Source organism: Microbacterium sp. Root53 (assembly GCF_001426925.1).
In the GTDB taxonomy this organism is placed as follows: domain Bacteria; phylum Actinomycetota; class Actinomycetes; order Actinomycetales; family Microbacteriaceae; genus Microbacterium.
On the sequence record NZ_LMFR01000024.1, the window covers coordinates 113,367 to 169,547 of the forward strand.

Sequence of the window (56,181 nt, forward strand, 5' to 3'; positions counted from 1 at the left end):
GCCCGGGTTCAGCGGGTTCGCGCGCGACGAGCTCGGGCTGCGGGTCACGGCGATTGCCCCGGAGGGGGCCGCGGTCGAGGGCGTGTGGCGCGACGGCGCGGCAGTGCACTCCGACGCCGGGGCCGCGCACGGCAGGCCCGCGGTCGGCACGCGCGTCGCGGTGCCGCCGGGAGAGACCACCACGATCGAGTTCCGCGTCGTCGCGGCCGAGCCGGGCGGGGCGGTGCCGGTGCTGATCCACACGCCGCTGGCGGGCGACGCGCCGGTCGAGGTCGAGCCCGCCGAGTGCGGGGGAGAGGGGGCGCCGTGAGCGTCGACCATGTGCTGCTGACCCGGTTCAACCTCCCCTCCGTGGGGCCCGAGAGCGTCATCCGCGCGCAGGACGGCTGGCTGCGCGACCGCGTCGGGCTGTTCCTGCGGTACACCGTGCCGAGCGTGGCGGCGCAGACGGCCCGCGTGTCCTGGATCGTGTACCTCGACCCCGCGAGCCCCGCCTGGCTCGTCGACCGGCTGTCGCCGCTCGCGGACGCCGGCGCCTTCGTGCCGGTGTACCGCGAGAGCGTCACCGCGGCGCAGCTCGCGGACGACGCCCGGGCGGTCACGGGCGCGCGCGGCGACGTCCTGCTCACCACGAATCTCGACAACGACGACGGCCTCGCGATCGACTTCGCCGCGCGCCTGCAGGCGCTCGCCGTCCCGGGAGAGCGCCGCGCCCTGTACCTGGCGGACGGCCTCATCCGCCGGGGCGACCGCGTGTACCTGCGCCGCGACCGCCACAACGCCTTCGCGTCGGTCGCCGAGCCCTGGGAGGCGCCCGCGACGGCCTGGTGCGACTGGCACACGCTGCTGCACCGCCGCATGCTCGCCGTGTCGGCCGGCGGACCGCCGGCATGGCTCCAGGTCGTCCACGGGCGCAACGTGAGCAACCGCGTCCGGGGACGCCTGACCGACGCGGCCCGGCACCGCGACCGCTTCCCCGGCGTGCTCGACGACGTGCCGGCGACGCCCCGATCGGCCGTCGCCCTCGACGGCTGGGTGCGGCGACCGCTCCGCGAGTCCCGCGAGGGGATGCGCCTCGCCGCCAAGCGCGCGATACTGGCGGTCGGCGGCAAGTGGGGCCTGGACGCCGTCAAGAGCGGCCTGCAGAGGATCCGCGCCCATGATCCGGCGCCCGGCCCCGGTGGGCAGAAGTCCCCACCGGTGTGAGTGCCGGCGTCGGTATCATCCCGGTCCTTGCGGCATCCTCCATTCCGTGAACACAATGACCGGGTGGAGGACGAACCTCTGCGTGCCATGCCCGAGGGGCGGCACGCCCCGCGGCCCGAGGAGGCGGCGCCCGGCGCGCGCGCTCCCGGCCAGGGCGAGGACGAGTCGTCCGCGGCCGGAGAGCCTCCCCGCTGGCAGCAGGCCGCCGAGCTGTTCGGCCGGTGGCGCGCCGGCGAGACCCGGGCGATGGACGACCTGGTGCGGCTCATGACCCCGACGCTGTGGCACATGGCGCGCGCCTACGGGCTCAGCCCGTCGGCGGCGGAGGACGTCGTGCAGACCACGTGGCTCACGTTCGTGCGCAAGCACGACTCGGTGCTCGATCCCACGGCCGTGTCCGCGTGGCTCACGGTCACCGCGCGGCGGGAGGCGTGGCGCACGTCGCGCGTCGACTCGCGCTCGAACGCCATGGAGGACGAGCGGCTCGAGCCGCGCCTCCCGACGCACCGGTCGGCCGAGGACGAGGCCGTCGAGGCCGTCGCCTCCGAGGGCCTGTGGCACGCCGTCGAGCAGCTGGACGAGCGATGCCGCCGCCTGCTGCGGATCGTCGCGTTCGACGACCGCCCGGACTACCGCCGCATCGCCGCCGATCTGCGTATGCCGATCGGCAGCATCGGACCGACGCGGGGCCGCTGCCTGGCGAAGCTCCGCGCGCTCATCGTCGGACACGGCGAGGAAGCGGGGGCATGATGGTGCGTGTGGAGGGGATGAACGCATACGACGAGGAGCGCGACGCCGCGCTGCTGGCCTCGCTGCGAGACGTGTGGGAGGAGCGCGACGCGCCGCCGTCCGACCTGACCGAGCGGATGATCGCCTCGGTCGCGGTCGACGACGTGTCCCGCGAGTACGCGCTGCTGACGCCCGTGACGGCGCTCGAGGGCGCCGTGCGGAGCGAGCAGTCGCGCCTGACGCTGCAGTTCAGCGACGACGCGACCAGCGTGCTGCTGCACGTGTCGGCGACCGAGAGCGGCGGGCGCCGGGTGGACGGCTGGTCCGATCCGCCCGTGCTGGCCGCGCGGCTCGCGCAGGACGCGCACGAGTGGGCGGCGGACCTCGGCGACGAGGGGCGCTTCGCCTTCGCGGAGGTCCCGGCGGGGCTGTCCACGGTGAGACTGATCGTCCGGATGGACGGAGAGCTGAGGGAGTTCATCACGCCGCAGTTCGAGGTGTGAGCCGGCCTCCCTCTGCACGGCGGCGCCCCCGCGCCGACGTGAGGGTGGAGTGCGGCGCGGCCGCGGAAGGATGACCCATGGCCGAGGAGACGCCCAAGGAGTGGACCTGGCGGGATCGCGCGGCGGGATCGCTGCTGCCGGGCCGCGTCCTGGACCCGGACACCGAGCCCGCCCCCGGCGTGCAGGCGTTCCCCACGGTCTACGTGCCCGATCGGCTGCTCGTGGCGAGCTCCGGCGGCGAGCGCTCGGGGCATCTGCGGGCGCTCGAGGCCGCCGCGGAGAGCCTCGGGCTCGCGCTCGAGGCCGAGTCGCTGCGCGGCGAGCGGCTGGAGGGACTCCAGGACGAGCCGCAGCCGCTGCTGCCGGAGGTGCCCGGCGTGACGCGGCTGCTGCTGCGGGCGCGCGGCGACGGCCGCGGCGAGCCGGGACCCGCGCCGGACGCGTGGCGGCTGCTGCAGCGCGCCCGGCGGCTGGCGGATTCGAAGCTCACGGGCGTGGGCCTCGACCACCTGCTCACGATCGACCCGGTGGGTGTGAACCCGTTCACGAAGACGAACCCGTTCACCAAGACCAACCCCTTCACGAAGACCAACCCGTTCGGCGCAGGCGAGTACGCCGAGCCGGGCTGGGGCGGCCGGCAGCCGGTCGCGCACCTCGGCGCCGGTCCCGTGCGGGGCGTCCTGCCGAAGGGGCGTCGCCGCCCCGTGGTGGCGATCCTCGACACCGGCTGCGGCGAGCACGCGTGGCTGCCCGACGACATCGTGACGCGGCGGCCCGAGATCGACGGCCGTCCGATCGGCCTCACGGACGACGCGGACCCGGAGCGCTTCGGCGATCTGTACGGCCAGCTCGACGGCGAGATCGATCCGGTCGCGGGCCACGGCACGTTCATCGCGGGCGTCGTGCGCCAGGTCGCGCCGGAGGCCGACATCGTCTCGGTGCGCCTCGCGAACGCGCTGGGCGTCGTGGACGAGAGCACGCTGATCACGACCCTCGCGGACGTGGTCGAGCTGGCCCGGCGGCACGACGCCGGCGAGGAGGGCGGGCGCCCGATCGACGTGATCAGCCTGTCGCTCGGGTACTACCACGAGACGCCGGAGGACGGCCTGTTCTCGCGCACGGTGTACGACGTGCTGCGCGTCGCGCGGGTTCTCGGCTGCGCGGTGGTCTGCTCGGCGGGCAACGACGCGATCGACCGGCCCGCGTTCCCCGCGTCGCTCTGGCCCTGGCCGGGGTCGGACAACGGGATCGCGCCCGACGACCTGGCCGAGCACGTCTCGGTGGGCGCGCTGAACCCGGGAGGGACGTCGGTCGCGCTGTTCTCGAACGTCGGACCGTGGGTGCGCGCGTACGCGCCCGGCGCGGCCGTGGTCAGCGCCATCCCGGCCTTCGAGGGCGGGCGACAGGCCGCGACGCGCTCGGACGAGTACGGCCGCCGCCGCGAGACCATCGCGGCGGAGGGGTTCCGCGGCGGCTTCGCGGTGTGGAGCGGCACGTCGTTCGCCGCGCCGTACGTGGCGGGCGCGATCGCCGCCGCGCTGGCGGCGGGCGAGTTCAGGCCTGCGTCGACGACGCCGGACCGCATCGAGCGGTCGCGGCGTGCCACGCGTGGGGCGCTCGACGAGATCGGTGCGGGCGACGGCTCCCGCGTGTGAGGGCGAGCACCGGCTCATGAGCGCAGACGTGGGCGTTGGTTCGGGTGAACGGCATCGGGGGGGAATGCCCTTCTGTGTGTCGGGGGTGGGGTGGACACTGACCATGAGGGCACGAACAGTGTTCTCGCACATGGTGCACCCGCGCGACGCCGAATGGAAGGGGAAGCGCGGGGGAGGAGGAGCGGATGCGCCTGTCGGCGGATGAGCTCCACGCGCGCGGCGTGCGACTCGGCAATCAGGGCCGGATGGCGGCGGCGCGCCGCGCGCTCCACGATGCGGCCGAGCGCGCGTCGTCCCCCGAGCAGCGTGCGCGGATCACGGGCACGCTCGCGTACATCCTGACCCGCACGGGGCACCCGGACGAGGCCGAGCGCATCTGCCGCGAGGCGCTCGGCGCCGGGGGAGAGCGCCGCAGGCTCGCCCCCGACACGGCGGCGGTGCTGCAGGGCCAGCTGGGGGCCCTCGCGGTCGAGCGGGGCGACTTCGAGGAGGCGCTCGCGTGGCTCGACCAGGCGATCCACGCCGAGCGGGATCCGCTGCGCCTGGGCAACATGCTGACCAACCGCAGCGTGGCCCTCATGCGCCTCGGGCGGCTGTCGGAGGCGCGCGTCGACCTCGACGCCGCCGCGGCGCGCTTCAGCGACGCGGACCACGAGCACGACCGCGCGCTGACCGTCCACAACGCCGGCTACGTGGCGCTGCTCGAGGGCGACCTCGTCACGGCGCTCGAGAAGATGGCGGAGGCGCGGCCGATCGCGGCATCCTCTCCCGTGAACGCCGCGATCTGCGATCTCGACCGCGCCCAGGTGCTGCGCGACGCCGGGCAGGTGTTCGAGGCCGAGGACACGCTCGCCGAGGTCGCCCGCTCGTTCGGCGCGGCCCGGATGCCGCAGTCACGCGCGGAGGCCGAGTTCCACCTCGCGCGGTCCCTGCTCACGCACGACCGGAACCGGGCCGCGACCGTGGCGGCAGCGGCGGCCCGGCGCTTCCGGGCGCTGGGGAGCGCGGCGTGGGCCGCGCGCGCCGAGGGCGTGCGGCTGCGCGCGCTGCGGGAGCTGGGCGCCGCCGCAGGGCGCCGCGCCCCCACCGCGGCCCAGATCGAGCGCGCCGCGGTCGACCTGGAGCGCGCGGGCTTCCCCGACGAGGCCGCGTCCCTGCGCCTGACCGACGGGATCGCGCGGGCCCGGGCGGGCGAGCCGACCGGCCCGGCGCCGCGGCTGCGGGCGCGCGACCCGCTCCCGGTGCGGCTGCTCGTGCACGAGGCGCGCGCCGTGCGCGCTGCCGCGCGGGGGCGGCTCGGCGACGCGCGGCGGCACGCGGCCGCGGGGCTCGAGAGCCTGTCGCAGTGGCAGGCGACGTTCGGCGCGCTCGAGGTGGCCTCCTCCGTGGCGATGCACGGCAGCGGGCTCATCTTCGAGGGCATCGACGCCGCGGTCGCCTCGCGCAGGCCCGAGGTCATGTTCGAGTGGTCGGAGCGCGCCCGGCACTTCGCGCACCAGGTCATGCCGCTGCGGCCGCCGCCCGACCCCCGGCACGCCGCGGACCTCGCGCAGCTGCGGCTGCTGCGCGAGGAGATCGACGAGGCGGACTGGGCCCGGGACCGGCGCGTGGCCGAGATCCGAGAGCGGGTCCGCAACCGGCAGTGGGGCACGGCCGCCGACAGCCGGGCCGTGCCGCGCGTGGCGCTCGACGAGCTGACCGCCGCGCTCGACGACGAGACCGCGCTGGTCACCTATCTCTACAGCCGCGGGCGGCTGACGTGCCTGGTCGTGCCGCACGACCGGCCGCCCAGCGCGTTCCCGATCGCGTGGCCCGAGGTGCGCCGGCTGCTGCCGGGCCTGCGCGCCGACCTCGATGTCGCGGCCGCGGTGCGGGCCGGCCCGATGGCCGGGGTCGTCGCCGCCGCTCTCGAGGCGCGCCTGCGCAAGCTGTCGCGTCTGCTCGTGGAGCGCGCGCTGGACGCCGCGGGCGACCCCCGTCGCGTGCTGCTCACCGCGCCCGGGGTGCTCGCCGGTCTGCCGTGGACCATGCTCCCCGCGATGCGGGGCCGGGCCGCGACGCTGGCGCGCTCGGCGTCGCGATGGGTCCAGTCCCGCGGGCGCTGCGTCCCCGCGCGCTCCGCCGGCTTCGCGGTCGGCCCCGCCGTGGCGCGCGGCATGGAGGAGGCCGAGCGCGCCGCGTTCGCGTGGGAGCTCGAGCACGGCGGGCTCGGGGCCTTCGGCGCGCCGCGCGTGCTGCACGGCGACCAGGCGCGCGTCGACGCCGTCGCGGCGCTGGCCGAGGACGTCGACGTGCTGCACATGGTCGCGCACGGGAGGCACTCGACCGCGACGCCCATGCTGTCGGGCGTGAGCCTCGCCGACGGCACCCTGTTCGGATACGACATCGACCGGATCGCGCGGCCGCCCGCGACCGTCGTGCTGTCGGCCTGCGAGCTCGGCCGGTCGTCGGTCCGCTGGGGCGCCGAGGCGCTGGGGATGGCGCACGCGTGGCTGCACGCCGGATCCGCGTGCGTGGTCGCGGCGCCCGTGGTCGTCACCGACGACGTCGCGGCCGAGCTGCTGAGCTCGTTCCACGGCGGCCTGGCCACGGGCTTCGGGCCCTCGGAGGCGCTCGCCCTGGCCTCGCAGGAGACGGGCCTCGTGGCGCCGTTCCTGAGCCACGGCAGCGGCTTCTAGCCGACCGGCTCCAGCAGGCCGTCCCGCTCGAGGTAGCGCTCGCCGGTCTCGGGGCAGACCCACGCGTCGCCGTCCCGTCCGAGCGGCCGGCCGGCGCGGCCGACCCAGCCGATGCGGCGGGCCGGCACGCCCACGACCAGCGCGTACGCCGGGACGTCCTTGGTGACCACGGCGCCCGCGGCCACCAGCGCCCATTCGCCGATCACCACGGGCGCGACGCACACGGCCCGCGCGCCGATCGACGCGCCGCGCCCGACCGTCACGCCGACCGCGTGCCAGTCCTCGGCGCCCTTGAGGCGCCCGTCCGGCGTGACCGCGCGCGGGAACTCGTCGTTCGTGAGCACCACTGCCGGGCCGATGAAGACCCCGTCCCCCAGGCGCGCGGGCTCGTAGACCAGCGCGTGGTTCTGCACCTTGCAGGCGTCGCCCAGCACCACGCCGGGCCCGATGTACGCGCCGCGGCCGATGACGCAGTCCGCGCCCAGGCGCGCGCCCTCTCGGATCTGGGCCAGGTGCCAGACCCGCGTGCCGTCGCCGATCCGGGCCTCGGGCGACACGTCGGCGGAGGGATCGATCGCGGGCGGAGCCGACATCGGCATCCCTTCGTATCAGACGCGGTCCGCGGCACTCATGACAGGCGCGGGTCACACCAGGGTGGCACCGCCCGCCCGCGCCGACAAGGCGCGCTTCGGGAGTTCGGCGGACACGGGCAGGGCGAGGAGCGGATCGGTGACAGGACGACTGGGTGTGGGCGTGATCGGCGCCGGTTACTGGGGGCCGAACCTGGCCAGGAACTTCCGCGCGTCCGACGCGTGGGAGCTCGCGGCCGTGTGCGATCTCGACCGCGATCGCGCCAGGCGCGTCGCGGAGTCCGTGGGAGGCGCGCCCGTGCGCACCGACGTCGACGACGTGCTGGCGGATCCGCTGGTGGACGCGGTCGCGATCGCGACCCCCGCCCGCACGCACCACGCGCTCGCGTGCCGCGCGCTCGCCGCGGGCAAGCACGTGATCGTCGAGAAGCCGCTCGCGGCCGACCGCGCCTCGGGCATCGCGATGGTGGCCGCCGCGCGAGAGCAGGGGCTCGTGCTCATGACCGACCACACGTACTGCTACACGCCGGCCGTGCTGCGCATCCGGGAGCTGATCGCGGAGGGCGCGCTGGGCGACATCCTGTACGTCGACTCGACCCGCATCAACCTCGGGCTCGTGCAGCCCGACGTCGACGTGCTGTGGGATCTCGCGCCGCACGACCTGTCGATCCTCGACTTCGTGCTGCCGGGCGGCCTCACGGCCGCCACCGTCTCGGCGGCGGGCGCCGACCCGCTCGGCACGGGCCGCGCGTGCGTCGGATACCTCGCCATGCCGCTCGCGGGCGGCGCGATCGCGCACGTGCAGGTCAACTGGCTGAGCCCCACGAAGATCCGGCGCATGGTGATCGGCGGCACGCGCCGCACGCTCGTGTGGGACGATCTGAACCCGCAGCAGCGGCTGAGCGTGTTCGACCGGGGAGTCGACCTGCCCGCCGGCCGCGAGGGCGCGCGCCAGGCGCGGGTCTCGTACCGGCTGGGCGACACGTGGTCGCCCGCGCTGCCGGAGCAGGAGGCGCTCGGCAACGTGGTGACGGAGTTCGCGGCCGCGATCCGCGAGGGCCGCGCCCCGCGCACGGACGGCGACGCGGGCCTGCGGGTCCTGTCCGTGCTGGAGGCCGCCTCGCGCAGCCTGGCCGCGCAGGGCGCCCCGGCGGCGGTCGAGCGGGAACCGGAGCTCGTGGCGCTGGGGGGTGCGGCATGACGTCCCTGACGGGTGCGCGCGTCGTGGTCACGGGCGGCGCGGGCTTCATCGGCAGCCACCTGGTCGACGAGCTGGTGGAGCGACGGCGCGTGGCGCAGGTGACGGTCGTCGACTCGCTCGTGAACGGCAGCCGCGAGAATCTGTCGGCCCGGCTCGCGGATCCGCGGGTGCGGCTCGTCGAGGCGGACATCCGCTCGGATGCCGCCCTGCGCGCGCTGGACGGCGCCGACGTGCTGTTCCACCTGGCGTGCCTGGGCGTGCGCCACAGCCTCCACGACCCCATGACCAATCACGAGGTCAACGCCACGGCCACGCTGGCGCTGCTCGAGCGGGCGCGCGCGGCCGGCGTGCGCCGGATCGTGCACGTCAGCTCGAGCGAGGTGTTCGGCACCGCGCAGCGGGTGCCGATGGACGAGCGCCACCCCACGTGGCCCGAGACCGTCTACGGCGCGGCCAAGCTCGCGGGCGAGGCGTACGCGCGGGCGGCGTTCCGCACGCACGGCCAGCCGGTCATCGTGGTGCGGCCGTTCAACACCTACGGGCCGCGCAGCCACTTCGAGGGCGACAGCGGCGAGGTGCTGCCGCGCACGATCGTGCGCAACCTGTGCGGCCTGCCGGCCCTGATCTACGGCGACGGACGGCAGTCGCGCGACTTCATGCACGTGACCGACACGGCGCGCGGGCTCGCGACGCTCGCCGAGTGCGACGACGCGATCGGCCGCACCGTGAACTTCGGATCGGGCCGCGAGGTCACGATCGCCGCGCTCGCGGAGACCGTCGCGCGCCTCACCGGGCGGCCCGGGCTGGCGCCCGTCCACCTCGAGCCGAGGCCCGGCGACGTGCGCCGGCTGCTGGTCGACGCCCGCCTCATGCACCGGCTGACGGGGTTCAGCCCCGCGATGCCGTTCGACGCGGGTGTCGCCGACCTCGTGACCTGGTTCCGCGGCCGGCCGCGCACGCCCCAGCAGATGCTCGCGCGCATCGAGGACCGCAACTGGGAGCCCGCGGGCTCCGAGGACGCCGCGGGCGCGGACCGCGTGAGCGGCGTCGGGGTGCCGGCATGACCGCGGCCGCCGCGACGCGCATCGACGTGATGCGGCCGTGGCTCGGCGAGGAGGAGGCCGCGGCCGTGGCCGAGACCATCGCGTCCGGCTGGGTCGCGCAGGGGCCGCGCGTGGCCGAGTTCGAGCGCGAGTTCGCGGCGACCGTGCAGGCAGGGCACGCGGTCGCGACGTCGAGCTGCACCACCGCGCTGCACCTCGCCCTGCTCGTGGCGGGCATCGGCCCCGGCGACGACGTCGTGGTGCCGTCGCTGTCGTTCATCGCGACCGCCAACGCGGTCTCCTACGTGGGGGCGCGCGTGGTCTTCGCCGACGTGGACGCCGCGACCGGGAACGTCACGGCGGCGACGGTCGCCGCCGCGCTGACGCCCGTGACCCGCGCGGTGATCGCGGTCGATCAGGGAGGGATCCCCGTCGACCTCGCGCCGATCCGCGCGCTGTGCGATCCGCGCGGCATCGTCGTGATCGAGGACGCCGCGTGCGGCATCGGATCCACGTACCGCGGGCGCCCGGTCGGCGCCGGCGCCGAGCTCGCCGCCTGGTCGTTCCACCCGCGCAAGATCCTCACGACGGGCGAGGGCGGCATGCTCACCACGAGCCGCGAGGACTGGGCGGAGCGCGCGCGCCGGCTGCGCGAGCACGCCATGGGGGCCTCGGCGGCCGAGCGCCACGCCGCGCTCCTGTCGCCGCGCGAGAGCTACGACGAGATCGGCTTCAACTTCCGGATGACGGACGTGCAGGCGGCCATCGGGCTCGTGCAGCTCACGCGCCTGCCCGAGATCGTGGTCCGCAGGCGCGCGCTGGCGGCGCGCTACCGCGCGGCGCTCGCGGGCGTGCCCGGTCTCCGCGTGGCGGCCGATCCGCCGTGGGGCCAGAGCAGCTTCCAGTCTCTGTGGATCGAGGTCGCCCCGCCGTATCCGCTCGACCGGGAGGGCCTGCTCGCGGCGCTCGCCGAGCACGGCGTCTCGGCGCGGCGCGGCATCATGGCCGCGCACCGCCAGCCCGCGTACGCCGCGCGCGACACGGGGTCCGCGGCCCTCGCCGCGACCGAGCGGCTCACCGACCGCACGCTCATCCTGCCGCTGTTCCACGCGATGACCGAGACCGAGCAGGATCGCGTGATCGCGGTCGTGCGCGAGGCGGGAGGCGCCGCGTGAGCGTGCTGCTGATCGGCGCGAGCGGACTCGCGCGCGAGGTCATCGCCGCCGGGATGCCGGACGTCGTCGGCGTACTCGACGACGATCCCGGCATGCTCGGCACGCTGTGCGGAGGGGTGCCCGTGGTGGGACCGGCCGAGGACGCGGCACGGCGCGACGAGCGGCTGCTCGTCTGCATCGGGCCCGGCCGGTCCCGCCGCCAGGTCGTGCGCCGCCTCGATCGCGCGGGCGTCGCCCCGGAGCGCTACGCCGTGTTCGTCGCCCCGGGGGCCCGGGTCGGGCGCTCCAGCGTCGTCGGCGCGGGCTCGATCCTGCTCGACGGCGCGGTCGTCACGGCCGATGCGCGGCTCGGCCGGCATGTGGTGCTGATGCCCGGGTGCACCGTGACGCACGACGACGTGCTCGAGGACTTCGCGACGCTCGCCGCCGGCGTCAGCCTGGGCGGCGGCGTCCGCGTCGGGGAGGCGGCGTACCTCGGCATGAACGCCTCGGTCCGCCCGTACGCGACCGTCCACGCGGGCGCGACGGTGGGCATGGGCGCCGTGGTCCTGCGCGACGTCCCCGCCGGCGAGACGTGGGCGGGCGTGCCGGCCCGCGCCCTGCCGCTCGACACGCGGCCCATTCCGATCGCGGAGACCGGCGACGCCCGGATCGCCGTGCCCGATCCCCTTCGACCCGATGCCCTTCGACCCGATGCCCTTCGACCCGATCCCCTTCGACCCGATCCCCTTCGACCCGATCCCCTTCGAGAGGTGCCCGCATGACCCGCCCCGCCCCCGTGCTCGTGCGCGACGTGCCCGCGTGGCGCGAGCCCGTCCCGCCGGACGCCGTCCCGCACGATCCCGTCCCGTTCCTCGACCTTCCCGCGCAGTCCGGCGAGATCGCCGACGAGGTGCTGCCCGCCTGGCGCGAGCTGCTGCTCTCGGCCGCGTTCGTCGGCGGCGAGCAGGTCGCGGCGTTCGAGCGCGAGTACGCCGCGTTCGTCGGCGCCGCCCACGCGATCGGCGTCTCGAACGGCACCGACGCGCTCGAGCTCGCCTATCGCGCGGTCGGCGTGGGGCCCGGCGACGAGGTGATCGTGCCGGTCAACTCGTTCATCGCGACCGCCGCCGCGGCCAGCCGGATCGGAGCCGTGCCGGTGTTCGTCGACGTGGACGACGAGCATCTGCTGATCGACCCGGACGCCGTCGCGGCGGCGATCACGCCGCGCACGCGCGCGATCGTCCCCGTCCACCTGTTCGGTCAGACGGCGCCCGTGGAGCGGATCGCTCCGCTCGCGGAGCGTAACGGCCTCGCGGTGGTCGAGGACGCGGCCCAGGCGCAGGGCGCCGTCGGCCCCGCGGGCCGGGCCGGCGCGATCGGCCGGATCGCCGCGACCAGCTTCTATCCCGGCAAGAACCTCGGCGCCGCGGGCGACGCGGGAGCCGTCACGACCGGCGACCCCGAGCTGGCGGGGATCGTGCGGTCGCTGCAGGCGCACGGCAGCGCCGTCAGGTACGTCCACGACCGGGTGGGCGTCAACGCCCGCCTCGACGCCGTGCAGGCGGTCGTCCTGCGCGCCAAGCTGAGGCGGCTCGACGCGTGGAACACCGCGCGGCGGGCTGCCGCCGCGCGCTACGGCCGCCTGCTCGCGGACCTCGACGACGTGCGGGCGCCCTCGAGCCTGCCGGGCAACCGCGACGTGTGGCACCTCTACGTCGTGCGCCTCGCGGAGCGCGACCGGGTCGCCGAGGAGCTGACCCGCGCCGGGATCGGCGTGGGAGTGCACTACCCGACGCCGCTGCATCTGACCGGGGCGTATGCGCACCTCGGGCGCCGGCGGGGCGAGTTCCCCGTGGCGGAGGCGGCGGCGGAGCGCATCCTGTCGCTCCCGATGTCGCCGCACCTGCGCGCGGAGCAGCAGGCCGCGGTCGCCGACGCGCTGCGCCGCGCCCTCGGGCGCCGCGGCGCGCGCGGCTGAGGCGCGGTCATGGCGCCGGCTCCCGCGGACACCCGGTCCGCGCCGCGTGCGGAGCGCGAGCGCGGGCGGGGGGACGCGCACGTCCCCGCGGCCGGACCCCTGCGCATCCTGGTGTGCCCGCACGAGCTCGTGACGGGCGGCAGCCAGCTCATCGCGATCGACCTCGCGGCGCGGCTGCGCGAGCGCGGGCACGTGGTCGCGGTCTACGCGCCCCGGGGGCCGCTCGAGGAGCGGCTGCGCGAGCGGGGCCTGACCTGGCATCCGGCCCCGCGTTTCCGCGGCGACTCGCTGCACCCGGCCGCGGTCGCGCGGTTCCTGCGCGAGCTGCGGGCGTTCGAGCCCGACATCGTCCACACCTACGAGTCGGGGCCCGCGCTGGTCGCCGGCGTCGCCGCGGCGGCCCTGCCGCTGCGCCACATCGAGAGCGTGCTGTCCATGTGGGTGCCGCCGCACGTGCCCGACGGCGTGCCGCTGCTCGTGGGCACGGTCGCGATCGCGCGACAGGTCGCTCAGCGCAGCGGGCCGGTGCTTCTGATGGAGCCGCCCGTGGACACGGTCGCGGACGCACCGGGGGACCGGGTGGCCGCGCGCGAGCGGCTCGGCGTGGACGCGGGCGCGTTCGTCGTGTCGGTGGTGGGCAGGCTCTCGCGCGAGCACGGCAAGGCGCGCGGCGTGATCGAGGCGATCGGCGAGCTGGACCGCCTCGGCGACCCGGCGCCGGGGGCGCGGCCCGTGCTGCTGGTCGCGGGCGCGGGCGACGAAGAGGGCGCGGTGCGGGAGGCGGCCGGCCGCGCGCGCATCGACGTGCGCATGCTGGGCGACGTCCCGGATCCGCGCGACGTGTACGACGCCGCGGACGTGGCGTTCGGGATGGGCGCCTCCGCCCTGCGCGCGCTCGCCCACGCGCGGCCGGTCATCGTGCAGGGCGAGGGCGGGTTCTGGCGCCTGGTCGAGCCGGCGTCCGCCGCCGGCTTCCTCCAGCACGGCTTCTTCGGCGCGGGTGCCGCGGGCCAGGGCCTCGGCGCGCTGGTCGCCGCGCTCGCCGCGGACCCGGACCGCCGCCGCGATCTCGGCGGATACGGCCGGATGCTCGTGGCGGAGCGGTTCTCGGCGGCGCGCGCGGTCGACCGGCTCGAGGACCTGTACATGTCGGAGGCGGCGGTGCCGGCGGCGCGTCGGCCCCGGGAGGCCCTTCGCGCGCTCGTGCGGTACGGGCGCCTGCGCGCGGCGCTCGCCGCCCCCGCGGCGCAGCGGGCGTGGCGGAGGACGCGGGGCCGCGATGTCTGAGACGGCGACGCTGGGCGTCCGCGCGGCCCGCGGCGCCGCGTGGAGCGGCGCGAGCACGCTGCTGCTGCGGCTCGGGAGCGTGATCGTCGGCATCGTGCTGGCCCGGCTCCTCACGCCCGAGCAGTTCGGCGTCTACGCGATCGCGCTCACCGTCCAGGGCGTGCTCATGACGCTCGCCGATCTCGGACTCTCCGCCGACATCATCCGGTCGCGGGATCCTGACCGGATCGCCCCGACGGTCGCATCCCTGGGGCTCGCGGCGGGCGGAGCGCTCGCGGCCCTGACGCTGCTCACGAGCGGCGACCTCGCGGCCCTGCTCGGGGCGCCGCAGGCGGGACCGGCGATCGCGATCCTCTCCGCGACGCTGCTGATGGCGGGCGCCTCGGTGGTCCCGTACGGGCTGCTCATGCGGCGCTTCCGCCAGCGGGAGCTGTTCCTGATCGCCCTGGCGGACTTCGTGGTGTCGACCGTGCTCACGCTCGCGCTGGTCGCGGCGGGGATGGGCGTGCTGGGGCTCGCGATCGGGCGGGTCGCGGCCCAGGCCGTCGCGAGCGCGCTGCAGTTCGCGCTCGCGCGGGTGCGCCCGCGCTACGGCTTCGACCGCCGCGTCGCGGGCGCCGTGCTCGCGTTCGGGCTGCCGGTCGCGGCGGCCAACATGCTGTCGTGGGCGCTCATCAACGTCGACAACGTCGTGCTCGCCCGCACGGTCGGCGCCGTGGCCCTGGGGTTCTACGTGCTCGCCTTCAACATCGCCGGCTGGCCGATGAGCGCGCTGTCGTCCGTGGTCCGCTCGATCGCCCTGCCGTACTTCTCGCGCGGCCCGGGAGGGTTCGCCGCCGTCACCTCGCTGGTGTGGGCCGCCGCGCTGCCCGCGGGCGCGCTGCTGGCGGTGCTCGCGGGACCGCTCGTCGAGGTGCTGTACGGCGCCCGCTGGCTGCCCGCCGCGCCCGCGCTGGCGGCGCTCGGCGTGTACGGCGGGCTGCGCGTGCTGTTCGACGCGTTCGCCGGATACCTGTACGCGCGGGGGCGGCCGGGCCCCGTGATGTGGCTGCAGATCGCCTCGCTCGCCGCACTGACCGTCGCGCTGGTCATCGTCGCGCCGCTCGGCGGGATCGTCGCGGCCGCGTGGGCGCACGTGGCGGTGGCCGCGCTGCTCATCCTGCCCGGCTACCTCGTCGCGCTGCGCGCGGCGGGCGCTCGCCCGGCCGCGGTCATCCGCGCCCTCGCCCTGCCGTCCGTGGCGTCCGTGCCGTGCGTCGCGGTCGCGGCCTTCGTCGCGGCGACCGTGCCGGATCCGCTCGCCGCCCTGCTCGTCGGAGGTATCAGCGCCGGAGTGTGCCACCTCGTAGTGGTCGGGCACTGGCTGCGCGCTCGCATCCGCGAGCTGCGCGAGCCGGGCCCCGACCCGAGTGAGGACATCCGATGACCGACCTGCTCCGACGCGGCCCGCGCTCCGCCGCCGTGCGCCTGGAGCCGCTGCCGTCGGTCGTCGAGGCCACCGTGTCGGTCGTGATCCCGTGCTTCCAGTACGAGCGCTACCTGGAGCAGGCCGTGCGCAGCGCGCTCGACCAGGGTGGCGTGGACGTCGAGGTGATCGTGGTCGACGACGCGTCGACCGACGGCAGCCTCGCCCTGGCGCGCCGCCTGGAGGAGCAGGACCCGCGCGTGCGGGTGGTCGCGAACGACGTGAACAGCGGGCCCGTGGCGACCTTCAACCGCGGGCTGGAGCTGGCCGGCGGCGAGTTCCTCGTCCGCCTCGACGCCGACGACCTGCTGACGCCCGGCGCCCTGCTCCGCGCGGTCGCCGTGATGCAGCACCTTCCCGCGGTCGGGCTCGTGTACGGCCACCCCCTGCACTTCTCGCACGGCCGCGCGCCCGCGCGGACGCGGCCCACGGCCTGGACCGTGTGGTCCGGGCGCGCCTGGCTCGAGGCGCGGTGCGCGACCGGCGCCAACGTCATCACGTCGCCCGAGGCGGTCATGCGCCGCAGCGTCGTCGACCTCGTCGGCGGGCAGCGCGACCTGGCCCACACGCACGACATGGAGATGTGGCTGCGGATCGCCGCGCACTCCGACGTGGCCCACCTGGAGGGATGCGATCAGGCGTGGCACCGTGAGCACCCCCGCAGCCTGTCGCGGCGCGCCGACGACCCGAGGGTCTTCCTGCGCGAGAAGCACGCGGCCTTCGAGACGCTGTGCGACGCGCTCGCCGACTCGGGCGGCCTGCGTCGATCGGCGCGACGCGCGATCGCGCGCGAGGCCCTCGCGTACGCCCGCGGCGACCTCGACCGGGGCATCCCGTCGGCTCTGGTCGACGACCTGCGCGCGCTCGCGCTCGAGGTCGACCCCGGCATCGAGGCCTCGGCCGGGTGGCGCGCGTTCGAGGCGGCACGGCGGCGCGCGTCCTCGTGGCCGCGCAGCGCGGCCGTCGCGGCCGGCGCCGCGCCGCGCATCGCGCGGCGGCTGCGCGCCGACGCGCAGTTCCGGCGCTGGCACCGCACCGGCGTGTTCGAGCCCGTCGCGGTCGCATCCGGAGCGCTTCCGGCGGGCGACGCGACCGGCGTGCCTCGCGAGGCGCCGGCATGAGCGCGCTCGCGGCCGCGGCGCGCGTGCTGCGCCGGGAGGGCGCGCGCGCGGCCGCGCTGCGCGTCGTGCGCCGCATCGAGACGCGCCTGGATCCTGCCGGTCCGGGCCTCGGCCTGCCCGACGCCGACGTGGCCGACTCCGCCGAGCTCGACCTGGCGCTGCCCGCGCACCGACCCGAGCGCGGCACACCGCTCACGATCGGATGGGTCGTCGCCCCTCCGAGCGCCGGCTCCGGCGGGCACACGACGCTGTTCCGGATGATCGAGGCCGTCGAGGCGGCGGGGCACCGATGCGTCGTGCTGCTGGACGAGCGCCACGGCGCCGACCCGCGCGACCGCGAGCGCGTCATCCGCGACTGGTGGCCCCGCGTCCGCGCCGAGGTGCGCGACGCCCGCGCGGGCGACTGGGGCGTCGACGCGGCGGTCGCGTCGTCCTGGGAGACCGCGCACGTGCTCGCCTCCCGTGGCCGGGAGCCCATGCGGCGGCTGTACTTCGTGCAGGACTTCGAGCCCTGGTTCCACCCCCGCGGAGCGGCGTACGCGCTCGCCGAGGACACCTACCGCTTCGGATTCCGCACCATCGCGCTCGGCGAGGCCGTCGCCGAGGCGCTGCGCCGCGAGATCGGGATCGCGCCCGACGTCACGCCGTTCGGCTGCGACACCGCGGTCTACCGCCCGTTGCCGGGCGCGCGCAGAGAAGGCGTCGTCGCCTACGCGAGGCCGGGCGTCCCGCGCCGGGGCTGGGAGCTGGCGCGGCTCGCGCTCGCGCGCTTCCACGAGCTGCGCCCGGATGTGCCGATCCACGTGTACGGCGAGCGCGTGCGCGACCTGCCGTTCCCGGCGACCCTGCACGGCCGGCTCGCCCCGGCCGACCTGAACGCGCTCTACGCGCGCTGCGTCGCGGGACTGGCGATGTCCTTCACGAACATCTCGCTCGTGGCCGAGGAGATGATCGCCGCCGGCGTCGTCCCCGTGGTCGCGGACTCGCCGTCGGCGCGGGCCGACCTTCCTGGCGACGCGGCCGCGTGGGCGCGCGCCACCCCGGCGGGTCTGGCCCGCGCGCTCGCGGCCGCCGTGGAGCGGCCCGACCGCGACGCGCACGCGCTGCGCATCGCGTCCACGGCGCGCTCGGAATGGACGACCGCGCAGGCCGACGTGCTGCGCATCCTGGAGGACGAGGTCTGCGGGCCGTCGGCCGCCGAGCTCGACGGCGCCGCCCTGGCGACGGCGGGCGCGTCATGACCGCGCGGGAGCTGCTCGGCATGCTCGGGCGGCGCTGGTACGTCGTGACGGCCGTTCTCGCCGCCGCGGCGCTGCTGACGTGGCACCTGGCCTCGACGGCGGCCGCCGGCGTGTACTCCACGCGCACGGCCGTGACGTTCCTCTACGGATACGACAGCGCGCTGAGCCTGGAGGGGTCGCTGCGCGACGAGAACGTGATCGCGTTCGCGGGCGCGGTCGCGGCCGAGGTCGTGCCGGGGCAGGAGGCCATCCGGTACTCGGCGGTCGACGCGCCCTACTACGGCGCCGGCCTCCGGGAGGGCGTCCAGGTGGGACTCGTCGACTACGGCAACCAGTGGGCGCCGAGCTACGCGGTCGCGGTGATCGTGCTGCAGATCGTGGGGCCGAGCGCCGAGTGGGTCGAGGCGAAGCAGACCGAGGCGCTGCGCCGCGTCGAGTACAGCAGCTACCTCCGCCGGCAGCCCGGCACCCCCGCCGACATCCGGATCCGCGTCGATCCGCTGACCCTGCGGATCGAGCACATCCGGCCCGACCGCACGGCGCAGGTCGCCGCGCTGGGGGCCATGACGGTCGCCGGCCTGCTCACGTCGGTCGGCTCGGCCGTCGGATTCGATCGCGCGCTCGCGCACCGGACACGGCGCGGCGGCAGGACCGCGCGCACGCGCGGGATCGCGCACCACGAGGAGATGGCATGAACGTCCAGGACACGCTTCGGGGACTGCTCCGGCGGTGGTACATCGTCGCGCCCGGCCTGCTGGCCGCCGCGGCGGCCGCGGCCTTCGTCTGGACGCAGGTGCCGCCCACGTACGAGCGCACCGCGAAGCAGCTGCTGATGCCCGGCGAGGCCAGCCTGCCCGCCGTGGTCGTCGAGATCGACGGCGAGGAGGAGAAGACGACGCCCAACCCGTTCCTGTACCTGGGAGGCCTGTCGACCGCCGCCGACGTGCTGGTCAGCGCGGCGGGCGCGGCCGAGGCGGTGCAGGAGCTCACGGAGCGCCACCCCGGCACCGAGATCACGGTCGCGCGCGACTTCAGCAACTCGGCGCCCATGCTGCTCGTGACGGTCAGCGCCACCGTCGACGACGTCGCGGCCGAGGTGGTCGACGCCATGCTGGCCTCGAACGAGGAGGTGCTGGCCCGGCTGCAGGACGAGCAGAACGTGCCGGCCGCCTCGCAGGTGAGCATCTGGACCGTCGCAGTGGCGCCCGAGAGCACGCTCGGCACCCGGGAGCGGATGCTCGCGACGGTGGGCGTGGGGGCGGGCGCGGCGCTGATGTCGCTGCTGCTGGCGGCCCTGATCGACGGCCTGGCGCGACGCCCGCGCCGCGGGCACCGGGGTCGCAAGGCGGGCCGCCGGCGACGCGCCGAGCGCGACGCCGAGCCCGGCGCCATGCGGCGCCCGGCGGTCGATGACGACGCGGAGGGCGCGGAGGCCCACGACGCCGCGCCGCCCGTCGAGGCGTCGCCCGACGAGGTCGAGGTCGAGGTGGCGATCGAGCGGATGCTGGGAGAGGCCCCCGCCGCGGGCGAGCCGATCGGCGCGCGTCCGACGAGGCGATCCTGACCCGCGTCAGGACGGATCGGATCCGGATGGACGAGGTGCGGATGCGCGAGACCCGCGGCGACGGCCCGCCGGAAGCGGCGCGACGGGCGCGGCCGTCCTCCGCGGCGCCGCCCGTGTCGGTCGCCTGGGGGCGGATGGCCGCGCGCCCGCGCGCCGGCAGCGCCCTGACGATGGTCACGGTCTACGTCGTCCTGCTGTTCGGCGTGCCGTCGAACCTCGTGGTCACGGGCCTCGGCTCGATGGGGCGGCCCTCGCTGCTGTGGGGGCTCGTGCTCCTGCTGTGGTGGGTCGTGGTGCGGCTGCAGGCCCGCGCGATCGACGTGCCGCCCGCGCCGCAGCCGCTGCGGTGGGCATACGTGGCGCTGCTGGTCGTCGCTCTCGTCAGCTTCTCGGCCGCCATGCTGCGCGGCCAGCCGCACGACCAGATCGGATCGGCCGTGTCGTCCATCGTGCGGCTGCTGTCGTGGGCGGGCGTGCTGCTCGTCACCATGGACGGTCTGCGCACCCTGCGCGACCTGGATGCGCTCGTGGGCCGCATCGTCGCGGCCGGCACCCTGGTGGCGGTGCTGGGGATCGCGCAGTTCACGACCGGCCAGACGCTGCACGACGTGTTCGCGCTCATCCCGGGGCTGCAGGCCGAGGACGCCGGCGTGATCGCGCGGGGCGGCTTCACCCGGCCCACCGGCACCGCGACGCATCCGCTGGAGTACTCGGCGGCGATCTGCTCGATCATCCCGCTGGCCGTGACCCTTGGCGTGACGCGCGCGGCGGAGGGGCGCGGCCGCCTGCCGTGGACGTGGATCCCGGCGGCGCTGATCGTGTTCGCGGCCATCCTCGCCGTGTCGCGCTCCGGGCTGATCGGGCTCGCGGTGGCGCTCGTGCTGTCGCTTCCCGCGCTGCCGAAGGCCTACCGCTGGATGGTGGCCGCGGGCGGCGGCGTCGCCGCCGCCGCGGCCGCCGTGGCCGTGCCGGGCCTGTACGGCACGATCGTCGGCCTGTTCCTCGGCATCGGCACGGACTCGAGCACCGAGTCGCGCACGGACGGCCTCGCGCGGCTGCCGGAGTTCCTGGCCACGAGCCCCGTGATCGGCGTGGGCTTCGGCACGTTCCTGCCGCGCTACTACATCTTCGACAACCAGTGGGCGCTGCTGCTGCTCGAGCTGGGCGTCCTCGGCCTGCTCGCCGCCGGCGCCGTGGTGGGGACCGCCGCCTGGGGTGCGGTGCAGACCGTGCGCCGGTCGCCGTACCCCGACGTCGCGGCCCTCGGCCGCGGCGTCGCGGCGGCGCTGCTGACCACGGCCGTGCTGTTCGCGTTCTTCGACGGGCTGAGCTTCCCGATCTCGGCCGGCATGTTCGCCCTGCTCCTGGGGCTCGCCGGCGCGGTGCGGGCGATCGGCCATGCCGACGGTCGGATGGGGCTCGCGCGCGTCCTCGCCCCTCGGAGGCGGGGATGACGCCCCGCGCGGTCGCCCGCGCATCCGCGGCGGGCACGGAGGCGACGGACGCCCGCGCCCGCCCGCGCGTGCTCGTGCTCGCCAACACGCTGTTCTCGCCGCCGTACCCCGACGAGCTCGCCGCGCTGCGCGATCCGGGCACGCCCCGCGCGTGGATCAGCGACGTGGACGCCGACCTGGAGTACGTGGACCGGCGGATGCGCACCCGCCCGCCGCGCCGGCGGCGCGCGCTGTACCGCCGCCTTCCCATGTGGCTCGTGCAGGTGCTCGAGGCCCACCGGGTCGGCCGCGACTACGACGCGATCCTCTGCTGGAGCGTCGCGGACGTCGCGCTCGCGCTGGCGCTGCTGTGCCGGCTGAGCCGGCGCCGGCTGCCCATCGTGGCGCTCCTGACCCGCGTGTCCGAGCGCAAGAAGGCCCGGCTGCTGCGGTTCGCGCACCCCGCGCTGGCGCGGATCATCCTGCCGCCCGTCACGCAGCGCGAGTTCGCGGCGCGCGAGCTGGGCGTCCCCGAGTCCAAGCTCGTGGCGCTGCCGTGGACGCTCGACACGCGCTTCTGGGCGGACGACGGATCCGCCGCTCCCACCGCCGGGTCCACGACCGTGTGCGCCGCGGGCGGCGAGATGCGCGACTACCCGACGCTCGTGCGCGCCATGACGGGCCTCGACATCCCGTGCCACATCGCCGGGGTGCTCGACACCGCGCGGCCCGACTGGTGGAACGCGGACGACGGCGACCGCCGGGGCGAGGACCTCGTGCCGCCGAACGTCACGTTCGGCACGATGCCGGCCGCCGAGCTGAGGGCGCTCTACGCGCGGTCCCGCGCCGTCGTGGTGCCGCTGCGGCCCACCGACAGCGACAACGGCATCACGTGCATGAACGAGGCGTGGGCGATGGGCAGGCCCGTGATCGTCTCGGCCGTGGCGGGCCAGCGCGACGCGTTCGTCGACGGGCGCGAGGGGCTGTGGGTGCCGCCGGGAGACGCGGACGCGCTGCGGGAGGCCGTCCTGAGCCTCTGGAACGACCCGGAGCGCGCGGCCGCGATGGGCGCCGCGGGGCGGCGTCGCGTCGAGGCCGAGCGCGACCACCGCGTGTTCAGCGACGGCGTGAGCCGCGTCCTGGCCGAGGTCGCGGCGGCGCCCCGGCGCTGAGCCGGGGCCCCGCGGCGCGGACGGGCCTCAGCCCGCCACGGCCAGGCGCGTCGACTCGTCGCGCTCCCACATCGCACCGGAGCGCGCGGCGGGGCGGGCGGCGCGCCGCCGCGCCGCGAGCGCGAACGCGGCGTACACGAGCGCGTCCCACGCGGTGGCCGGGCCGGTCACGGTGCGCAGCAGGCCGCGCAGCGTCGACCGGTGCGTGTCCACGCCCAGCTGCGCCGGCCCCCGGCGCACTCGAACGAGCGTCGAGAGCAGGGCGCCGGTCGTGCGCGGCACGCGCACGCGCACGGGCGCGAGCGGCGGGATGACCTTGGCCTCCTCCGGGATGCTCGCGTCCACGTGCACGTCGTCGGCGGTCACCGGGGGCAGGGGCGCGACCCGCGCCTCGCCCTCGGACGAGAGCGCGTAGACGCCGGCGCCCCAGATCGCGCCGGTGAGCTCGGGCACCCGGGCCCGGGCGCGGTAGTACGCCCGGACCCACGGATCCGCGCCGGAGGCGTCGTACGCGAACGGCGGCCGTCCGGCCAGCGCTCCGCGCCGCCGCAGCGCGCGCACGAGGCCGGGGATCGCGGCCGCCGGCAGGTCGATGTCCGCATCGAGCACGATCACGGGCCGGACGGTCGTGAGCCGCAGCCCGGCGTTGAGCGCGGCGGGCTTCGAGCCCTGCGGCAGCTCCACGACGCGCACCCCGGCGAACGCGCGCGCCCGCTCGGCGGTGTCGTCCGAGCATCCGTTGCACACCACGACCACCTCGATCGAGCCGGCCGCCGCGGGCTCCGCGAGCCGCGCGAGCGTGCGGGCGATCACGGCGGCCTCCTGGTGCGCCGGGATGAGCACGGCCGCGACGGGCGTGCCGTGGCCCCGCCAGGTGGCCGCCGGCAGGTCCTCCCACCGGCGCTCGTCCGTCAGCACCCGCAGCAGCGCCCGGTGCCGCCGCCCGCGGACCGCGCGCAGCGCCGTGCCGAGCACGACGGCGGCCCGGTACGCGCGCGCGCGGCGCGGCGCGTGCCGGCGCATGTAGCGCACGCGGTTGACCTGCAGCAGCGCGTCGAGCGCGGGCGACGAGCCGGATCCGCCCTGCGCGTGGGCGACCGTCGCGGCCGGCTCGTAGCGCACCGCGAATCCGGCGTTGCGCACGCGTCGCAGGTAGTCGGTCTCCTCGGAGTAGAGGAAGAACCGCTCGTCCCACTCGCCGACCCGGGCCACGGCCTCGGCGGACAGCAGCACGGCGGCTCCCGTGGCCCAGTCCACGTCGTGCGCGTGCGCGTACGCACGCGGATCCCGCACGGCCTCCGACCACGCGCGGCCGCGCCGCACCGGGCCGAGCAGTGCGTCGCCCAGGGCGCGACGCACACCGGGCTCGCGGAACAGCGACGGCGCGGTGCGACCGCCGGCGTCCACGATGCGCGGCACCACGGCCCCGCGGGCGGGGTCCTCGCGCAGCGTCCGGAGCAGCGCCGACACGGCGCCGCGACCCAGGCGCAGGTCCGGGTTGAGCACGAGCACGCTCGCGGCGTCGCCGACGTGCTCGAGCCCGGCGTTCACCCCGCCCGCGTAGCCGAGGTTGCCGCCCGTGGCCACCGAGATCACATCAGGGTGGCCACGGGCGACCCGCAGGGTGTCGTCGCGGGGGGAGTTGTCGACGACGATCACCCGCAGGTCGAGGTCACGGGCCTCCAGCCGGAGCCCTTTCAGCAGGGCCCCCAGGTCGGCTGCGCTCTGGTACGTCACGACGATCGCCGCGACGTCGGCCGGGCCCGTGCGCGCGAAGCGGCCGGGCAGGTCAGGCATGGCGCTGCATCGGCACGGCGAGCACGGCCGCCGCGGCGCCGCGCGCCGAGCGGCGCAGCGCGAGGTAGGCGGGCGGCCCCTCGACGAGGTAGCGGCGGGCGAGGCGGCGCGGCTCGTGCAGCAGGCGCCAGGCCCACTCGAGCCCGGCCTCCGAGATCCACCGCGGGGCGCGGCTGACGCGGCCGGCGAGGAAGTCCACGACCGCGCCGAAGGCCAGCATCACGCCCGCGCCGGTCTGGGCGCCGTACGCGGCGATCCACTGCTCCTGTCGCGGCTTGCCCAGGCACACGAGGAGCACGTCGGGGCCGGCCTCGCGGATCTCGGCCGCGAGGCGCGCGGCGCGCGACGGCGACGTCAGGTCGTCGGCGGGCGGGGTCCAGTGGCCCGCGAACCGGATGCCGGGCCAGTCCACGGCGAACCGGCGCCGCAGGGCGCGCGTGACGGCCGGCTGCCCGCCGAGCACCGCGACCGACAGGCCGCGCGCGGCGGCGCGGTCCAGGACGGCGCCGATCAGGTCGCTGCCCGAGAGCTTGGGGTGGTCGTGCCCGGTCTTGCGGCGCGCGAACGCGGCGATGGGAGAGCCGTCGATCAGGTTCAGCCACTCGACGCCGCCCTCGGCGGTCAGCGGAGCGGGGTGGTGCGTATGGCGCCCGAAGTGGTGCAGGTGGTCGAGGTTGATCGAGGCCACGCCCAGCGGGTGCTCCGGATGGTGCTCCGCCGCCTCGACGATCACCTCCAGGGCGGGCTCGGCCGCCACGAGGTGGATCGGCACGCCGTCCGTGTCCAGCGTCGGGATGGCCCCCGTGAGGGTGCCGGGCTGCTGCGTCATCGTGATCCCTTCCGGGCCACGTCGATCGGGGGTGCGCGGCCGCGTCGAGGACCAGGAGTCGCGACGCGGCCCTTTGATTCACCCGGCGGGCGGATTCGCCCGGCGTGTCACCAGGCCGGCGGGCGCGGCAGCGCGCCGCGCGCGGCCTCGAGCTGCGCGGCCAGGCGCAGGACGACCGCCTCGCCGCCGGGTCGGCCGATCAGCTGGACGCTGACGGGATGCCCGCCGGGAGCCTCCGCCACCGGGACCGTCACGGCCGGGAGCCCGGCGACGTTGACGAAGCTGCTGTACGGCGCGTACTCGCACTGGCGCGCGAAGCTGAGCTCCGGGTCGTCCTGCGCGAACCAGCCGATCGGGCGCGGGAGCAGCCCGAGCGCCGGGGTCAGCACGGCGTCGAAGCCCGCGAACGCCTCGATCGTGCGACGTTCGAACGCGGTCGCCGCCGCGAGCGCGCCCAGCAGGCGCTCGGCGGACAGCGCACGGCCCTCGCGGGCGAGCCATGCCGTGATCGGCTCGAGCTCGTCGAGGCGCTCGTCCGGCACCGGGATGCGCGCGGCGGACGCGCGCCACAGCGTCATGAACATGTCGGCGTAGCCCTCGGGCCGCCACGCGGCGTCCTCGAGCTCGTGGCCCGCGCCGGACAGCACGCGGGCCGCGTGCGCGAAGGCCTCGCGGGCGCTCACGTCGAGCCGGATGTCCAGCGACTCGTCCCAGGGCGAGACCGTGGTCATCCCGATCCGCAGCCGCCCCGCGGGCGCGCGGAGGGCGTCCGCGAAGGGCCCCTCGCCAGGCGCGCGCGTCGCGTAGGGGAGCGGCCCGGCGGTCAGGGCGTCGAGCAGCAGGGCGGCGTCGTCCACGGTGCGGGCGATCGGGCCGGCCACCGCGAGGCCGCCGGGGGAGTCGAGGCCCGATCCCGCCGGCACGCGCCCGCGCGACGGCTTGAGTCCCACGACGCCCACCGTCGCGGACGGGATCCGGATGGAGCCGCCGCCGTCCGACGCGGGCGCGGCGGGCAGCAGCCCGGCGGCGACCGCCACGGCCGCGCCGCCGCTGGAGCCGCCCGCGCCGTTCGCCGGATCCCACGGATCGCGCGCCGGCGGGCCGATGCGGGTCTCGGTGAAGCCCGTCAGTCCGAACTCCGGCGTCGCGGTCTTGCCGAGGCTCACGGCGCCGGCGTCGTCGAGCGCCAGCGCGAGCGGATCCGAGCGGGCGGGCACGTCGTGCGCGGACCACCGCGAGCCGTAGCGCGTGGGCACGCCCGCGCGTGCGGTGAGGTCCTTGTCGGCGAGCGGCACGCCCCACAGCGGCGGCGCGTCGGCCGGCGGACGCCCGAGCGACGCGGCGCGGCGCAGGGCCGCGTCCGCCGTCACCTCGGCGAACGCGCCCAGGTCGCGGCGCGCCTCGATCCGCGCCAGGAAGTGCCCGGCGGCCTCGGCGGGCGTCACGTCGCCGCGTCGCAGCGCGGCGGCGAGCCCCCGCAGGCCGAGCTCGTGCAACGCGGTCATGGCACCGGGCCGATCAGATGACGTACTCGGGGGCCATCATGACGCGGCGGGTGTCCTCGCCCGCGCCGCGCGGGCGCGCCTTCGCGGGGATGCCGACCACGATGCTGTCGGCGGGGGCGTCCTTCGTGACGACGGCGTTGGCGCCCACGGCGCTGCGCGCGCCGATCGTGACGGGGCCGAGCACCTTGGCCCCCGCGCCGACCGCCACGCCGTCCTCCAGCGTGGGGTGGCGCTTGCCCTGGGTCAGCGACGTGCCGCCGAGCGTGACGCCGTGGTAGAGCATGACGTCGTCGCCGATCTCGGCCGTCTCGCCGATCACGACGCCCATGCCGTGGTCGATGAAGAAGCGCCGCCCGATGCGGGCGCCCGGGTGGATCTCGACGCCCGTGAGCCAGCGCGTGAGCTGCGACCCGGCGCGGGCGACGAACCGCCATCCGCGCGTCCACAGCCAGTGGTTGACGCGATGGGCCCACACCGCGTGGAGACCCGGATACAGCGCCACGATCTCGAGGAAGCCGCGCGCCGCCGGATCACGGCGACGCGCGGCTGCGACATCCTCGCGGATGTTCAATCCCATGGGCTCGAGCCTATCGGCGGCGGAGCGGCGCTCAGTCCTCGCGCAGGTCCTCGAACAGCGCGGTCGAGATGTAGCGCTCGCCCGTGTCCGGCACGATCACGACGACCTTCTTGCCGGCGTTCTCGGGGCGCTTGGCGATCTCGGTCGCCGCCCAGACCGCGGCGCCCGCCGAGATGCCGGCCAGGATGCCCTCGCCGGCGGCCAGCGCGCGGGACGTCGCGATGGCGTCCTCGAACTCGACGCCCACGACCTCGTCGTAGATCTCGGTGTCGAGGATCGGCGGCACGAAGTTGGGGCCGATGCCCTGGATCTTCGCGGGGCCGGGGGTGCCCGTCGACAGCAGCGGCGAGGCGGTCGGCTCGACCGCGACGACCTGGACGTCCGGCTTCTTGGCCTTGAGCGCCTGGCCGACGCCCGTGATCGTGCCGCCGGTGCCGACGCCCGCGACGAAGATGTCGACCTCGCCGTCGGTGTCGTTCCAGATCTCCTCGGCCGTGGTGCGGCGGTGGATCTCGGGGTTCGCGGCGTTCGCGAACTGCTTGGCCAGGACCGCGCCCGGCGTCTCGGCGACGATGCGCTCCGCCTCGGCGAGCGCGGCCTTCATGCCGCCCGCGGGGTCGGTCAGCACCAGCTCGGCGCCGAACGCCTTGAGCAGGACGCGGCGCTCCTTCGACATCGACGCGGGCATCGTGAGGATGACCTTGTAGCCGCGGGCCGCGCCGATCAGCGCGAGGGCGATGCCCGTGTTGCCGCTCGTCGACTCGACGATCGTGCCGCCCGGCTTCAGCTCGCCCGACTCCTCGGCGGCGTTCACGATCGCGATGCCGAGGCGGTCCTTGACCGACGATCCGGGGTTGAAGTACTCGAGCTTCGCGAGCACTTCGGCACCCGCGCCCTCGGCGACGCGGTTCAGGCGCACGAGCGGCGTGTTCCCGAAGGCGGTGGTGATGTCGGCGTGGATGCCGGGCATGGCGGTTCTCCTCGGTGTGCGGGATGCGGTCTGCGGTGCTGCCGGGCGGACGGGGCGCCGCCAGGCATCAGCGTAGGGTCCCTTGCCGCTGCGGGGCGCGCGCGTGTGACGCATTGTGAAGCCGGATGCGCATTCCGCCGCCGGCATGCCCGCGCCCCGGGCCCCATCGCGGCCCGGGAATCCCGCGGCGATTAGGCTGGAACCCCATGACCGCCCTCTCCGCCGCGCCGGGCCTGCGCGATGCGCTCCGCGCGGCCGCGACCCGCCTCGCGGACGCCGGCGTGCCCGACCCCGAGGTCGACGCCGAGCTGCTGCTCGCGCACCTGCGGGGCCAGAGCCGCGGCGAGGTGCAGGCCGCGACGATCCGCGGCGACGAGCTGACGCCGGCCGAGAGCCACGCGTACGAGGAGCTGATCGCCCGCCGCGCGGCCCGCGAGCCGCTGCAGCACATCACGGGCGTCGCGTACTTCCGGCACCTGGAGCTGGCGGTCGGCCCCGGCGTCTTCGTGCCGCGGCCCGAGACCGAGTCGGTCGCGCAGTTCGCGATCGACGCCCTCCGCGCCGTGCCGGTCACGGCGGACGGCGAGGGGCCGATCGGCGTTGATCTCGGCACCGGCAGCGGCGCGATCGCGATCGCGATGGCCACCGAGGTCCCGCACGCGCGCATCCACGCCGCCGAGAACTCGCCCTACGCGTTCGTCTGGACCAGGGAGAACGTCGCCCGCTCGGGCGCGACGAACCTCCGGCTCGCGTTCGCCGACCTGGCGGTCGCGTTCCCGGAGCTCGACGGCACGGTCGACGTCGTGGTCTCCAACCCGCCGTACGTGCCCGACGACGCGATCCCGCGCGACCCCGAGGTGCGCCTGCACGACCCCGAGGCGGCGCTCTACGGCGGCCCCGACGGCCTCGACGTCGTGCGCGAGCTGAGCCGCGTCGGCATGCGCCTGCTGCGCCCCGGCGGCACGCTGATCATCGAGCACGGCGAGCTGCAGGGCCGCGCGATCCGCGACCTCCTCACGGCCGACGGCTGGCGCGCCGCCGCCACCCACCCCGACCTCACCCACCGCGACCGCACCACCACCGCCCTCCGCCCCTGACGCCCCTCGGCTCGCGTCGCTCGCACGGCGGAACAGGTCCGCCTCGTCCGCCTCGTCTGATGTGTGGTCGTCGAGCGACGAGCGCCAGCGAGGAGTCGAAACGTGGCCGCGCCCTCCCCAGCCGGCCGGGACGTCCGGTCTCGTTTCGACTCCGGCGCTGGCGCGCCTCCGCTCAACGACCAGGGGGTGGCGTCACGGCTTCGACTCGCTCCGCTCGCTCAGCCCGTTTCGTCTCCGCTGGCGCTCCGCTCAACGACCGAGACTGAGCCCGGACATCTACGGTCGTGCGAGCGAAGCGAGCGTGCCGCGAAGCGGCCGAATCGCAGCGCGAAGCGCTGCCGAACGGAGCGAAGCGACGTTTCTCGCTCGCAAGGGTGCCGCTTGCGGCCCCGCAGCGTGCGATCGCTTCTGAAAAGAACGGCGAAGCGACGCATCGATCGCGAGTCCCGGCGCGAAGCGTCGGGCGAACGATCGATCAGGACTCTCTACTATGTAAACGATGTCCTCCCCTCTCTTCGACTGCCGGGACGAGGCGCAGCTGCTGACCGGCATGCGTCAGGCGCGCCAGGCGATCGCCCGCGGCCATGTCGTCGTCATGCCCACCGACACCGTGTACGGCGTCGCGGCCGACGCGTTCAGCCCCGCAGCCGTGCAGCGCCTGCTGGATGCGAAGGGCCGCGGCCGCCAGCAGCCGCCGCCGGTGCTGGTGTCGGGGATCGACGCGATGCGTGCGCTGGTGGAGCAGGTGCCCGAGCCCGTCGAGCGGCTCGTGGAGCGGTTCTGGCCCGGCGGCCTGACGGTCGTGCTGCCGGCGCAGCCGTCGCTGTCGTGGGACCTGGGGGAGACCAAGGGCACCGTCGCGGTGCGGATGCCGGACCACCGGATCGCGCTGGAGCTGCTGAGCGAGACGGGCCCCCTGGCCGTGTCGAGCGCGAACCTCACGGGGCAGCCCGCGGCCGTCACGGGCGACGACGCCCGCGCCATGCTCGGCGACAGCGTCGCGGTGTACCTGGACGACGGCCCGTCGCGCACGGGCGTGGCGTCCACGATCGTCGACGCCACGTCGCTGGTCGGCGCGCACGAGGGCGACGCCGAGCCGCGCGTGCGCATCCTGCGCGACGGCGCGGTCTCGCGCGAGGAGCTCGCCGAGGTCCTGGGCGACCTGCTCGAGCTGCCCGAGCACGAGCCGCATGCGGGGCCCGACGACCGGCCGGGCGCGTGAGGCAGTACCTCTTCACGATCCTGCTGACGGCGGCGCTCACGACGGCGCTCGCCTGGGCGGTGTGGCGCCTGAGCATGCGCTTCAAGCTCTATCCGGGCATCCGCGACCGCGACGTGCACAAGACGCCGACGCCGCGGCTCGGGGGAGTGGCGATGTTCCTCGGGATCGTCGCCGCGATCGCGGTGTCATCCGCGAACCCGTTCTTCCAGCTGTTCTGGGCCGAGCCGGAGAAGGTGCTGTCCATCCTGGGCGCCATCCTCCTGATCGCTCTCGTGGGCGTGGCCGACGATCTGTGGGACCTCGACTGGGCGATCAAGCTCGGGGCCCAGTTTCTGGCCGCCGGCATCATCGCGGTCGGGGGAGGGCTGCAGATCTACGCCCTGCCGATCGGCGGGATGACGCTGTGGTCCGGGTGGGTGAGCATCGCGCTGACGATGTTCTCGATCGTCGTCGTCATGAACGCGGTGAACTTCATCGACGGGCTGGACGGCCTGGTCGCGGGCGTCTGCCTCATCGCCAACGGCGTGTTCTTCGCGTACTCGTACATCCTGACGCGCGACATCTCGACGTCGAACTCGAGCCTCGCGACGTTCATCGCGGCCGTGCTGATCGGGGCGTGCCTCGGGTTCCTGCCGCTGAATTGGAAGCCCGCCAAGCTGTTCATGGGCGACTCGGGCGCGCTCGTGCTCGGCCTGCTGATGGCCACCAGCGCGATCGCGGTGACCGAGCTGCCGCCGTCCCTGCTGGACCCGGACGACGGCATCGCGCGCTCGCAGCTGCTGGGTGCGTTCCTGCCCATCCTGCTGCCGATCGTGGTCGTGCTGCTGCCGCTGGCCGACTTCGGCCTCGCGGTGATCCGGCGCATGCGCGCCGGCCGGTCGCCGTTCGCGCCCGACCGCAAGCACCTGCACCACCGCATGCTGGACCTCGGCCACACCGACCGCGACGCGGTCCTGATCTTCTACGCGTGGACCGCGATCATCTCGCTCGCGTTCCTGCTGATGTACCTCGCGACGCGCGAGGACTGGTTCGGCTCGTACTGGCTCGGCGTCGTGTTCGGCGTGATCGGCGTCGCGGCCTGCCTCGTGCTCACCTTCCTTCCCACGCGGCGCTCGGCGCCCGCCCCCCAGGAGGCCTGAATGACCACCCCGGATCGCCCGCAGCCGCCCATCTCGAGCACGCCCGTGCTGCGCACCGCGCTCGTGTGGGGCGGCGTCGCGACGCTCGTGATCGCCGCGGTCGGCGGCGCCATCGGCTTCGCGGTCGCGGGCGTCGACGGCATGCTGAGCGCCTTCGCCGGCGCCGCGATCGCCGCGCTGTTCATGCTGCTCACGGCCGTCAGCATCCTGGTCGCCAACCGGTGGTTCGGCGACGCGCTGTACGTACCGATCTTCTTCGGCATCGTGCTGGGCGGCTGGCTGTTGAAGCTGGTGCTGTTCATCGTCGCCCTGATGCTCCTGCGCGGCCAGCCGTGGATCGAGCCGGTCGTGTTCTTCGTGGCCCTCGTGGTGAGCGTGATCGCGTCGCTGGCCGTCGACGGCATCGCGATGCTGCGCTCGCGCGAGCCGTACGTGGACGTGTCCCTGCCCGGGGCCCCGAAGGACGAGGATCCGAAGTTCGACGCGTCGTAGAAGCCGTCGATTCTTTGATAGGCTGACTGACGTTCCTGCCGAGTTCCCGCGGATGCCGATGGTGACATGGGGCCCGTGCAGATGACGACTTCCTGCCCTCCCCGGTCCTCGCACCGGAGCTATGAAGCCGGAGCCACACGTTGACTCAAGCCGCGATGCTGATCGTCTCTGCCGAAGAGACCGAAGGCGCGTTCCACCCGCCGTCGATCCTCGACTTCTTCCCTCCGGCGATCTTCCAGATCGGCTCGTTCGAGTTCACGCGCATCAACGCGGCCCAGCTGCTCGCCACCGCGGTCCTGGTGATCCTGCTCCTCGTCGGCACGCGCAACATGAAGGTCGTGCCGGGCCGCCTGCAGAGCGTCGTCGAGATGGGCCTGGACTTCGTCCGCGTCAACATCGCGCACGACATCCTCGGTCGCAAGGACGGCAACCGCTTCCTGCCGCTGCTGACCACGATGTTCTTCATGATCCTGTTCATGAACCTGACGGGCATCGTCCCCGGCATCAACATCGCCGGCACGAGCGTGATCGCGGTCCCGCTGCTGCTCGCCGTGATCTCGTACGTCACGTTCATCTACGCGGGCATCAAGAAGAGCCCCGGCGGCTTCTTCAAGAACGCGCTGTTCCCGTCGGGCGTCCCGGCCGCGCTGTACATCATCGTGACGCCGCTCGAGTTCCTGTCGACGTTCATCATCCGCCCCGTCACGCTGACGCTGCGACTCCTGATGAACATGATCGTCGGCCACCTCATGCTCGTCCTGTTCTTCTCGGCGACGCACTTCTTCTTCTTCACCGCGGGTGGATGGTGGACGCCTCTCGGCGTCGGCACCCTCGCCTTCGGTCTCGCCTTCACCCTGTTCGAGGTCCTGGTGGCTTTCCTCCAGGCCTACGTCTTCACGATCCTCACCGCGGTCTACATCCAGCTCGCGGTTGCGGAAGAGCACTGACGGTCCGCCACACGGCGCACCGCCTAACCGAAAGGAAAACCCCGTGGACGCTACTACGGTTCTCGCCAACGTGTACGGCTCGATCGCGACGGTCGGCTACGGTCTCGCCGCCATCGGCCCGGCCATCGGCGTGGGCATCGTCGTCGGCAAGACCATCGAGTCGGTTGCGCGTCAGCCCGAGCTCGCCGGTCGTCTGCAGGTTCTGATGTGGATCGGCATCGCCTTCACCGAGGCCCTCGCGTTCATCGGCATCGCGACCGGCTTCATCTTCGGCTACGCCGCCCAGTAACACTCGCTGCTGACACGTAAGGAGACAGGATGCTGAACGCTCTTGTCACGGTCGCCGCGGAGGAGACGCCGAACCCGCTCCTGCCGGCGTGGTACGACATCATCTGGTCGGCGCTCTGCTTCCTCGTCATCCTCTTCGTGGTGTGGAAGGTGGCCCTGCCGCGCCTGACGGCCATGCTCGACCAGCGTTCGGCGGCCATCGAGGGCAACATCGCGAAGGCCGACGAGGCCCAGCGTCAGGCCGAGGCCGCCCTCGAGGAGTACACGAAGCAGCTCGCCGAGGCCCGCAAGGAGGCCGGCGACATCCGCGAGGCCGCCCGCGAGGACGGCAAGCGGATCGTCGCCGAGGCCAAGGCCAACGCGGCCGCGGAGGCCGAGCGCATCACCGCCACCGCGCACACGCAGATCGAGGCCGAGCGCCAGACGGCTCTCGTCACGCTGCGCAGCGAGGTGGGCGCGCTCGCGATCGACCTCGCCGGCAACGTCATCGGCGAGACGCTGACGGACGACCAGAAGGCCGCCGCCGTGGTGGACCGCTTCCTGGCCGACCTCGAGGCGTCCGAGAAGGCGGCCAAGTAATGGGCAGCGCGACCACTCAGGCGCTCGCGGCGCAGGCCCAGGCACTGGGCACCGCGACGGTCGACCTCGACACGGCTCGCGAGCTGTTCGCGGCCGCCCGTGCCGTCGCCGGCTCGCGCGCCCTGAGCGGCGCGCTCGCCGACCCGACCGCGGCTCCCGAGGCCCGCAGCGCGCTCGTCGCGCGCGTGTTCGGCTCGCTGTCGCCGACCGCGCAGTCGCTCCTCGCGACGACCGCCGCCCAGCGGTGGTCGTCGCAGGACGAGCTGCTCGACGGTCTCGAGGAGCTCGCCATACGGGCGGCCGCCAAGGCCGACCACGGCGACCTCGAGGGCGAGCTGTTCCGCGTCTCCCGCATCGTCGCGGAGAACCCCGAGCTCGAGCTCGCGCTGGGCAGCCGCCTGGGCGACGGCGCGGCGAAGGGCGACCTGATGAAGACGCTCCTCGGCGGCCGCGCCGGCGAGGGCACCACGCTGGTCGTCTCGTCGCTCGTGCAGCAGCCGCGCAACCGCCGCGTCCGCGCGATCCTGTCGCGTGCGATCCGCATCGTGGCCGCGCAGCGCGGCCGCACGGTCGCGACGGTCACCACGGCGACCCCGCTCACCGAGGCGCAGACACAGCGTCTGGCCACCGCGCTCTCGCGCACGTACGGCGGCGAGGTGACGATCAGCGCGATCGTCGACCCCTCGGTCGTCGGCGGCGTGCGCGTGCAGATCGCGGACGACGTCATCGACGGCAGCATCGCGTCGCGTCTCGCGGACGTGCGCCAGAAGCTCGCCGGCTGACCCTCCACACTTGCCGCCCCGGCGGAATCGCTTTTGGGGATCGCGGATCCCACAACCTGAAGGAAGACAATGGCAGACATCACGATCAGCCCCGACGTCATCCGTGACGCGCTGAAGGACTTCGTCGCCGCCTACGAGCCCACCGGCGACGCGGCGACCGAGGTCGGCACCGTCACCGACGCGGCCGACGGCATCGCCCACGTCGAGGGCCTGCCGGGCGTCATGGCCAACGAGCTCGTGCGCTTCGGCGACGGCACGCTCGGCCTCGCCCAGAACCTGGACGAGCACGAGATCGGCGTCGTCGTCCTCGGCGAGTTCGCCGGCATCGAGGAGGGCCAGCAGGTCACCCGCACGGGCGAGGTCCTCTCGGTCCCCGTGGGCGAGGGCTACCTCGGCCGCGTGGTCGACCCGCTCGGCAACCCGATCGACGGCCTCGGCGAGATCACCGGCATCGAGGGCCGCCGCGCCCTCGAGCTGCAGGCCCCCGGCGTCATGCAGCGCAAGTCGGTGCACGAGCCGATGCAGACGGGCATCAAGGCGATCGACGCCATGATCCCGGTCGGCCGCGGCCAGCGCCAGCTGATCATCGGCGACCGCCAGACCGGCAAGACCGCGATCGCGATCGACACGATCATCAACCAGAAGGCGAACTGGGAGTCGGGCGACCCGACCAAGCAGGTCCGCTGCATCTACGTCGCGATCGGCCAGAAGGGCTCGACCATCGCCTCGGTGAAGGGCGCCCTCGAGGAGGCCGGCGCGATGGAGTACACCACCATCGTCGCGGCCCCCGCGTCGGACCCGGCCGGCTTCAAGTACCTGGCCCCGTACACCGGCTCGGCCATCGGCCAGCACTGGATGTACGACGGCAAGCACGTCCTGATCGTGTTCGACGACCTGTCGAAGCAGGCCGAGGCCTACCGTGCCGTGTCGCTGCTCCTCCGCCGCCCGCCGGGCCGCGAGGCGTACCCCGGTGACGTCTTCTACCTGCACTCGCGCCTGCTCGAGCGCTGCGCGAAGCTGTCGGACGACATGGGCGCCGGCTCGATGACGGGTCTGCCGATCATCGAGACCAAGGCCAACGACGTGTCGGCCTACATCCCGACCAACGTGATCTCGATCACCGACGGCCAGATCTTCCTGCAGTCCGACCTGTTCAACGCGAACCAGCGTCCCGCGGTCGACGTGGGCATCTCGGTCTCGCGAGTCGGCGGCGACGCGCAGCTGAAGCACATCAAGAAGGTCTCGGGCACGCTCAAGCTCGAGCTCGCCCAGTACCGCTCGCTGGAGGCGTTCGCGATGTTCGCGTCCGACCTCGACGCGGCCTCGCGCCGTCAGCTCGCCCGCGGTGCGCGCCTGACCGAGCTGCTCAAGCAGCCGCAGTACTCGCCGTACCCCGCCGAGGAGCAGGTCGTCTCGATCTGGGCCGGCACGAACGGCAAGCTCGACACGATCGAGGTCGAGGACGTGCTGCGCTTCGAGCGCGAGCTGCTCGACCACCTGCGCCGCAACACGACCATCCTCGACACGCTCCGCGACAGCGGCCAGCTGTCGGACGACACGGTGGCGGAGATGGACAAGGCGATCGACGCGTTCCTGCTCGAGTTCCAGGGCGGCAAGGGCGTTCCCCTCACGGCTCCGGGCCACGAGGAGCACCAGGCGGCCGACGCCGCCGACGTCGACCAGGAGAAGATCGTCAAGGGCCGCCGGGCGTAAGCCCCGCGGAGAAGACGCATCATGGGAGCAAAGCTCAGGGAGTACAAGCAGAAGATCTCTTCTGCTCAGACGACCAAGAAGATCACGAAGGCGATGGAGCTCATCGCGGCTTCGCGCATCCAGAAGGCGCTGGCGCGTGTGAACGCGTCCAGCCCCTTCTCCCGCGCGGTGACGCGTGCGGTCTCCGCGGTCGCCACGCACACCGACATCGACCACCCGCTCACGCGGGAGCCGGAGTCGGTCAAGCGCTCGGCGATCGTCATCCTCAGCTCGGACCGCGGCCTGGCCGGCGCGTTCAACTCGCAGGTCATCCGCGAGGGGCTGGAGCTGGCGGAGCTGCTGCGCTCGCAGGGCAAGGACGTCGCGTTCTACCTGTTCGGCCGCAAGGCCGTCGGCTACTTCCAGTTCCGCCACATCGCGGCGGAGGCCGAGTGGGTGGGCGACGCCGACGTGCCGCGCTTCGAGACCGCCGAGCAGATGGCCGACGTGCTGCTGGAGGCGTACGAGAAGGACGCGTCCGAGGGCGGCGTGGACGAGATCCACATCGTCTACAACCGCTTCGTCAGCATGATGACCCAGGAGGCGGACCAGGTGCGTCTGCTCCCGCTCGCGGTCGTCGAGGGCGACGCGACGGCCGAGGCGAGCAGCGAGGTCTACCCGCTGTACGAGTTCGAGCCCGACGCGACCGCCGTGCTCGACAAGCTCCTGCCTGTCTACATCCAGAGCCGCATCTTCAACGCCCTCCTGCAGTCGGCCGCCGCCAAGCAGGCCGCGACGCAGAAGGCGATGAAGTCGGCCAGCGACAACGCCGACAAGCTCATCACCGACTACACCCGCCTGCGCAACAACGCGCGTCAGGCCGAGATCACGCAGCAGATCGCCGAGATCGTCGGCGGTGCCGACGCCCTGGCGTCCTGAGCTGGAACCCAGAAGAGGAAAGACGAAAAATGACTGCCACTGAGACCGCGGTCGTCGGACGGGTCGCCCGCGTCACGGGTCCCGTCGTCGACATCGAGTTCCCGCACGACGCGATCCCCGAGGTCTACAACGCGCTCAAGACGACGATCGTCATCGGCGAGCAGGCCACCGAGATCACGCTCGAGGTCGCCCAGCACCTCGGCGACGACATGGTGCGTGCCATCTCGCTGAAGCCGACCGACGGCATGGTCCGCGGCCAGGAGGTGCGCGACACCGGCGCCCCCATCTCGGTGCCCGTGGGCGACGTCACCAAGGGCAAGGTCTTCAACGTCACGGGCGATGTGCTGAACCTGCCCGACGGCGAGACCATCGAGGTGACCGAGCGCTGGCCCATCCACCGCAAGGCCCCGAACTTCGACCAGCTCGAGTCGAAGACCCAGATGTTCGAGACGGGCATCAAGGTCATCGACCTGCTCACCCCGTACGTGCAGGGTGGCAAGATCGGCCTCTTCGGCGGCGCGGGCGTCGGCAAGACCGTCCTCATCCAGGAGATGATCCAGCGCGTCGCGCAGGACCACGGCGGTGTGTCGGTGTTCGCCGGCGTCGGCGAGCGCACGCGTGAGGGCAACGACCTCATCCACGAGATGGAGGACGCGGGCGTCTTCGACAAGACCGCCCTCGTGTTCGGTCAGATGGACGAGCCGCCGGGGACGCGTCTGCGCGTCGCCCTGTCGGCCCTGACGATGGCGGAGTACTTCCGCGACGTGCAGAAGCAGGACGTGCTGCTCTTCATCGACAACATCTTCCGCTTCACGCAGGCGGGCTCCGAGGTGTCGACCCTGCTGGGCCGCATGCCCTCGGCCGTGGGCTACCAGCCCAACCTCGCGGACGAGATGGGTGTGCTCCAGGAGCGCATCACCTCGACGCGCGGCCACTCGATCACCTCTCTGCAGGCGATCTACGTGCCGGCCGACGACTACACCGACCCGGCCCCCGCGACCACGTTCGCGCACCTCGACGCCACGACCGAGCTCTCGCGTGAGATCGCGTCGAAGGGTCTGTACCCGGCCGTCGACCCGCTGACGTCGACCAGCCGCATCCTGGACCCGCGCTACATCGGCGAGGACCACTACCGCGTGGCCACCGCCGTGAAGCAGATCCTGCAGAAGAACAAGGAGCTGCAGGAGATCATCGCGATCCTCGGTGTCGACGAGCTCTCGGAAGAGGACAAGATCGTCGTCGCCCGCGCGCGCCGCATCCAGCAGTTCCTCTCGCAGAACACCTACATGGCGAAGAAGTTCACGGGTGTCGAGGGCTCGACCGTGCCGATCAAGGAGACCATCGAGTCGTTCGACGCGATCGTCAAGGGCGAGTTCGACCACGTCGCCGAGCAGGCGTTCTTCAACGTCGGCGGCATCAGCGACGTCGAGGCCAAGTGGGCGCAGATCCAGAAGGAGAACGGCTGAGCATGGGCCTTCAGGTCACCCTGGTCTCCGCCGAGGCGGAGGTCTGGACGGGCGAGGCGAACCTCGTGGTCGCCAAGACCACGGAGGGTGAGATCGGCTTCATGCAGGGTCACGAGCCGGTGCTCGCGATCCTGGGCGACGGCCAGGTGCGCATCACCCAGGAGGACGGCACCAAGGTGATCGCGGACGCTCGCGACGGCTTCGTGTCGATGGAGAACAATCGCCTCACGATCGTCGCGGGTCACGCGACGCTGAGCTCCTGACCACGATCCTCCTGCCCCCTTCGGAGACGAAGCGGGCAGGCGGATCGGACGCGCCACTCGCTTACGACGGCCTCGCGCTGCCGGTGCTCGCACCGCGGCGCGAGGCCGTCGTCGCGTCCGTCGTGGCGCTGTCCGCCGATCCGGACCTCGCCGCGCGTGTGCTGAAGCTCTCGCCCCGCCAGCTCGGGGAGATCCAGGTGAACGCCGTGCTGCGCACCGCGCCGACCATGCCCGCCGTGGACCGCTACACCGGCGTGCTGTTCGACGCGCTGGACGCCGCGACCGTGGGCGCGGAGGCGCGCGCCTGGCTGGGCGAGCACGCGCTGATCCAGACCGCGCTGCTCGGCCCGGTGGGCGCGCTCGACGCCATCCCGTCGTACCGGCTCGCGGCCGGCGCCTCGCTGCCCGGGGTGCCGCCGCTGCGACGGCACTGGGCCCCGGCCGTGGCCGAGGCGTTCGGCGGCCTGCGCGGTCTCGTGATCGATCTGCGCTCCGAGGCCTACGCGGCGCTCGGGCCGGTGCCCGCCGGCGTCGCGAGCACCTACGTGCGGGTCGTGGCGGAGGGGGCGGACGGCACCGTGCGCGCCCTGAACCACTTCAACAAGAAGGCCAAGGGGCTGCTGACCCGGCGGCTCGCGCAGACCCGCCCGGCGCTGTCGGACGTGGGCGATCTCGTGGCGTGGGCCGCGACGGAGGGACTCGTGATCCGGCCCGGCGCGCGGGCGGGCGAGGTCGAGCTGGTCGGCGAGGGCTGATCGCCCGATCGCGCGCGCCTCTGTTCAGCAAGCACTCAGGATCGCTAACCTGGAGCCGCGGCGGAACGCCGCACGCAGATCTCCAGGAGGACGCATGAATTCCTACGACGACGGCGCCTTCGCCGCCGCGCTGCTGGCCATGACGGGCCTGATGATCCTCTTCGCCATCGTCATCTACGTCCTGACCTCGTTCTTCATGATGAAGATCTTCCAGAAGGCCGGGGTGCAGGGCGCGTGGCGCGCCTGGGTGCCGGTCTACAACATGATGGTCTTCTTCAAGCTCGGCGACCTCAGCCCGTGGCTGGTGCTCTACGGCTTCGGCGGCGCGATCCTGCTCAGCTGGATCGGCATCGGCTACCTGTTCAGCCTGGCCCTCGCGGTGTTCTCGGCCATCGCCGCCTACCGCATCGGCCTGAAGCTGCAGAAGGAGGCGTGGTGGGTCGTCCTCTACGTGCTCCTCTCTATCGTCTGGCTCGGCATCCTCGCGTTCGACAGGTCGCGCTGGAACCAGGCGGTGCCGCCGGCTCCGTGGGCGGGCAACGCCTTCCTCGGCGACAACACCCAGTGGGACGGCGTGCCGACGCAGACCGCCGCGGTCGCGCCCGGCTACGGCCAGGCGGGTTACGGTCAGCCCGGCTACGGTCAGCCGCCGGCGCCGCAGGGACACCCGCAGCCCGGATATCCCGCGCAGCCCGGCCAGGCGCCCACTCCGCCCGTGCAGGGCGGCGCGGTCCCGCCGGTGCCGCCGCCCGCGCCCGGCACCACGCCGCCGCGCGGCGACGAGCCGCCGGCCGGAACCACGCCTCCGCCTCCGGCCCCGCCGCAGCCCTGACGCGCATCGCGAACGGCCCCGCCCCGATCCCTCGGAGCGGGGCCGTTCCGCGTCGGTTAGCGTGGGGGCATGAGCGTGGCGATGCGTCGGGTCGGTCGATCGGGTCTGCTGGTGTCGGAGGTCGGCCTCGGCTGCAACAACTTCGGCCGGAAGGGGACCGCCACCGAGTCGCTGGAGGGCACGCGCCGGGTGCTGGACGCCGCGATCGAGCACGGCGTGGTGTTCCTCGACACCGCGGACATCTACGGCGGCGAGGGCGTGAGCGAGTCGCTCATGGGCGAGGCGCTGCGCGGCCGGCGCGACCGGGTCGTGCTCGCGACGAAGTTCGGCCACTACGCGCGGGACATGGGCTTCGGGCCCGCCGCCGGCGCCAAGGGCTCGCGCGCGTACGTCAGGCGCGCGGTCGAGGCGTCGCTTTCGCGGCTGCAGACCGACTGGATCGATCTGTACCAGCTGCACACGCCGGATCCGGAGACCCCGATCGAGGAGACGCTCGACGCGCTGGACGACCTCGTGCGCGAGGGGAAGATCCGCTACTACGGCCACTCCAACCTCGTCGGCTGGCAGATCGCGGAGGCCGAGCTGACGGCACGCGCGCGCGTCCGCTCGGGGTTCATCTCCTCGCAGAACCAGTTCTCGCTTCTCGAGCGCGACGCCGAGCGCGAGGTGCTGCCGGCCGTGCGCCGCTACGGGCTCGGGTTCTTCCCGTACTTCCCGCTCTACAACGGGCTGCTGACGGGCAAGTTCACGCGCGAGGGCGGACCGGCGGGGAGCCGCATCATGTCGCAGCGGCCGCACCTCTGGCGCGACGCGCCGTGGGACGTGCTGGAGGCGTATCAGGCGTTCTGCGACGCGCGCGACATCACCATGCTCGAGGCGACCTACGGCTGGCTCCTCGCGCAGGAGGGCGTCGCGAGCGTGATCGCGGGTGCAACGTCGCCCGAGCAGGTCGCGGCCAACGCCGCCGCGGGCGGCGCCTGGCGCCCGACCCCCGAGGAGCTCGTGGTGCTCGACGGGCTGTTCCCGGGGCCTCCCGTCCCCGTGATCTGACCCGCATCCGCGCCGCTCACCGGGCCGTCGCGGCGCGGCGCGTCGGCGGGCTGCCGATAGGATGTGAGAGCCCGTGACGGACCGGCCTTGCACCCTGGGGTCGGCGCCGTCGCCCGATATCGGAGGTCCATGCCCGTGTCCGACGCCCCGACGACGGCGCAGTCGCAGACGGTCACGCTGCCCACCGGCGACGACGCCGTCCTGACGTGGGCCGGGGTCACGCACCGCGGCCGCAAGCGCGACATCAACCAGGACGCCCTGCTCACGGCGTTCCCGCTGTTCGTCGTCGCCGACGGCATGGGCGGCCACATCGGGGGCGAGATCGCCAGCGCGAGTACGGTCGACCGCCTCCAGCGCATGGTGGGCAAGGGCCCGGTCTCGCCCGAGCGCATCGAGAAGGCGCTGATCAAGGCCGTCCGCGACATCGGCGACCACCCCGAGACGACCGACGAGGGCACCGGCACGACCGTGACGGGCGTGTACCTCGACATCACCGACGACCAGGCGACCTGGGTCGCGCTGAACATCGGCGACTCCCGCGTCTACCTGCAGCGCGACGACGCGCTCGCGCAGGTCACGACCGACCACTCGCTCGTCCAGGAGCTCGTCGCGGCGGGGCGCCTCAGCCCCGAGGAGGCCGAGAACCACCCGTACGGCAACGTGATCACGCGCGCGGTGGGGCCGAGCGAGGGCGCCGTGCCCGACTACGTGCGCCTCGACGTGCGCGACGGGGACCGGTTCGTCATCTGCTCGGACGGGCTCACCAAGGAGCTCACGGACTACGGCATCCTCCACTTCCTGCGTCTGCACCCAGAGCCCGAGGCGGCGGTCGACGCCATGCTCGAAGCCGCGCTGGAGAACGGCGGGCGCGACAACATCACGATCGTGGTGCTGAACGTCGCGGTGCCGGGCCAGGTGCGCCCCGACGACGCCGACACGCGGGAGCTGCCCGAGGCCGACCCGCACGACACGTTCGACCCGCCGGCGGAGCCCGCCGACGACTCGTCCACAGGCGACGACGCGCGCGAGTAATCCGCCGGGGCCGTCCGCGCCGCCGCGCCGCGCTCGCGGAGCCGCTGGACTGGGCGCATGCCCGCAGCGCACGACGAGCCCATCACCCTGCCGACCCCGGAACCCCCGCCCCGCCGCGGGCCCTTTCCGATCGTCGCCTCGGTCGTCCCCGTCGTCGCGTCGGTCGCGATCTGGGCCGTCACCGGCTCCCTGCTCGCGCTCTGCTTCGCCGCGCTCGGACCGCTGATGGCCGTGGCCTCGCTGATCGACGGTGCCCGCAGCGGGCGGCGCCGGCGCCGCGAAGCGCGAGCCGAGCGCGAGGCGGCGCTGCGCCGGGCGCGCGAGCAGGTCGCGCGGCGGCACGACGCAGAGCGGGCGACGCGATGGCGCGAGCGGCCCGACGTGGCGGCGCTGATCAAGGACCCGCGGCGGCAGTGGCGCAGCGGCGCGGACGAGCTGGTGGTCGGCCGCGGCCGTGTGCCGAGCATCGTGCGGGTGGCCGTGGGGGACGACGACGCCGAGGGGAGGGAGCTGCGGCGGCGCGCGGCCCAGCTCGCCGACGCGCCCGTGACGGTGCCGCTGCGCGCGGGCGTCGCCGTGCAGGGCGATCCCGTCGCAGCGCGGGCGATCGCCCGTGGCCTGGTGCTGCAGCTGTGCCTCGCGCATCCGGCGGGCGACGCGGCGCTCGTGGCCGTGCCGCCCGGGGAGTCCGGGTGGGCGGAGCGGCTGCCGCACTGGCGCCCGGGCGCCCGAGACGGCCTGCGCGTCTCCCTCGCGGACGCCGCGGCGCCCGCGCCGCCGTCCGACGTGGTGATCGCGGTGGTGGCGCCTGAGGGCGAGGTCCCTCCGGAGTGCGGGGCGCTGCTCGAGGTCGGGCCCGTGCCGCAGGCACGGCTCACGTGGGCGGGGGAGACCGCCTCGGTCGCCGCGGAGGCGGTCTCGCTCGCCCAGGCGGAGGCGATCGCGGCGCAGCTCGCGGCGCGACGGCCCGCGGCCGAGTCGTCGTCGGCGGGCCGCGCCGGGACGGTCGGCCTCGGAGAGCTCCTGGAGCGCGCACCTGAGCGCTCGGGCGCGCTCGGCGCGGTGATCGGCGTCGAGGGCGCCACCCCCGCGCAGGTCGACCTCGTGGCCGACGGGCCTCACGCCGTGGTGGTGGGGATGACGGGCAGCGGCAAGAGCGAGCTGCTGGTGACCTGGGTGGCGTCGCTCGCCGCCGTCCTGCCTCCCGAGCGCGTGCAGTTCCTGCTGGCGGACTTCAAGGGCGGCACCGCGTTCGCACCGCTCTCGGCGCTGCCGCACGTGACCGGGGTCATCACCGACCTCGATGCCGGGGGTGCCCGCCGCGCGGTCGAGAGCCTCCGCGCCGAGCTGCGCGCCCGCGAGGCGGTGCTCGCGCAGGCGGGGGCGCGGGACGTGTCGGACCCGCGTGTCGACCTGCCGCGGCTCGTGATCGTGGTGGACGAGTTCGCCGCGATGCTGCAGGAGCATCCGGATCTCCACGCGGTCTTCACCGACGTGGCGGCCCGCGGGCGGGCGCTCGGCCTGCATCTCGTGCTGGGCACCCAGCGGGCAGGGGGCGTGCTGCGCGACGCGCTCGTGGCCAACAGCCCGCTGCGGATCGGCCTGCGGGTCGCGGAGCCGGCCGAGAGCCGCGCTCTGCTCGGGACCGACGAAGCGGCGGCGCTCCCGGGCGGCGCGGAGGGGCGCGGGCTCGCGTGGATCCGCCGCGCGGGCGACTCCGGCGCCCGGCTGACGCGGATCGCGCTGACCTCGCCGGACGACGTCGCGACCGCCGCGGCCCGGTTCGCGGATCGGCCGCGCCGCCCCGGGCCCTGGCTGCCGCCGCTGCCGACCCGCCTCTCCCGCGCGGACGCGGTGGCGCTCGTGGGGGAGCCGCCGCCCGAGGCGATCCTGCTCGGCGTCGCCGACGAGCCCGCGCGACAGCGGCGATCCGCCGTCCTCCTGCGGCCGGGCTCGGACCGCGGCCTGGTCGTGGTCGGCGCGGGCGGGTCCGGGCGCTCGGCGGTCGCCGGGCTGGTGGCGGGCGCGCGGCCCGACGCCCTGATCGTGCCGCGCGACGCCGAGGCCGCGTGGGATGCGCTGGAGCGCGCAGAGCGCATCCGGCCCGCGCTGCTCGTGATCGACGACGTCGACGCCCTGCTCACCCGGTTCCCGCCCGAGTACGCACAGGCCACCGCCGACCGGCTCGAGGGGATCGTGCGGGACGCGGGGGACAGCGGCACGACGGTCCTGCTCACGGCCGCGCGGCTCTCGGGGCCCGTGCAGCGCTTCGCCGACCTCCTTCCGCGCCGTGCGCTGCTCGCGCTGCCGGGGCGGGCCGAGCACGCCGCCGCCGGCGGCGCAGCCGACACGTTCGATCCGCGCCGACCGCCCGGGCGCGCCGTGCTGGACGGGCTCGAGGTGCAGTTCGCGCTCGGCGAGCCGCTGCCGCTGCCCGCGCCGGCCGTGCAGGAGCCGCCCCGCTGGGTGCCCGACGCGCCGGTCGCCGGCATGGTGCTGCGTGCCGCGCGTCGCCGCGGCGAGCAGCTCGCGGCGGCGTGGCCGGCCGGCGTCCGGGTGCTGCCCGTCGACGACCTCCCGCCGGGTGCGCGGCTCGCGGACCTGCATCGCCCGGGGGAGCGGCTGGTGCTCGCAGGAGACGGCGACACCTGGCAGCGCCAGTGGTCCCTCCTGCAGGACGTGCGCGGCGGCGCGCCGTTCGCGGTCGGCGCCGACTGCGCGCCCGAGCTCCGCACGCTTCTGGGCGAGCGCGAGCTCCCGCCCTACGCCCGCACGCGCGCATCCCGTGCCTGGCTCGTGCGCGACGGCCGCCCGCCCGAGCGGATCATCCTGCCCTGACCGACGTCCAGGGACCCGAGCTCAGACGGTGGCGCGGATGCGGCCGACCTCGCGGCCGCCGCCCTCGACGCGGTACATCGGGTGGGCCGCGGCGTCGACGACGTCGCCCGAGGTCACCGCGCCCGCCTTCGCGAGCAGGCTGAGCGCGACCAGCGAGGCGGCGCGCAGCGATCCGTCGAGCATCTTCAGCGCGACCGTGGTGCCGTCGGGGGCGACCATGACCTGCACGCCCTCGGCGCCGAGCTTTGAGAAGACGCCGAACCGCTCGATCGCGAAGGTGTCGGAGCGCCCGGGTCCGTCGATCGCCCACGGGTTCTCGCGCACGGTGCGCACCAGCGCTCCGGCCACGCGGTGCAGCGCGAACGGCGACCGCTCGGAGGAGGTGCCGATGCGGTGGATGCCGCGCGCGAGGGCGGTCAGCGGCAGCGCGTGGACGGGGGCGCCGCACCCGTCGATCACGGTGGCGGGGATCTTCTCGCCCGTCAGCCGCTCGACCACCTCGCGGATGTGCAGCTGCAGCGGGTGCACCGGGTCGAGGTAGCCGTTCACGTCCCATCCGGTCGCGACGCACGCTGCGAGCATCGCGGCGTGCTTGCCGGAGCAGTTGTGCCGCACGCGGGCCTTGTCGGCGTGATCGCGGACCATGGCGTCGCGCGTGGCCACGTCCGAGGGCCAGCTCGCCGGGCACGCCAGGTGGTCCTCCGTGAGGCCCGACGCCGCGAGCATCTCGCGCACCACCGCGACGTGGCGGTCGGTGCCCGCGTGGCTCGCGGTCGAGAGGGCCATCCGCTCGCCCGCGAGCTCGGCGCCCGCCGTGAGGCACGCCACGGCCTGCAGCGGCTTGAGCGAGGACCGGGGCAGGATCAGCGCATCCGGGTTCCCCAGGCTCGCGACGATCTCACCGCTCGGCGCGAGCACGATCGCCGAGCCCGCATGCCGGGACTCCACGAATCCATTGCGCTCCACGACCGCGAGCTCGACGGAATCCTGCACGCTGAAAGTCTCGGACATCTACTTAGAATCTCACGCCCGTCGATCGGCTCGGGCACCGCAAGCGGTGCCACTCGCCGCTCGACCACTGTCGCTGACGCTCCAGTGAGGCGTGAGGGCGCGCTTCGCGCGCGGGCCGCATCCGCGGCATGCTCGCTTCGCTCGCACGACGGTGGGGCGCCGTGCTCCGGTACGCGGCGGGGGTCAGCCGACCGTGACCGTGGCCTCGTGGCGGACCGGGAAGTTGACCGAGCGCGCGATGAAGCACCAGCCGTGAGCGGTCTCGTGCGCCGCCTCCGCCGCCTCGATCATGGAGGCGTCGGCGACCGTCACGCGCGGGCGCAGCACGACCTCCGCGAACTGGCCGCCGCTGGCGCCGTCCTCGACCATGAGCCCGGTCGCCTCGTCGACGTACGAGGTGACGACCACCCCGGCGACCACGCACGCGTGCAGGTAGGACAGGAGGTGGCACTCCGACAGGGCCGCGATCAGCATGTCCTCGGGGTTCCACCGCTCCGGATCGCCGCGGAACGGCTTGTCCGAGGAGGCGAGGAGCGCGGGCTTGCCGTCGACCTCGATCGTCACGTCGCGCGAGTACTCGCGGTACCCGGAGGTCCCCGAACCGAGGTTGCCGGTCCAGGTGGCGGTGAGCGCGTAGCGGTGTTCGCGATGCATGCCGCCAGTCTCGCACCGCGACGGGAACTACCGTCGTTCGTGCGGGAGCGCGCGCTTGATCTTCTCGATCGGCGTCTGCGCGGGCGACTCGTTGTACGCGTCCGCGAGCTCCTGGCCCGACAGGGCGTGGATGGCCGCCATGATCTCGTCCGTCGCCGTGCGGCGCGCGCGGCCCGAGGTCGCGGGCCCGTGGTGGGAGAGGTCGAGCGGCTCGCCGAAGCGGATCGTGACGCGCTCGCGCATCGACGGGAACTTCGAGCCGACCGGCATGACCTTGTCGGTCCCGATCAGGCCCACCGGCACGACCGGCGCGCCGGTCTGCAGGGCGAGGAACGCGACGCCCGTACGGCCCTTGTAGAGCCGGCCGTCCAGCGAGCGCGTCCCCTCGGGGTACAGCGCGACCGCGGCCCCCGTCTCGAGGATCTGCCGCTGCTGCTCGAGCGCGTCGAGAGCCGCCTGCCCCGCGCCGCGGCGCACGGGGATGGCGCCGACCGCGGTGAACAGCACCTTCGAGAGCCAGCCCTTGAAGCCGGTGCCCTCGAAGTAGCTCGACTTCGCCAGGAAGTGCACGGGCCGCGGCGCCGCGGCGACGGGGATGGCGATCGAGTCGATGAACGAGAGATGGTTGCTGGCGAAGATCACGGCGCCTTCGCGCGGGATGTTCGAGCGTCCCTCGACGTGCGGGCGGTAGAGGGCGCGCGCCAGGGGAGCGAGCGCCATGCGGCCGAACGTGTAGAACCAGCTGGGCTGGTGCGGGGCCTCGGTCTCGTCGGTTTCGGGTGCCGGCGACTCCTGAGAGGTCATCCGAAGAGCGTAACGCGGGATCCATGCCCGCCGCGGAATGATCCCCGGGCAGCTCTCGCACGATCTGCTCAGGCCGTTCGTAACCGGAATGGGACAAGATGGGATGAATCCCCAACGAACGAGGTATCTCCGTGCGTCTTCGCTCCACCGCCCTCCTGTCCACCCTCGCGGTCACCGGGATCGCGCTCGTCGGCTGCTCCGGCGAGCCGGCCCCCGAGTCCTCGCCGAGCGCCTCCGCCGCCGGCGACCTGTGCGGCGCCGCGGTCGGATCGGGAGCCGCGTCGGAGGCCGTGACGGTCGAGGGCGAGCCCGGCGAGGCGTCGACCGCGACGTTCGAGAAGCCGCTCGAGATCACCGAGCTGCAGAGCACGGTCGTGGCCGAGGGCGAGGGCGAGCCCATCGAGGCCGGCCAGCTCATCGAATACGCGATGTCGGCGTACGACGCCACGACAGGCGAGGAGCTCGGCGTGATCGGCTACGAGGAGGGCCAGCTGCTGCCGCAGCAGATCACGCCCGAGAGCGTGTTCGCCCAGATCCTCGGTTGCGCCACGGTCGGCACGCGCGTCGTGAGCACCTTCCCGGCGTCGCAGGGGCAGGACGGCAGCGAGGTCCCCGGCCAGGTCTACGTGTTCGACCTCACGGGCGTCACGCCGTCGGCCGCGTGGGGCGACCCGCAGGAGCCCGTCGAGGGCGAGCCCACGGTCGGGCTCGCCGACGACGGCGAGCCCACCATCACGCTCCCCGACGCGGAGGCGCCCAGCGAGACCCAGGTCAGCGAGCTCAAGGTCGGCGACGGCGACACGGTCGAGTCGGGCGATCAGGTGCTCGTCCAGTACACGGGCGTGAAGTGGTCCGACGGCAGCGTGTTCGACTCGAGCTGGGTGAACGGCGCCCCGACGGCGTTCGTCACGAACCAGGTCGTGCCGGGCTTCACCAAGGCGCTCGAGGGCCAGACGGTCGGCTCGCAGGTGCTCGTCACGATGCCGCCGGCCGACGGCTACGGGTCGTCCGAGGGCCACGAGCTGCAGGACGAGACGCTGACGTTCGTGGTCGACATCCTCGCGACCCAGCACCCCGCCCCGGCGCAGTGAGGCGCGCGCAGGCATGACCGCGTCCCCGGCCGCAGCGCGCCGCGTCGTCATCCTCGGATCCACGGGGTCCATCGGCACGCAGGCCCTCGACGTGATCCGCGCCAACCCGGAGCGGTTCGTCGTCGTGGGCCTGTCGGCCGGCTCGAACGCCGAGGCCATGGCCGCCCAGGCGCGCGAGTTCGGCGTCGAGCACACGGCGCTGGGCGCCGCCGAGGCCGAGCAGCTCGTGCGCTCGGTCGACGCGGACGTGGTCGTCAACGGGATCACCGGCTCGGTCGGCCTCGGCCCGACGCTCGCGGCGCTCGAGACCGGGCGCACGCTCGCGCTGGCGAACAAGGAGTCGCTCATCGTGGGCGGCGACCTGGTCAAGCGCGTCGCTCGGCCGGGGCAGATCGTGCCCGTCGACTCCGAGCACTCGGCGCTGGCGCAGGCGCTGCGCTCGGGCACGGCGGACGAGGTGCGCCGGCTGGTGCTCACGGCGTCGGGCGGCCCCTTCCGAGGCCGCGATCGGGCGTCGCTCGCGGGTGTGACGCCCGCGGAGGCGCTCGCGCACCCGACGTGGGACATGGGCCGCATGGTCACCACGAACTCGGCCACGCTCGTCAACAAGGGCCTCGAGGTGATCGAGGCGCACCTGCTGTTCGACGTGCCCTTCGACCGGATCGACGTGGTCGTGCACCCGCAGTCGATCGTCCACTCGATGGTCGAGTTCGTCGACGGCTCGACCATCGCGCAGGCGTCGCCGCCCGACATGCGGCTGCCGATCTCGCTCGGGCTGGACTGGCCGCACCGCGTGCCCGGCGTCGGTGCGCCGCTCGACTGGACCGCCGCCTCGGCGTGGACGTTCGAGCCGCTCGACGACGAGGCCTTCCCCGCCGTCGCCCTCGCCAAGCAGGTCGGCGAGGCGGGCCGCACGTATCCCGGCGTCTACAACGCGGCGAACGAGGAGGCCGTCGACGCCTTCCACGAGGGGCGCCTGCCGTTCCTCGGCATCGTCGACACCGTGCGCCGCGTGGTCGACGCGCACGACGCCCCCGCCGAGCTCACGCGCGAGTCGCTCGCGGAGGCCGAGGCCTGGGCCCGCGCCGAGGCCGACCGGATGATCTCGGGCTAGAGTTCCGCGCAACCGGCCTGCGACGCGCGCCAGCGCGGAGCGTGCGGGCGCTCATGCGCCCGCCACTCACGCCATCGATGGAGCGCCAGCGACAGCGCTGCAGACGCGAGTGGCGCCCTGGAGGGGTGCACGAGCGGATGCGGGGGCGTGAGAGTCAAGAACTGTAGGGGACCGGCCAGGCGGGCTCCGGCACCGGCCAGCCCGCGTCGCGCAGGGCGCGGCGGGCGAGCTCGCGGGCCGAGTACGGAGTGCGGACGCCGCGGATGTCGCGGTAGTCCTGGTGGCCGGGGCCCGCCCACAGGATGGCGTCGCCGGGACCGACGAGCGAGACGGCCTTCACGATCGCGGCCTCGGGCGGCGAGACCTCGTGGATCTCGTGATCCGGATCCGTCGCGCGGGCGCCCTCGAGCAGCATCGCCCGGATCGCGTCGGGGTCCTCGAACCGGGGGTGGTGGTCGGTGATGACCACGATGTCGCTGCCCTCGACCGCCGTGCGGCCCATGTCGAAGCGCTTGGTCTTGTCGCGGTCGCCGTCGGCGCCGAACAGCATCAGCACCTTGCCCCGCGTGACGCGGCGCACGGCCGCGAGCGTCTTCTCGAACGCGTCGGGAGTGTGGCCGAAGTCGACGTACACGGCGGGGCCCTCGTCGCCCGAGACGCGCTGCGTCCGGCCGGGGAGGTACGCCCGGATGCCGCCGTCCCGCTCGAGGGCCTCGGCGATGCGCTCCCACGCATAGCCGGCCTCGAGCAGCATCACGATCGCGAGGCCGCCGTTCGAGGCCATGTGCGGCCCGATCACGGGCACCGACGTCGTGAGGGAGCGGCCGTCGCCGTGCGACAGGGTGAAGCGGGTGCCGCTCTGCGTCTCCTCGTCGATCGTCACGATCCACTCGGCCCGGGCGGCCCGGTCGGGGTCCGCCGCGATCGACGGCGTGGCGATCGTCACGACCGGGATCTCCGCCTTCGCGGCGATGTCGAACCCGGGCGTGGAGTCCAGCGACACGACCCCGCGGCGGGCGCGATCCGGCCGGAAGAACTGCAGCTTGGCCTCGAAGTACTCGGCCATGTCGGCGTAGTCGTCGAGGTGGTCGTGCGTGAGGTTCGTGAAGGACGCGACGTCGAACACGAGGCCGTCCACGCGGTGGCGGGTCAGCGCCTGCGCGCTCACCTCGACCGCGACGGCCTCCACGCTGCGCTCCCGCATCAGGGCCAGCAGCGCGTGGAACTCGGACGCCTCGGGCGTGGTCAGGCGGGAGACGATGACCTCGCCCGCGATGTGCCGCTCGGCCGTCGAGGAGAGGCCGGAGACGACGCCCATCTGCTGCAGGATGCCGTCCAGGATGTGTGTCACGGAGGTCTTGCCGTTCGTGCCGGTCGTGCCGAGCAGCAGCGGGAGGTCCGCATCCGTCGCGTAGACCCACGACGACAGCGCGCCGAGCGCGCCGCGGGGGTCGTCCACCACGACGATCGGAAGGCCGGACGCGGCGGCCATGTCGGCGCCCTCGGCGTCGGTCACGATCGCCGCGGCGCCCTTCTCGGCGGCCACCGGGGCGAACTCGGCGCCGTGGCGGTTCACGCCGCGGATCGCCACGAACGCCTCGCCCTCCCGCAGATCCGCGGTCGCGAGCGTGATGCCGCGGATCTCGATCCCGTCGAGCGATCCGCGCGTCTCGCGTCCGAAGCGATCGGCCAGCTCGGCGAGCGACCGGCGGGGCGGGTTCTCGGGACGCAGGACCGGAGGCAGGTTCGCAGGAGGGTTCGTCATGGCGTCTCCCAGTCTCGCACGCGCGCGCCGTCCACCCCGCTGTGACGCGGGCCGCGCGGCCCCGCGCCCGGCCGCCGCGCGGGGCCGGCCGGGCGCGGGGGAACGGGTCAGCCGCGGGCCGACCGGCGCCAGGCGAGGACCGACACGACCAGCGCCGCGATGCCCGCGGCCAGCCCGCCGGCTCCCAGCGCGACCGGGAGGGGATCCGATGCCGGTGCGGCGACAGGCGCCTCCGCCCCGGCGGCGTGCGCGTGGTCGCCGCCCGCCGCCGCCGCGTCCAGCGTGACCGTCGGCGCGGGGCTGTCGAGCTCGTGCGGATCCTGGCCGTCCTCCGGGATCTCGGACCAGGACACGGCTCCCTCGCTGCACACCTGCTCGACCGGGAACGCGAGCGTGACAGGGGCGTCGTCGGCGTACTTCACGCCGAGCTCGACCGTGGCCCGCAGGTCGCTCGGGACGGGCTCGTTCGCCGTGTAGACCACGCGCGAGACGAGGCCGTCGGCCGCGTCGCGCTCGACGTCGATCGTCCAGCCGGGCTGCAGGGTCGGCGACACGGAGTCGAGCCCGTCGGGCACGTCGATCCGCAGGGCGGTGGTGGGGGATCCGTCGCAGCCGTGGCTGAACGCGAACGTCAGCACGTCGTAGCCGCCGGCGACCGGGGCGTCCGGCGTCACGGTGACGTGCGCGCTCGCGGCCAGCGGCGCGGCGAGCACGAGACCGGCGGCAAGCGCGCCGCCGGACGCGGCGATCAGCGATCGACGGAGCGGACGGCGGGTGGGGATGGACAGGGACATGGGTTCTCCTCGGAGGTTCCGCGCCGTGCGGGCGCACGGGCGCACGGGCGCGCGACCGCGTCGCGGATCGGCCGCGGCGGTCGGATGGGTCGGTGACGGCGTGCGCCTGGAGCCCGGGAGGGCTCAGGCGCGCAGCGCCGCCGGGGGCCCGCGCCGGGAGACCGAGGAGAGGAGAGCGGGGAGGACGGCCGCGACGGCGGGCGCGGGCAGCGCACGCGGCAGCCGGGGCGCGGCGGGCGGCAGCGGGGCGGCGGCGCGCCGCAGCAGGGCCACGGCGCCGCGCGCGATCGCGCGCACCAGCCGCTCCCCGCGCCACAGCAGCGCCACGGTCACGAGCGCCGCGACCGCGTGCGCGACGTACATACCCGCCCCCTCCGGCGCGGGGGCGGACGCCGCGATCAGCGTGATGTGGTGCCCGGGTCGTTCGATGTTCGCGGACGCGCCCGTGCCCGAGGGTGAGCCGAGCAGCTGGAACACGCCGTGGAACGCGGCCTGGCTCACCAGCGCCGCGGCCGCGAGCCGCGACAGGCTCATGCGCGGGCCGGCCAGCGCGCCGGCCACCGGCGTGAGCAGCGCGATCATGGCCGCGACCAGCAGGAACGCGGGAGCCGGCCCGCCCGCGACCGTGTGCGACGCGGCGGCCAGCAGGGTGGCGACCGACGACGCGGCGACGCCGCGGAGCGCGCGCTGCTGCCGGGCCGTCATGCCCTCGAATCTACCCGCGCACGGCATCCCCGCCCGCGGCCGTCGCGCCCCGGGGTTTCCGAGGATGCGGGGGCTAGCGTTGTGCGCGTGACTGTCGTGGCGTTCGTGATCGGCGTGCTCGTCGTCGTGGTGGGGCTGGCCGTGTCCATCGCGCTGCACGAGATCGGCCACCTCGTGCCGGCCAAGCGGTTCGGCGTGCGCGCCGGGCAGTACATGGTCGGCCTGGGCCCCGTGATCTGGTCGCGCCGCTTCGGCGAGACCGAGTACGGCGTCAAGCTCCTGCCGATCGGCGGCTACGTCTCGATGGCGGGGATGTACGCCCCGACGAGGCAGGGCGTGCGCGCCAGGGGGATGTTCGCGACGCTCGTGCAGGATGCGCGCGACGCCAACGCCGAGACGCTCCAGGGCGTCGACGACTCGCGCGCCTTCTACCGCCTGCCGGTGTGGAAGCGCATCGTCGTCATGCTGGGCGGGCCGGTCATGAACCTGATCCTCGCGGTCGTCCTGTTCTCGGTGCTCTACAGCGGCATCGGCCTGCAGCAGACCACGACCACGATCGACGCGGTGTCCGAGTGCGTGCAGCCCGCGGGCTCCGCGTCGGAGACGTGCGACGAGGACGATCCCGCCTCGCCCGCGCTCGCCGCGGGGCTGCGGCCCGGCGACCGGTTCGTGTCGCTGGACGGCACCGAGGTGTCGACGTTCGCGGAGGCGTCCGCGATCATCCAGGCCGCGCCCGATCGGCCCCTCCCCGTGGTCGTCGATCGCGCCGGCGAGCGCGTGGCGCTCACCCTGACCCCCGTGCTCGCGGAGCGTCAGATCGCGGGCGAGGACGGCGAGGTCACGACGCAGCGCGTCGGCTTCGCGGGGATCACCGCGGCCGTCGAGCGCGTGCGGCAGCCGATCTGGTCCGGGCCGCAGGCGACGTTCGAGACGGTCGGATCCGTGACCGGCATCATCCTGCAGCTGCCGCAGCGCCTGTGGGACACGGCCGTGGATCTGTTCACGGGCCAGGAGCGCGACCCGAACGGGCCGCTCAGCGTGGTCGGTGTCGGCCGCCTGGCCGGCGAGGTCGCCGCGACCGAGGCGCCCATCCTGGACCGCGTCTCGGCCATGGTGGGGCTGCTCGCCTCGGTCAACATCGCGCTGTTCGTGTTCAACCTGATCCCGCTGCTGCCGCTCGACGGCGGGCACGTCGCGATCGCGCTGTGGGACGGGCTCAAGCGCGCATGGGCGCGGCTGCGCGGCCGCCCCGAGCCGGCGCCGGTCGACGCGACGCGCCTCGTGCCCGTCACGCTGCTGGTGGTCGTGCTGATGGTCGGCATGGGCGCCCTGCTGTTCGCGGCCGACATCTTCAACCCCGTCCGCCTGATCGGCTGAGCGGGGCCGGGCCCGTCGCCCCGCGGGTAGCGTGGAGGGGATGTCCGCTCCCGCCGCCTCCGCACCGGTCGTGACGACGCGGGAGCGTGCGCTGGGGTACCTGGCGCTGGTCGGCGCCACGCTCTCGTGGGCGGGCAACTACCTGCTGGGCGTGATCGCGGTCGCCGAGACCGACCCCGTGAGCCTCACGTGGCTGCGCTGGGTGCTCGCGGTCGTCCCGCTGTTCCTGATCGCGCAGCTCGTCGAGCGGCCCGACTGGCGCGCGCTGTTCCGCGCCTGGCCCCGGCTCGCGCTGCTCGGGGCGATCGGCGTCGCGGGCTACAACCTGCTGCTGTACGCCGCGCTCGGCACCGAGACGCCGTTCCAGCTCTCCCTGATCAACGCGTTCAACCCGGCTCTGATCGCGATCGCCGCCGTGGTCTTCCTCGGCGCGCGGCTGGGCTGGCGGGGGATCGGGGGCATCCTGCTCGCCTTCGCGGGCGTGCTCTGGATCATCTCGAGCGGGCGTCCGCTGTCGATCCTCGAGCACCCGCCGAAGGTCGGCAGCCTCATCATGGTCGGCGCGATCGTCGCGTGGACCGCGTACACGATCATCGGGCGCACGGGGCCGCGCCTCCCGCCCATCTCGGCCGTGGCGGTGCAGGGCCTGTGCGTCGCGATCGGCCTGACGCCGGTCGTCCTGATCCAGGGGCTCAGCCTGCCCGAGACCGCGGCGGGCGCGTGGTCGCTGGCGTACATCGCGGTGTTCCCGTCGATCGCGTCGTACGTGCTGTGGAACTACGCGCTGCAGCACGTGCCGCCCGCGCAGGCGGGCGTCTCGCTCAACTTGATCACGGTGTTCACCGCGATCGCGACGGTGCTGCTGGGCATGGCCGTGACCGCGCCGCAGATCGTCGGCGGCGTGCTCGTGCTGGCGGGCGTGGTGCTCGCGCAGGAGGCGCCGACACAACGCAGGACCTCCTGAGCGTCCCGGGCGTGTCGCGGACGGTCGACCGCGGAACTCCGCGGCCGACACGCCCGCCCGGCCTCCGAGGTCCTGCGTTGTGTCGGAGGAGCCGCGGCGTCAGCTGAGCGCGTGCGCCACGAGGCGCTCGAGCGTGCGCATGCCGTCGCGCGACAGGATCGACTCCAGGTGGCCCTGCACCGACGCGAAGCCGCGGCCGCGCAGCGCGTACACGTCGCCGGTCGCGGGCTCGGCCGCGACCTCCACGTCGCCGACCGCGCCGCAGCGGGTCTCGCTCGGCGTGAGCCGCGTGACGCCCGGCAGCACGCGCGCCGTGAACGTGTTGTAGAAGCCGATCGAGGCGGGCTCGCCGAACACGTCGACGGTCTTCTGCAGACCCTGGTGCGGGCTCGCGAGCGGTGCCAGCGGGATCCCGATCCGGTCGCTCAGGATCTGGTGGCTCAGGCACACCGCCAGCAGCGGCGTGCCGGCGTCCAGGCGGCGCGTCACGAGCTCCCGCATGCGGGTGATGCGCGGGTTCCCGGCGTCGCGGGGGTCGCCGGGGCCGGGGCCAGACACGACCAGCTCGGCGGCGTCCACGTCGGCGTCGGTGGCCTCGGACCAGTGCGCGATCCGCACGTCGAGGCCGAGGTGGCGCAGCTGGTGCGCGAGCATCGTGGTGAAGCGGTCCTCGGCGTCGATCACGAGCGCGGAGCGGCCCGCGAACGGACCGGGCGCCGAGCCCTGCGGCTCGAGCCAGAACGGCGCCAGGCGCGCGTTGCGCGACGCGAGCAGCTCGGCGATCCGCG

The 56,181-nt window shown here is 74.5% G+C and carries 53 protein-coding genes (2 of these 53 running past the window's edge); 40 read left to right on the plus strand and 13 right to left on the minus strand.

Annotated elements, in window-relative coordinates:
- The 6 genes from ASD19_RS12025 to ASD19_RS12050 all read left to right on the plus strand — a co-directional run.
- On the plus strand, positions 1–310 hold the 3' end of the coding sequence (locus ASD19_RS12025; RefSeq protein ID WP_055993077.1) for a DUF4012 domain-containing protein. It extends 1,505 nt beyond the left edge of the window; 310 of the gene's 1,815 nt are visible here — the last part of the coding sequence; its start codon lies beyond the left edge, outside the window; the stop codon is at positions 308–310.
- A complete protein-coding gene (locus ASD19_RS12030) occupies positions 307–1,206 on the plus strand; it encodes a glycosyltransferase (protein ID WP_055993078.1) in 900 nt (299 codons plus the stop codon). Before ASD19_RS12025 ends, ASD19_RS12030 begins: the two co-directional genes overlap by 4 nt.
- Positions 1,207–1,269: 63 nt before the next feature.
- Positions 1,270–1,956, plus strand: coding sequence for an RNA polymerase sigma factor (locus ASD19_RS12035; RefSeq protein WP_230667681.1), 687 nt, complete (start codon positions 1,270–1,272; stop codon positions 1,954–1,956).
- Entirely contained in the window at positions 1,953–2,438 is a 486-nt protein-coding gene (locus ASD19_RS12040) for a hypothetical protein (RefSeq protein WP_230667683.1), read from the plus strand. Before ASD19_RS12035 ends, ASD19_RS12040 begins: the two co-directional genes overlap by 4 nt.
- A gap of 77 nt (positions 2,439–2,515) precedes the next feature.
- Positions 2,516–4,093: a S8/S53 family peptidase gene (locus tag ASD19_RS12045; protein WP_082543173.1), complete on the plus strand. Its 1,578-nt coding sequence runs from the start codon at positions 2,516–2,518 to the stop codon at positions 4,091–4,093.
- Between the two features lie 185 nt (positions 4,094–4,278).
- Complete coding sequence (locus tag ASD19_RS12050; RefSeq protein ID WP_055993080.1) at positions 4,279–6,771, plus strand: CHAT domain-containing protein; 2,493 nt, start codon at positions 4,279–4,281, stop codon at positions 6,769–6,771.
- Here the strand turns inward: ASD19_RS12050 and ASD19_RS12055 are convergent.
- Positions 6,768–7,364 carry an acyltransferase gene (locus tag ASD19_RS12055; protein ID WP_055993082.1) on the minus strand — a complete coding sequence of 199 codons (597 nt, stop codon included), beginning with the start codon at positions 7,362–7,364 and terminating at the stop codon, positions 6,768–6,770. The genes ASD19_RS12050 and ASD19_RS12055 overlap by 4 nt on opposite strands.
- Positions 7,365–7,500: 136 nt before the next feature.
- Here ASD19_RS12055 and ASD19_RS12060 point away from each other — a divergent pair, with 136 nt between their 5' ends.
- Genes ASD19_RS12060 through ASD19_RS12120 form a run of 13 tightly spaced genes read left to right on the plus strand, consistent with a single transcriptional unit; the run spans position 7,501 to position 22,023 of the window.
- On the plus strand, positions 7,501–8,562 hold the full coding sequence (locus ASD19_RS12060; RefSeq protein WP_055993409.1) for a Gfo/Idh/MocA family protein: 1,062 nt from the start codon (positions 7,501–7,503) through the stop codon (positions 8,560–8,562).
- Positions 8,559–9,626: a dTDP-glucose 4,6-dehydratase gene (locus ASD19_RS12065; protein ID WP_055993084.1), complete on the plus strand. Its 1,068-nt coding sequence runs from the start codon at positions 8,559–8,561 to the stop codon at positions 9,624–9,626. Before ASD19_RS12060 ends, ASD19_RS12065 begins: the two co-directional genes overlap by 4 nt.
- On the plus strand, positions 9,623–10,780 hold the full coding sequence (locus ASD19_RS12070; RefSeq protein WP_055993086.1) for a DegT/DnrJ/EryC1/StrS family aminotransferase: 1,158 nt from the start codon (positions 9,623–9,625) through the stop codon (positions 10,778–10,780). The genes ASD19_RS12065 and ASD19_RS12070 overlap by 4 nt, the downstream gene beginning before the upstream one ends.
- Positions 10,777–11,544 (plus strand): acetyltransferase, encoded by a 768-nt coding sequence (locus tag ASD19_RS12075; RefSeq protein ID WP_082543174.1) that lies wholly within the window; start codon positions 10,777–10,779, stop codon positions 11,542–11,544. The genes ASD19_RS12070 and ASD19_RS12075 overlap by 4 nt, the downstream gene beginning before the upstream one ends.
- Positions 11,541–12,740: a DegT/DnrJ/EryC1/StrS family aminotransferase gene (locus tag ASD19_RS12080; protein WP_082543175.1), complete on the plus strand. Its 1,200-nt coding sequence runs from the start codon at positions 11,541–11,543 to the stop codon at positions 12,738–12,740. Before ASD19_RS12075 ends, ASD19_RS12080 begins: the two co-directional genes overlap by 4 nt.
- Before the next feature lie 9 nt (positions 12,741–12,749).
- Positions 12,750–14,027 (plus strand): glycosyltransferase family 4 protein, encoded by a 1,278-nt coding sequence (locus ASD19_RS12085; protein ID WP_055993088.1) that lies wholly within the window; start codon positions 12,750–12,752, stop codon positions 14,025–14,027.
- Positions 14,020–15,453 carry an oligosaccharide flippase family protein gene (locus ASD19_RS12090; protein WP_055993090.1) on the plus strand — a complete coding sequence of 478 codons (1,434 nt, stop codon included), beginning with the start codon at positions 14,020–14,022 and terminating at the stop codon, positions 15,451–15,453. The genes ASD19_RS12085 and ASD19_RS12090 overlap by 8 nt, the downstream gene beginning before the upstream one ends.
- Entirely contained in the window at positions 15,450–16,613 is a 1,164-nt protein-coding gene (locus ASD19_RS12095) for a glycosyltransferase family 2 protein (RefSeq protein WP_055993092.1), read from the plus strand. The genes ASD19_RS12090 and ASD19_RS12095 overlap by 4 nt, the downstream gene beginning before the upstream one ends.
- Positions 16,610–17,854, plus strand: coding sequence for a rhamnosyltransferase WsaF family glycosyltransferase (locus ASD19_RS12100; protein WP_055993093.1), 1,245 nt, complete (start codon positions 16,610–16,612; stop codon positions 17,852–17,854). The genes ASD19_RS12095 and ASD19_RS12100 overlap by 4 nt, the downstream gene beginning before the upstream one ends.
- Complete coding sequence (locus tag ASD19_RS12105; protein WP_055993095.1) at positions 17,851–18,549, plus strand: hypothetical protein; 699 nt, start codon at positions 17,851–17,853, stop codon at positions 18,547–18,549. Before ASD19_RS12100 ends, ASD19_RS12105 begins: the two co-directional genes overlap by 4 nt.
- On the plus strand, positions 18,546–19,418 hold the full coding sequence (locus ASD19_RS12110) for a hypothetical protein (RefSeq protein ID WP_055993097.1): 873 nt from the start codon (positions 18,546–18,548) through the stop codon (positions 19,416–19,418). The genes ASD19_RS12105 and ASD19_RS12110 overlap by 4 nt, the downstream gene beginning before the upstream one ends.
- A gap of 41 nt (positions 19,419–19,459) precedes the next feature.
- Positions 19,460–20,872 carry an O-antigen ligase family protein gene (locus tag ASD19_RS12115; protein ID WP_156377196.1) on the plus strand — a complete coding sequence of 471 codons (1,413 nt, stop codon included), beginning with the start codon at positions 19,460–19,462 and terminating at the stop codon, positions 20,870–20,872.
- Entirely contained in the window at positions 20,869–22,023 is a 1,155-nt protein-coding gene (locus ASD19_RS12120) for a glycosyltransferase (RefSeq protein ID WP_055993102.1), read from the plus strand. Before ASD19_RS12115 ends, ASD19_RS12120 begins: the two co-directional genes overlap by 4 nt.
- 27 nt (positions 22,024–22,050) lie before the next feature.
- Here the strand turns inward: ASD19_RS12120 and ASD19_RS12125 are convergent, their stop codons facing one another.
- The 5 genes from ASD19_RS12125 to cysK form a co-directional block, all read right to left on the minus strand.
- Entirely contained in the window at positions 22,051–23,820 is a 1,770-nt protein-coding gene (locus tag ASD19_RS12125; protein ID WP_055993104.1) for a glycosyltransferase, read from the minus strand.
- Positions 23,813–24,649, minus strand: a complete 837-nt coding sequence (locus ASD19_RS12130) for a WecB/TagA/CpsF family glycosyltransferase (RefSeq protein ID WP_055993106.1) — start codon at positions 24,647–24,649, stop codon at positions 23,813–23,815. Before ASD19_RS12130 ends, ASD19_RS12125 begins: the two co-directional genes overlap by 8 nt.
- Before the next feature lie 107 nt (positions 24,650–24,756).
- Positions 24,757–26,154 carry an amidase gene (locus ASD19_RS12135; protein ID WP_055993108.1) on the minus strand — a complete coding sequence of 466 codons (1,398 nt, stop codon included), beginning with the start codon at positions 26,152–26,154 and terminating at the stop codon, positions 24,757–24,759.
- A 13-nt stretch (positions 26,155–26,167) separates the two neighbouring features.
- Positions 26,168–26,731 carry a serine O-acetyltransferase EpsC gene (gene epsC / locus ASD19_RS12140; RefSeq protein ID WP_055993110.1) on the minus strand — a complete coding sequence of 188 codons (564 nt, stop codon included), beginning with the start codon at positions 26,729–26,731 and terminating at the stop codon, positions 26,168–26,170.
- 31 nt (positions 26,732–26,762) lie between these two features.
- Entirely contained in the window at positions 26,763–27,701 is a 939-nt protein-coding gene (cysK, locus tag ASD19_RS12145) for a cysteine synthase A (RefSeq protein WP_055993112.1), read from the minus strand.
- 206 nt (positions 27,702–27,907) lie between these two features.
- Between cysK and prmC the strand changes: the two genes are divergently transcribed.
- The 17 genes from prmC to ASD19_RS12230 all read left to right on the plus strand — a co-directional run bounded on the left by prmC (position 27,908) and on the right by ASD19_RS12230 (position 45,114).
- Positions 27,908–28,798: a peptide chain release factor N(5)-glutamine methyltransferase gene (gene prmC, locus ASD19_RS12150; protein WP_055993114.1), complete on the plus strand. Its 891-nt coding sequence runs from the start codon at positions 27,908–27,910 to the stop codon at positions 28,796–28,798.
- A gap of 499 nt (positions 28,799–29,297) precedes the next feature.
- Positions 29,298–30,020, plus strand: a complete 723-nt coding sequence (locus ASD19_RS12155; protein WP_055993116.1) for an L-threonylcarbamoyladenylate synthase — start codon at positions 29,298–29,300, stop codon at positions 30,018–30,020.
- Entirely contained in the window at positions 30,017–31,159 is a 1,143-nt protein-coding gene (locus ASD19_RS12160; protein WP_055993118.1) for an MraY family glycosyltransferase, read from the plus strand. The genes ASD19_RS12155 and ASD19_RS12160 overlap by 4 nt, the downstream gene beginning before the upstream one ends.
- Positions 31,160–31,651: a hypothetical protein gene (locus tag ASD19_RS12165; protein WP_055993120.1), complete on the plus strand. Its 492-nt coding sequence runs from the start codon at positions 31,160–31,162 to the stop codon at positions 31,649–31,651.
- Between the two features lie 155 nt (positions 31,652–31,806).
- Entirely contained in the window at positions 31,807–32,598 is a 792-nt protein-coding gene (gene atpB / locus ASD19_RS12170) for a F0F1 ATP synthase subunit A (protein WP_082543176.1), read from the plus strand.
- A gap of 43 nt (positions 32,599–32,641) precedes the next feature.
- Positions 32,642–32,887, plus strand: a complete 246-nt coding sequence (gene atpE / locus ASD19_RS12175; protein WP_055993122.1) for an ATP synthase F0 subunit C — start codon at positions 32,642–32,644, stop codon at positions 32,885–32,887.
- Between the two features lie 29 nt (positions 32,888–32,916).
- On the plus strand, positions 32,917–33,465 hold the full coding sequence (locus ASD19_RS12180) for a F0F1 ATP synthase subunit B (RefSeq protein ID WP_055993124.1): 549 nt from the start codon (positions 32,917–32,919) through the stop codon (positions 33,463–33,465).
- On the plus strand, positions 33,465–34,247 hold the full coding sequence (locus ASD19_RS12185) for a F0F1 ATP synthase subunit delta (protein WP_055993126.1): 783 nt from the start codon (positions 33,465–33,467) through the stop codon (positions 34,245–34,247). Before ASD19_RS12180 ends, ASD19_RS12185 begins: the two co-directional genes overlap by 1 nt.
- Positions 34,248–34,316: 69 nt before the next feature.
- On the plus strand, positions 34,317–35,960 hold the full coding sequence (atpA, locus tag ASD19_RS12190) for a F0F1 ATP synthase subunit alpha (RefSeq protein ID WP_055993128.1): 1,644 nt from the start codon (positions 34,317–34,319) through the stop codon (positions 35,958–35,960).
- Between the two features lie 21 nt (positions 35,961–35,981).
- Positions 35,982–36,878: a F0F1 ATP synthase subunit gamma gene (locus ASD19_RS12195; protein WP_055993130.1), complete on the plus strand. Its 897-nt coding sequence runs from the start codon at positions 35,982–35,984 to the stop codon at positions 36,876–36,878.
- 29 nt (positions 36,879–36,907) lie between these two features.
- Positions 36,908–38,344: a F0F1 ATP synthase subunit beta gene (gene atpD / locus ASD19_RS12200; RefSeq protein ID WP_055993131.1), complete on the plus strand. Its 1,437-nt coding sequence runs from the start codon at positions 36,908–36,910 to the stop codon at positions 38,342–38,344.
- 2 nt (positions 38,345–38,346) lie between these two features.
- Positions 38,347–38,607 (plus strand): F0F1 ATP synthase subunit epsilon, encoded by a 261-nt coding sequence (locus tag ASD19_RS12205; protein ID WP_055993133.1) that lies wholly within the window; start codon positions 38,347–38,349, stop codon positions 38,605–38,607.
- Positions 38,604–39,362, plus strand: a complete 759-nt coding sequence (locus ASD19_RS12210; protein WP_442922546.1) for a YaaA family protein — start codon at positions 38,604–38,606, stop codon at positions 39,360–39,362. The genes ASD19_RS12205 and ASD19_RS12210 overlap by 4 nt, the downstream gene beginning before the upstream one ends.
- Before the next feature lie 94 nt (positions 39,363–39,456).
- Positions 39,457–40,194, plus strand: coding sequence for a DUF5684 domain-containing protein (locus tag ASD19_RS14635; RefSeq protein ID WP_055993137.1), 738 nt, complete (start codon positions 39,457–39,459; stop codon positions 40,192–40,194).
- Positions 40,195–40,263: 69 nt separating this feature from the next.
- Positions 40,264–41,244: an aldo/keto reductase gene (locus tag ASD19_RS12220; protein ID WP_055993139.1), complete on the plus strand. Its 981-nt coding sequence runs from the start codon at positions 40,264–40,266 to the stop codon at positions 41,242–41,244.
- Positions 41,245–41,373: 129 nt separating this feature from the next.
- Positions 41,374–42,276: a PP2C family protein-serine/threonine phosphatase gene (locus ASD19_RS12225; RefSeq protein ID WP_082543177.1), complete on the plus strand. Its 903-nt coding sequence runs from the start codon at positions 41,374–41,376 to the stop codon at positions 42,274–42,276.
- Between the two features lie 57 nt (positions 42,277–42,333).
- Positions 42,334–45,114 (plus strand): FtsK/SpoIIIE domain-containing protein, encoded by a 2,781-nt coding sequence (locus ASD19_RS12230; protein ID WP_055993141.1) that lies wholly within the window; start codon positions 42,334–42,336, stop codon positions 45,112–45,114.
- A 21-nt stretch (positions 45,115–45,135) separates the two neighbouring features.
- Here the strand turns inward: ASD19_RS12230 and ASD19_RS12235 are convergent, their stop codons facing one another.
- From ASD19_RS12235 to ASD19_RS12245, 3 genes are all read right to left on the minus strand, one after another.
- Entirely contained in the window at positions 45,136–46,125 is a 990-nt protein-coding gene (locus ASD19_RS12235; protein WP_055993143.1) for an asparaginase, read from the minus strand.
- Positions 46,126–46,308: 183 nt separating this feature from the next.
- The gene (locus tag ASD19_RS12240) at positions 46,309–46,779 is read right to left on the minus strand and encodes an OsmC family protein (protein ID WP_055993144.1); all 471 of its coding nucleotides are present in this window, start codon (positions 46,777–46,779) and stop codon (positions 46,309–46,311) included.
- A 27-nt stretch (positions 46,780–46,806) separates the two neighbouring features.
- Positions 46,807–47,583 (minus strand): lysophospholipid acyltransferase family protein, encoded by a 777-nt coding sequence (locus tag ASD19_RS12245; protein ID WP_055993146.1) that lies wholly within the window; start codon positions 47,581–47,583, stop codon positions 46,807–46,809.
- Between the two features lie 131 nt (positions 47,584–47,714).
- Between ASD19_RS12245 and ASD19_RS12250 the strand changes: the two genes are divergently transcribed.
- Together ASD19_RS12250 and dxr are read left to right on the plus strand one after the other, a co-directional pair.
- The gene (locus ASD19_RS12250) at positions 47,715–48,674 is read left to right on the plus strand and encodes an FKBP-type peptidyl-prolyl cis-trans isomerase (protein WP_055993148.1); all 960 of its coding nucleotides are present in this window, start codon (positions 47,715–47,717) and stop codon (positions 48,672–48,674) included.
- 13 nt (positions 48,675–48,687) lie between these two features.
- Positions 48,688–49,788, plus strand: coding sequence for a 1-deoxy-D-xylulose-5-phosphate reductoisomerase (gene dxr, locus ASD19_RS12255; RefSeq protein WP_055993150.1), 1,101 nt, complete (start codon positions 48,688–48,690; stop codon positions 49,786–49,788).
- Positions 49,789–49,942: 154 nt separating this feature from the next.
- Here dxr and ASD19_RS12260 read toward each other — a convergent pair whose 3' ends face one another.
- The 3 genes from ASD19_RS12260 to ASD19_RS12270 all read right to left on the minus strand — a co-directional run bounded on the left by ASD19_RS12260 (position 49,943) and on the right by ASD19_RS12270 (position 53,052).
- On the minus strand, positions 49,943–51,553 hold the full coding sequence (locus tag ASD19_RS12260) for a Mur ligase family protein (protein WP_055993152.1): 1,611 nt from the start codon (positions 51,551–51,553) through the stop codon (positions 49,943–49,945).
- Between the two features lie 107 nt (positions 51,554–51,660).
- Positions 51,661–52,347: a YcnI family protein gene (locus ASD19_RS12265; protein WP_055993154.1), complete on the minus strand. Its 687-nt coding sequence runs from the start codon at positions 52,345–52,347 to the stop codon at positions 51,661–51,663.
- A 123-nt stretch (positions 52,348–52,470) separates the two neighbouring features.
- The gene (locus ASD19_RS12270; protein ID WP_055993156.1) at positions 52,471–53,052 is read right to left on the minus strand and encodes a hypothetical protein; all 582 of its coding nucleotides are present in this window, start codon (positions 53,050–53,052) and stop codon (positions 52,471–52,473) included.
- An 87-nt stretch (positions 53,053–53,139) separates the two neighbouring features.
- Between ASD19_RS12270 and ASD19_RS12275 the strand changes: the two genes are divergently transcribed.
- Both ASD19_RS12275 and ASD19_RS12280 read left to right on the plus strand, forming a co-directional pair.
- Positions 53,140–54,429, plus strand: coding sequence for a M50 family metallopeptidase (locus ASD19_RS12275; RefSeq protein ID WP_055993415.1), 1,290 nt, complete (start codon positions 53,140–53,142; stop codon positions 54,427–54,429).
- Between the two features lie 40 nt (positions 54,430–54,469).
- Positions 54,470–55,393, plus strand: coding sequence for a DMT family transporter (locus tag ASD19_RS12280; RefSeq protein ID WP_055993159.1), 924 nt, complete (start codon positions 54,470–54,472; stop codon positions 55,391–55,393).
- A 99-nt stretch (positions 55,394–55,492) separates the two neighbouring features.
- On the opposite strand, the gene ASD19_RS12285 is transcribed toward ASD19_RS12280, so the two are convergent.
- On the minus strand, positions 55,493–56,181 hold the end of the coding sequence (locus ASD19_RS12285) for an anthranilate synthase family protein (RefSeq protein WP_055993161.1). The gene runs 1,255 nt beyond the window's last position; only the last 689 of its 1,944 coding nucleotides appear in the window; its start codon lies beyond the right edge, outside the window — the gene reads right to left on this strand; it ends in the stop codon at positions 55,493–55,495.

Bases quoted from the DNA above. Each gene is read 5' to 3' on its own strand.
- ASD19_RS12260 (WP_055993152.1), bottom strand. From the start codon at position 51,553: ATGACGAACCCTCCTGCGAACCTGCCTCCGGTCCTGCGTCCCGAGAAC.
- ASD19_RS12065 (WP_055993084.1), top strand. From the start codon at position 8,559: ATGACGTCCCTGACGGGTGCGCGCGTCGTGGTCACGGGCGGCGCGGGC.
- ASD19_RS12195 (WP_055993130.1), top strand. From the start codon at position 35,982: ATGGGAGCAAAGCTCAGGGAGTACAAGCAGAAGATCTCTTCTGCTCAG.
- ASD19_RS12105 (WP_055993095.1), top strand. From the start codon at position 17,851: ATGACCGCGCGGGAGCTGCTCGGCATGCTCGGGCGGCGCTGGTACGTC.
- ASD19_RS12070 (WP_055993086.1), top strand. From the start codon at position 9,623: ATGACCGCGGCCGCCGCGACGCGCATCGACGTGATGCGGCCGTGGCTC.
- ASD19_RS12205 (WP_055993133.1), top strand. From the start codon at position 38,347: ATGGGCCTTCAGGTCACCCTGGTCTCCGCCGAGGCGGAGGTCTGGACG.
- ASD19_RS12055 (WP_055993082.1), bottom strand. From the start codon at position 7,364: ATGTCGGCTCCGCCCGCGATCGATCCCTCCGCCGACGTGTCGCCCGAG.
- ASD19_RS12050 (WP_055993080.1), top strand. From the start codon at position 4,279: ATGCGCCTGTCGGCGGATGAGCTCCACGCGCGCGGCGTGCGACTCGGC.
- ASD19_RS12165 (WP_055993120.1), top strand. From the start codon at position 31,160: ATGACCACCCCGGATCGCCCGCAGCCGCCCATCTCGAGCACGCCCGTG.
- ASD19_RS12090 (WP_055993090.1), top strand. From the start codon at position 14,020: ATGTCTGAGACGGCGACGCTGGGCGTCCGCGCGGCCCGCGGCGCCGCG.
- ASD19_RS12270 (WP_055993156.1), bottom strand. From the start codon at position 53,052: ATGACGGCCCGGCAGCAGCGCGCGCTCCGCGGCGTCGCCGCGTCGTCG.
- ASD19_RS12240 (WP_055993144.1), bottom strand. From the start codon at position 46,779: ATGCATCGCGAACACCGCTACGCGCTCACCGCCACCTGGACCGGCAAC.
- prmC (WP_055993114.1), top strand. From the start codon at position 27,908: ATGACCGCCCTCTCCGCCGCGCCGGGCCTGCGCGATGCGCTCCGCGCG.
- ASD19_RS12135 (WP_055993108.1), bottom strand. From the start codon at position 26,154: ATGACCGCGTTGCACGAGCTCGGCCTGCGGGGGCTCGCCGCCGCGCTG.
- ASD19_RS12220 (WP_055993139.1), top strand. From the start codon at position 40,264: ATGAGCGTGGCGATGCGTCGGGTCGGTCGATCGGGTCTGCTGGTGTCG.
- ASD19_RS14635 (WP_055993137.1), top strand. From the start codon at position 39,457: ATGAATTCCTACGACGACGGCGCCTTCGCCGCCGCGCTGCTGGCCATG.
- atpA (WP_055993128.1), top strand. From the start codon at position 34,317: ATGGCAGACATCACGATCAGCCCCGACGTCATCCGTGACGCGCTGAAG.
- ASD19_RS12155 (WP_055993116.1), top strand. From the start codon at position 29,298: ATGTCCTCCCCTCTCTTCGACTGCCGGGACGAGGCGCAGCTGCTGACC.
- ASD19_RS12115 (WP_156377196.1), top strand. From the start codon at position 19,460: ATGCGCGAGACCCGCGGCGACGGCCCGCCGGAAGCGGCGCGACGGGCG.
- ASD19_RS12120 (WP_055993102.1), top strand. From the start codon at position 20,869: ATGACGCCCCGCGCGGTCGCCCGCGCATCCGCGGCGGGCACGGAGGCG.
- ASD19_RS12265 (WP_055993154.1), bottom strand. From the start codon at position 52,347: ATGTCCCTGTCCATCCCCACCCGCCGTCCGCTCCGTCGATCGCTGATC.
- ASD19_RS12100 (WP_055993093.1), top strand. From the start codon at position 16,610: ATGAGCGCGCTCGCGGCCGCGGCGCGCGTGCTGCGCCGGGAGGGCGCG.
- atpB (WP_082543176.1), top strand. From the start codon at position 31,807: ATGCTGATCGTCTCTGCCGAAGAGACCGAAGGCGCGTTCCACCCGCCG.
- ASD19_RS12185 (WP_055993126.1), top strand. From the start codon at position 33,465: ATGGGCAGCGCGACCACTCAGGCGCTCGCGGCGCAGGCCCAGGCACTG.
- ASD19_RS12180 (WP_055993124.1), top strand. From the start codon at position 32,917: ATGCTGAACGCTCTTGTCACGGTCGCCGCGGAGGAGACGCCGAACCCG.
- ASD19_RS12085 (WP_055993088.1), top strand. From the start codon at position 12,750: ATGGCGCCGGCTCCCGCGGACACCCGGTCCGCGCCGCGTGCGGAGCGC.
- ASD19_RS12235 (WP_055993143.1), bottom strand. From the start codon at position 46,125: ATGTCCGAGACTTTCAGCGTGCAGGATTCCGTCGAGCTCGCGGTCGTG.
- ASD19_RS12230 (WP_055993141.1), top strand. From the start codon at position 42,334: ATGCCCGCAGCGCACGACGAGCCCATCACCCTGCCGACCCCGGAACCC.
- ASD19_RS12125 (WP_055993104.1), bottom strand. From the start codon at position 23,820: ATGCCTGACCTGCCCGGCCGCTTCGCGCGCACGGGCCCGGCCGACGTC.
- dxr (WP_055993150.1), top strand. From the start codon at position 48,688: ATGACCGCGTCCCCGGCCGCAGCGCGCCGCGTCGTCATCCTCGGATCC.
- ASD19_RS12245 (WP_055993146.1), bottom strand. From the start codon at position 47,583: ATGACCTCTCAGGAGTCGCCGGCACCCGAAACCGACGAGACCGAGGCC.
- ASD19_RS12225 (WP_082543177.1), top strand. From the start codon at position 41,374: ATGCCCGTGTCCGACGCCCCGACGACGGCGCAGTCGCAGACGGTCACG.
- ASD19_RS12040 (WP_230667683.1), top strand. From the start codon at position 1,953: ATGATGGTGCGTGTGGAGGGGATGAACGCATACGACGAGGAGCGCGAC.
- ASD19_RS12080 (WP_082543175.1), top strand. From the start codon at position 11,541: ATGACCCGCCCCGCCCCCGTGCTCGTGCGCGACGTGCCCGCGTGGCGC.
- epsC (WP_055993110.1), bottom strand. From the start codon at position 26,731: ATGGGATTGAACATCCGCGAGGATGTCGCAGCCGCGCGTCGCCGTGAT.
- ASD19_RS12045 (WP_082543173.1), top strand. From the start codon at position 2,516: ATGGCCGAGGAGACGCCCAAGGAGTGGACCTGGCGGGATCGCGCGGCG.
- ASD19_RS12110 (WP_055993097.1), top strand. From the start codon at position 18,546: ATGAACGTCCAGGACACGCTTCGGGGACTGCTCCGGCGGTGGTACATC.
- ASD19_RS12130 (WP_055993106.1), bottom strand. From the start codon at position 24,649: ATGACGCAGCAGCCCGGCACCCTCACGGGGGCCATCCCGACGCTGGAC.
- atpD (WP_055993131.1), top strand. From the start codon at position 36,908: ATGACTGCCACTGAGACCGCGGTCGTCGGACGGGTCGCCCGCGTCACG.
- cysK (WP_055993112.1), bottom strand. From the start codon at position 27,701: ATGCCCGGCATCCACGCCGACATCACCACCGCCTTCGGGAACACGCCG.
- ASD19_RS12280 (WP_055993159.1), top strand. From the start codon at position 54,470: ATGTCCGCTCCCGCCGCCTCCGCACCGGTCGTGACGACGCGGGAGCGT.
- ASD19_RS12095 (WP_055993092.1), top strand. From the start codon at position 15,450: ATGACCGACCTGCTCCGACGCGGCCCGCGCTCCGCCGCCGTGCGCCTG.